Raw genomic sequence first — 57,671 nt, forward strand, 5'->3', positions numbered from 1 at the left:
ACCAGAGGTGGCAAAAGAGCCAGCGAAGCCTGTTGAAGAGAAAAAGACAGAGCCAGCAGCTGCAAAAGCATCTGAAACACCTGTCAAGGAAGAACCTGCGGCGGCAGAAACTGCCGAGGGAGAATCTGCTGATGGTGAAGTCATCAAGACAGAATACAAAAAATTAGGTGGCCTTAAGGTGACCGGGCAAAAAATCGATCTTTCGAAATTTGCCAAGCCTAAGAAGAAAGAGGATAATAAGCGCAAGCGCAAACGTATCACTAAACCAGGTGCCGCAGGCGGTACTAAAGGTGGATCACGTCGTGGAGCTCCAGGGGCAGGGCGTAAAAATATTGTCAAGGCAGAGCCTACTGAAGAAGAAATCCAAAAGCAGGTTAGAGAGACTCTTGAAAAGCTTCAAGGGAAATCTTCTAAATCTAAAGCAGCCAGATACCGTAGAGATAAACGTGATACCCACCGTGAGAAAGTGGAAGCTCAAGAACAAGAGCAAGCGGAAGACAAAAAAATCCAGGTTACTGAGTTTGTAACAGTAAGCGACTTGTCTACCATGATGGACGTGCCAGTGAACCAGGTAATTGGTGCTTGTATGTCACTGGGTATGATGGTAACCATGAATCAACGATTGGATGCTGAAACGATGACTATCGTAGCAGAGGAATTCGGTTTTGAAATGGACTTTGTCAATGCAGATATTGAAGAAAGTATTGCGGAAGTTGAAGATACTGAAGAGCAATTAGTAACTCGCGCTCCTATCGTTACCGTAATGGGTCACGTAGATCACGGTAAAACATCACTTCTGGATTACATCCGTGAAGAGAATGTTATTGCTGGTGAGAGTGGTGGAATTACACAGCACATAGGTGCATACGGAGTAGAATTGAAAGGTGGGCAAAAAATCGCCTTCCTTGATACTCCTGGTCACGAGGCCTTTACCGCAATGCGTGCACGTGGTGCGCAGGTAACTGACCTTGCTATTATTGTAATTGCTGCAGATGATGATGTGATGCCGCAAACTAAAGAGGCAATTAGTCACGCGCAAGCAGCGGGTGTCCCTATTGTTTTTGCAATTAATAAGGTAGACCGCGATGCGGCAAACCCAGAAAAGATTAAAGAATCCTTAGCTAACATGAATTTGTTAGTAGAAGATTGGGGTGGTAAAATCCAATCCCATGATATCTCGGCCAAAACTGGACTGGGGGTTGCAGAACTTCTTGAGAAGGTATTGTTAGAGGCAGAATTATTGGATCTTAAAGCAAACCCGGACAAACAGGCTACAGGTACTGTTGTAGAGGCATTCCTTGATAAAGGTCGTGGATATGTATCTACTATATTAGTACAAGCTGGAACCTTGAAAGTGGGTGATTATGTACTAGCTGGACGTACGCATGGTAAGGTAAAAGCGATGCAAGATGAACGTGGGCACGATGTGCAAGCAGCTGGTCCATCTACACCTGTATCCATACTAGGTCTAGATGGTGCGCCACAAGCAGGTGACAAATTCCATGTGTTTGAGGACGAAAGAGAAGCGAAGTCCATTGCTTCTAGAAGAACTCAATTACAACGTGAGCAATCTGTAAGAACTCAGAAAACTCTTTCTCTTGATGAGATTGGAAGACGTATTGCACTTGGTGACTTTAAAGAACTGAACTTGATCCTTAAAGGTGATGTGGATGGTTCTGTGGAGGCATTAACAGATTCCTTCCAGAAATTATCTACTGAGGAAATTCAAGTAAATATTATACACAAGGCAGTTGGTGCGATCACAGAAAGTGATGTGCTATTGGCAAGTGCTTCTGATGCGATCATTATCGGATTTAATGTACGTCCACAAGGAAATGCAAGATCTGTAGCTGAACAGGAAGAGGTAGATATCAGAATGTACTCAATCATCTATGACGCGATCAATGATCTTAAAGATGCCATGGAGGGAATGCTTTCTCCAGAGCTTAAAGAAGAGATTACAGGATCTGCTGAAGTTAGAGCAACATTTAAAATCTCTAAAGTCGGTACCATCGCAGGTTGTATGGTTCAAGATGGTAAAATCTACCGCAATAGCGGCGTGAGATTGATACGTGATGGTGTAGTAGTTTACACGGGTGAACTGTCTACATTGAAACGATTCAAAGACGATGTTAAGGAGGTAGCTAAAGGTTACGAGTGTGGTATACAAATCAAGAACTACAACGACTTACAAGAAGGCGATGTAATTGAGAGTTTCCGTGAGGTAGAGGTAAGAAAGAAGCTTAAGTAAAACAAAGCTCGTTATAAATTAAAAAGCCGTTCCAAATCATTGGAACGGCTTTTTTATGAACTGATATCTGGTAGAAGCTCTTTTACTTACGCTCTGATATTTCTCTCTAGAGTTGTCTAGTGCTTTCTAAGGTTTCAAAACCTTAGCGTTAGGAAACGAGCGTTGGATCGTCAATAGCGCACGGTCGGCTTCTAGACGACTGCGGTATTTTCCTATCCATACCTTGTGATTGGGAGCATCATACATCAATTCAGATTTCCAACTTAATCCAAGTGCATCATATCTAGATTGAACGCTAGAGGCTTCTTGATTGCTGCCTTGAAAAATATGAATGGTGAACCTATCGTTGAACTCCCCTTTTTTATCCATGTCTAATTTGGTGGTCACCAGTCGTTCAAGAACCGCTTCATTAACCTTAGAGGTGCTCTGTGCAAAACCTATTTGGGACGTAAGAACCACACTACCAATAAGTAAGATGGATTTAATCGTTTTTGTAATCATAGCAACGTTTTTGGTGAGTTCGCTTTCGCGAAAGCGAACATCTATTTAGAACCTTTATAAATTAATTTCTTCATTATCTCCTCCCAAAATTAAACCATTTATGACCTATTTTTGCAAGGCATTAAGGATACGGTAGACTACTGTAAATATTGTGCCAAAGTTATCGTAATAATTATTAAACGAGATGACAAAAAAGAATTTACATCTTTCATCATTACAGCTGTTTCTAGCTTCCTTATTCTTGGTTTTTTCCATGATGAGCGCATCTGCTCAAGAGGATTTGACTACGTCAGACGGTGAGCCTGCTGTGCCTGTTGAAGCTACTACAGACGCTGGAACCGTTGGAAATGCGACTCAAGGTGAGGCGTTATTTAAAGCAAACTGTGCTGCATGTCACAAGTTGTACAAACGTGCTACAGGACCTGCGCTATTTCAAGTATCGCAACGTCATGACCGCGAGTGGTTGTACGAGTGGATCAAGAACTCTGCTGCCTTAATTGCTAGTGGGGATCCAGAAGCTGTTGCCATCTACAATGAGTACAACCAGTCTAACATGAATGCGTTCCCTCAGTTATCCAACAGCGATATTGACGATATTCTTGCTTATACAGATACGGAGCCGCCGGTTCCTACCGCTGCAGTAGCTGGAGTTGATGAAGTTGCAGGTGGTGGTGCTAGCAGTGAAACTACTAACAATATAGTATTAGGTGTTTTAGCCCTCGTGCTAATTATCCTAATCGTGGTATTGTTTGCAGTAAACGCTACTCTTAAAAGATTTGCTGCTGCTAATGGTATTCAAACAGAGTTTGAAGAAGATAAGCCTGCAAGAACTCCTATCTGGAAAGCCTTTGTTCAAAATCAATTCTTAATTTTAGTTACAGCGATTTTCTTGCTGCTGGCAAGTGCTTATTTTGTGTATGGTGCTTTTATGAGTGTAGGTGTTGACCAAGGCTATGCGCCAGTGCAACCTATTCACTATTCGCACAGGATTCACGCGGGTGTAAGTCAGATTGAGTGTAAATACTGTCACTCGAGTGCTAGAGAGTCTAAGCATTCTGGTATCCCATCCTTAAACGTTTGTATGAACTGTCACAAGTCTATTGCAGAGGTTTCTGATGATACGTATGCTGAGGGAATGGAAGAATACGGTGTTGATTACAATAAGGAGATTCAAAAATTATACGCTGCCACAGGATGGAGTGAAGCAGAGCAAGCTTATACAGGTGAGGAAGAGCCAGTAAGATGGGTTCGTATTCACAACTTGCCAGACCTTGCTTACTTTAATCACGCGCAACACGTAACTGCAGGTAATATTGATTGTCAAACCTGTCACGGGCCGGTTGAAGAAATGGAAATTATGTACCAATATTCTCCATTAACTATGGGATGGTGTATTAACTGTCACCGCGAAACAAATGTTGATTTGGATAACGGTTACTACGAAGAGATCCATAAAGAATTGTCTGAGAAAAGAGGTGGTCGTCAATTGACGATTGCAGACTTAGGAGGACTTGAATGTGGTAAGTGCCACTATTAAAACAATAGCTTTAGAAATTTATGGCTACTACTAAAAAATACTGGAAAAGCAGCGCTCAACTTGATGAGAGCAATGAGATGGTAAAATCTCTTGAGCAAAACGAGTTCGCTACCGCTATTCCAACCGAAGAGTTTTTAGGAAACGATAAAGCGATGGAGGCTTCTAGCACCACGCGTCGTGACTTCCTTAAATACGTAGGGTTCAGTACTGCAGCAGCATCTCTTGCGGCTTGTGAAGGGCCTGTAATTAATTCTGTTCCTTATGTGAACCAGCCAGAGCGCTTGATTCCAGGAATGGCAAATTACTATGCGACTACCATTGCAAATGGATATGATTTTGCAAGCGTGGTTGTGAAAACTCGTGAGGGGAGACCTATCAAGATTGAAGGCAATAGAGATATCAATGCTCGCGGTAATGCAAATGCTCGTGTTCATGCATCCGTTCTAGGGTTGTATGATAACAATCGTTTAAAGACTCCTTTAGTTAAAGGTAAAGAAGCAACTTGGTCGCAGTTAGATGAAGAGGTTCGTCAGCAATTGAATGCAAATGCTGGAAAGCAAATCGTTTTCTTAACCCAAACTTTTGCAAGTCCTTCTGTTACAAAATTGATGGAAGAATTCAAAGCAGCCTATCCTAATGTACGCCAAGTAGTCTACGATACGGTAGGTGAAGACGCAGCATTGGATGCTTTTGAAGCAAAATACTTTCAGCGCGGTCTTGCAGACTATGACTTTAAAGATGCGGAATGCATCGTGGGTGTAGGAGCAGACTTTGTGGGTGATTGGCAAGGTGGTAATTTTGATACCAACTACGCACAATCTAGAGTTCCTAAGAATGGGAAGATGTCTCATCACGTTCAGTTTGAGTCTAACATGACTCTTTCTGGTGCTAATGCAGATAGACGTTACCCAGTAACTCCAACGGAACAAAAACAAATTATAGCAGCTCTTTACAGTAAGGTAGTTGGCGGTTCTGCCAACAGTAATCTTTCTGATAAAGTGGCTAAAGCTGTGGAAGAAGCAGCACAATCTTTACGCCGTGCTGGTAGTAAAGCTGTCGTTCTTTGTGGTATTCCTGATCAAGGAGCGCAACAATTGACGTTAGAAATCAACGAGAGACTCGGTAGTACGATTATCGATACAGCCGCGCCTATTTTGACCCGTCAAGGTAGCCGTGCAGCAGTGAATCAACTGGTGAAAGACATGGAAAGCGGTGCCGTGGGTGCTGTGTTTGTTGCAGGTGTTGATCCGGTTTACAGTTATGATGAAAGTGACGCTTTCGCGAAAGCGTGGAAGAATGTACCTCTTAAGGTATCTTTTGCATCTCGTTTAGATGCTACAGCAGCACAGTCTGACTATGTAGCCACTACACCTCACTACCTAGAATCATGGGGGGATGTAGAAATGAAGAAAGGAACAGTTTCCTTAATGCAGCCTACCATCCAGCCGTTATTCGACACGCGCCAGATGCAAGACTCTTTATTGAAGTGGTCTGGTAGCGATGTGTCTTATAAGGATTATTTAAAGAACAGTTCTACGGCCAACGGTTCCAGCTGGAATCAATCGCTACAGGATGGTTTCTATACCGCAACAGCATCTGAGACTTTGGGTGGTGATGTGGAAACACCAACCGTAAATAACGCAAGTGCATTACGGGACTTGTCTGCAGCTACAAAAACAGGTGATTTTGAGTTGGTGTTGTATACTAAGACAGCTCTAGGAGATGGTTCACAAGCGAACAACCCATGGTTGCAGGAGCTTCCTGATCCTATCACAAGAACTACTTGGGATAATTACATGACAATCTCGCAAAAGGATGCAGAGCGTCTAGGGATTGAAAACTATAACGTAGCAAATGGTGCTTTAGACGGTACCTATGCTATTGTTAAAATGGACGGTGTGGAACGTAAAATTCCAGCATTGATCCAGCCAGGTCAAGCAGAAGGTACCGTTGGTATCGCTTTGGGTTACGGTCGTACGGCTGGAATCCAAGAGGAGATGCAAACAGGTGTGAATGCATTCCCGTTCTTTAAGAATGGAGTATCTATTCAATCTGTGGGTGTTGTATCTGGTGGTGGTATTCACGAGTTTGCTTGTACACAATTGCAAAATACCATGATGGGTCGCGATATCATTCGTGAAACAGACATGGCAACTTATTTAACAGGAAATAAGGATTACTTCAATCCTATGCCTGAGGTTTCTTTGAATCACATTGAAACCCCAGTAACTTCTCCAGATGTAGATCTTTGGGAAAGTTTTGATAGGTCTGTAGGACACCATTTCAACATGTCGATTGACTTGAACGCTTGTACAGGTTGTGGTGCATGTGTTGTTGCTTGTCATGCAGAAAATAATGTGCCTGTAGTTGGAAAAACTGAGGTAAGAAGATCAAGAGATATGCACTGGTTGCGTATCGATAGATACTACTCTTCTACCGATAGTTTTGAGGATGATGAGGCTAAGAAAGATGGTTTCTCTGGATTGTTTGGAGAAAATGGATCTCTTGGAGGTTTCGGAGAGTTGGAAATCCCAGCTGATGAGCCACAGGTTGCTTTCCAGCCATTGATGTGTCAGCACTGTAACCACGCTCCATGTGAGACGGTTTGTCCAGTCGCAGCATCTTCACACGGTCGTCAAGGTCAAAACCACATGATTTACAACCGTTGTGTAGGTACCAGATATTGTGCGAACAACTGTCCATATAAAGTTCGTCGATTCAACTGGTTCTTGTACAATGGAAATGATGAGTTTGATTACCATATGAATAATGATCTAGGTCGCATGGTTATCAATCCAGATGTTACCGTACGTTCTAGAGGTGTGATGGAGAAATGTTCTATGTGTATTCAAATGACACAGATGACCATTCTTGAAGCCAAAAAAGACGGTCGCATGATTGAAGATGGAGAATTTGCTACGGCTTGTTCTAATGCTTGTTACAATGGTGCCATTACTTTTGGAGATATCAATGATAAAGATTCAGAGATCTACAAAGTGAAGCAACAAGATCGTATGTATCACTTATTAGAAGAAGTTGGAACAGAGCCTAACGTGATGTATCAGGTTAAGGTAAGAAACTATAATAACTAAGAAACTAATCAACGCATTATGGCTCATTACGAAGCGTCCATAAGAAAACCACTAGTTACCGGCGACAAAACGTATGCTGATGTTACTAGAGATATTGCTTTTCCTGTAGAAGGACCGGCAAATAAGCAGTGGTGGCTGGTATTCACCATTGCTCTTATCGCTTTTCTTTATGGAATAGGATGTATTACTTACACGATCTCTACAGGAATCGGTGTTTGGGGATTGAACAAGACCATTGGATGGGCTTGGGATATTACCAACTTTGTATGGTGGGTAGGAATTGGTCACGCAGGAACTTTGATTTCTGCCGTACTCTTGCTCTTCCGTCAAAAATGGAGAATGGCGATCAACAGGTCTGCAGAAGCAATGACTATTTTCTCTGTAATCCAGGCAGGTTTATTCCCTATCATTCACATGGGTCGACCATGGTTGGCTTACTGGGTATTACCTATTCCTAACCAGTTTGGTTCTTTATGGGTGAACTTTAACTCACCACTTCTTTGGGATGTATTTGCGATTTCTACCTATTTGTCGGTTTCTTTAGTATTCTGGTGGACAGGATTGCTTCCTGACTTTGCTATGATTCGCGATAGAGCGATTACTCCTTTTAATAAAAAGATTTACGGTATCCTTTCCTTTGGATGGTCTGGTAGAGCTAAAGACTGGCAGCGTTTTGAAGAGGTTTCATTGGTTCTGGCAGGACTTGCAACACCATTGGTACTTTCGGTACACACGATTGTATCCTTTGACTTTGCTACCTCGGTAATTCCAGGATGGCACACCACGATTTTCCCTCCATACTTCGTTGCAGGAGCGGTATTCTCAGGTTTTGCGATGGTAAACACGCTTTTGATCGTGATGAGGAAAGTGTGTCACTTAGAAGACTACATCACTATTCAGCACATTGAATTGATGAACCTTGTAATTATGATTACTGGTTCCATTGTAGGTGTGGCTTATATCACAGAGCTATTTATGGCTTGGTATTCCGGAGTGGAGTACGAGCAATATGCTTTCTTGAATAGGGCTACAGGACCATACGCTTGGGCTTACTGGGCGATGATGACCTGTAATGTGTTCTCACCGCAGTTCATGTGGTTCAAGAAATTACGTACCAGTATCATGTTCTCTTTTGCCATCTCTATTGTAGTAAACATTGGAATGTGGTTTGAACGATTTGTAATTATTGTGACTTCGTTGCACCGTGATTACGTTCCTTCCTCATGGACAATGTTCTCACCTACCTTTGTAGATATAGGTATATTCATAGGTACTATAGGATTCTTCTTTGTATTGTTTTTGTTGTATTCCAGAACGTTCCCGGTAATCGCACAAGCAGAGGTGAAGTCCATCTTGAAGTCTAGTGGTAACAAGTACAAGGAAATGAGAGAAAATAAAACGACGTCTAACCCAAATGCTGCTTCCGGTGACCCGATAGCACATCCAAGCGAGTAAATAACATGGCGACACATAAAATACATGCTCTTTACAATGATGATGATGTTTTACTGCGTGCAGTAAAACAAGTCAGAGAGCAACATTTCCATATTGAAGATATTTTCTGTCCTTTCCCAGTTCACGGACTTGAAAAGGCGATGGGTCTAGCAGATACCCGATTAGCTATCAACGCGTTTCTTTATGGAATCGTGGGTCTAGCCGTAGGAACTGCCATGATGAATTACATCATGATTGAGGATTGGCCACAAAATATAGGTGGAAAGCCTAGTTTTTCTTATTTGGAAAATATGCCTGCATTCGTGCCTATCATGTTTGAGTTAACAGTATTCTTTGCCGCGCACTTGATGGTAATCACATTTTACTTGCGCAGTAGATTATGGCCATTTAAGAAAGCAGAAAACCCAGATGTAAGAACCACAGACGATCATTTCTTGATGGAAGTAGATGCTCATGGAGAAGACATTGACTCGATCACAAAATTTTTATACGATACAGGAGCCGTTGAGCTTGTATTAATCGACAAAGAAGATCATTGATGAATACGTATTTAAAATCAGTACTATGGGCACTTGCTGTCCTACTTACAGTTTCTTGCCAGAGTGGTGGTGAGAAGGAAGTAGGCGCAAAATCCAATCGCAGTGTGCAATACTTTCCTAACATGTATGAAGATGTAGGTTACAGCACTTATTCTGAAGGCGATGTGTTTACGAACAACATGGAAGCACAAAAGCCAGTTGATGGAACCGTTTCTCGTGGGTGGTTGCCATATAACTATGAAGATGATAATGAAGGGTACGCTTCCGCGAAAGCGAACTTAACCAACCCAGTACCATTAACAGAAGATCATCTGGCTAACGGACAAGCATTATACGGAATTTATTGTGCTATCTGTCACGGAAATAAAGGAGATGGACAAGGTCACTTGGTGAAGACTGAAAAGATCCTAGGTGTTCCAAGTTATGACGCTAGAGAAATAACTCAAGGTTCAATTTATCACGTAATGTATTATGGTATTAATTCCATGGGATCCTATGCGTCACAGACAAGTACAGAGGAACGTTGGGAAATAGCACATTATGTAGATGCTTTGAGAGCTGACCTGATGGGTGTTGCTAGAAAGCCAGTAATGGATAAAACGGGTAGCGTAACAAACTCCCCTGTTACCGCTACTGACTCTACAGCTACAATGACGGAAGTTCCTGTGGAGGAAAACACCGCAACTGATGCTGGTAACTCAGTAGATCAGCAAGAAGTACAACAAATGAACGACGGTCAGTAACCGGATCAAGAAGATATTATATATGTATACTCTTACAACCAAATTGAAAGTTTTTGCAATCATCCTTATGATATTGGGAGGATTGTTAACAGCTGTAGGTTTCTTAACTGCACCGGCTAGCGAGGCTGAAGTGGAACAAATGCTTGCTGAGGAAGCAGAACATGGCGGTGGTCATGGAGAAGCTGCAGAACATGGTGAAACTATGGAGCATGGCGCGACAGGTACACACGATGCAGAGCCACATAAAGAAACTGGTTACATCACTGACAACAGCACAGAACACGCTGATGATGCCCACACGACCACACCTCACGAGGCTGAAGATCACGGTGGTTCTCATGCGGAGCATGTGTATCATCAATTAGTGAACAGACCTTGGTCAGCAATTTATGTTGCTTGTTTCTTCTTCTTCATGATAGGTCTTGGAACTCTAGCGTTTCTTGCTATTCAAAAAGTAGCACAAGCAGGTTGGTCTCCCGTGCTTTTTAGAGTAATGGAAGGAATCAGCAGTTACATACTACCGGGTGGTATCATTATGTTCATATTGTTATTGCTGTCTGGACTTGGTTTGAATCATATTTTCACTTGGATGGAACCTGGTATCGATGATCCTACAAGTGAAGCTTACGACCATATTGTTGCCGGAAAGACAGGATTTTTAAATGTGCCATTTTGGTTGATTCGCGCTGGTATATTCTTAGTGGGTTGGAATATTTACCGCTGGAACATTCGCAGATTCGGTTTGAATCAAGACGATAAACCAGAAGGTAACGTATGGTATAAAAAAGCCTTTAAGCATAGTGCCATGTTCTTAGTATTCTTTATTGTTACAGAATCTATCATGGCTTGGGACTGGATCTTAAGTTTTGACCCACACTGGTTCTCTACACTTTTTGGATGGTATGTATTTGCCAGCATGATTGTGTCAGCAGTTACCACAATAGCGTTAGTAACGATTTTCTTGAAAGGAAAAGGATATCTAGAATTCGTGAACGATTCACACATTCATGATTTAGCTAAATTCATGTTTGGTTTCAGTATTTTCTGGACTTACTTATGGTTCTCCCAGTTCATGTTGATCTGGTACTCTAATATTCCTGAAGAGGTAACCTACTTCGTAACACGTATAGAGGACTATAACATTCTATTCTTTGGAATGGTGGCAATCAACTTCTTGTTCCCGTTATTAATTCTAATGAATTCCGACTTTAAACGAGTGAATTGGTTTGTAGTTACTGCTGGTATCTTTATCCTAATCGGGCATTACCTTGATATTTTTGTAATGATTATGCCAGGAACGGTAGGGGCATCTTGGTTCATAGGATTCCCTGAAATCGGCGCATTCTTATTCTTTGCAGGCTTATTTTTGTTGTATGTATTTCATAACATATCTAAGGCTCCATTGCTAGCTAAGGGTGACCCGTTCATAGGTGAGAGTAAACATTTCCATTATTAAAATTTCATAGAAAAAAACTGTAATGACAGCATTTCTAATCATATTAATTGCAGCACTTCTTGCCATCTCAATTTGGCAAATCTCAAAGATCTTTAAGCTGGGCAAAGCACCAGATCAGGATACTGAATTGAGTGAGGTAGCTAACGACAACGATAATAAACGTAACGGTCAGGGTATGTTGATCTTTGTGATCAGCATGTACATCATGATGATCGCATGTTTCGTAGGATACAGTGACTATTTTTTACCAGATGCAGGATCAGAGCATGGTGCAGAATACGACAACCTATTGCTTTTGACCACAGTAGTGATCATGGTAACTCAAGTATTTACTCAAGGATTGTTACACTGGTTCTCTTATAAGTACCACGGTAAGAAATCTCAGCGAGCTTTGTTTTATGCAGATAACGATCGCCTAGAGTTTATCTGGACGGCTATTCCAGTAGTGGTTCTTTCTGGATTGATTCTTTGGGGTCTATTTTCATGGAATGATATTATGGACGCTAATACGGATGATGATCCAATAATAGTAGAGGTATACGCTTATCAATTCGGTTGGAAGATTAGATATGGCGGAGAGGACCAAACACTGGGTGATGCTAATGTTAGGTTTATAGAAGGTGTCAATGAATTAGGTATTGACCCTACAGATGCAGATGGTGTTGATGATATTTTCACTAACGAGGCATTACACCTACCTGTAAATCGTCCTGTATTATTTAAGTTTAGAAGTCAGGATGTATTGCACTCTGCTTACATGCCCCACTTTAGAGCACAGATGAATGTAGTACCTGGAATGGTAACGCAATTTAAATTCACACCTACAGTGACTTCAGAGGAGTATAGATCTACTGAATTTATGACAGCAAAAGTTCGTAAGATTAATGAAATCCGACGACAAAAAAGCAAGGAACTAATGGCTGACGGTGATGTTCCATTGGACCCTTACGAATTTCAATATTACCTTTTGTGTAATAAGATTTGCGGAAAATCTCACTACAACATGCAGATTAACATAGTAGTGGAGACAGAAGAAGAATTTAATGAGTGGCTTGCTACTCAGAAGACATTTGAACAAAAATTAGCTAGCGCTGAAAATTAGTATTATGGGACAAGCTGTTGCAGTTGCACATGATGACCACGGCCATGACGATGGGCATCACCACCACAAAGAAACTTTTGTAACGAAATATATTTTCTCTCAAGACCATAAGATGATTGCTAAGCAATATCTTATTACTGGTCTTATTATGGGGGTTATCGGTATTGCAATGTCTCTATTAATGAGAATGCAAATCGCAAATCCTGAACAACCTAATGTGATTTTTGAAGCGCTTTTAGGAAAGTGGGCTCCAGGCGGTATCATGGATCCAGAAATTTACTTAGCACTAGTAACCATTCACGGTACCATTATGGTGTTTTTTGTACTTACTGCAGGTTTAAGTGGTACGTTCTCTAACTTCTTGATTCCTTTACAAATAGGTGCTCGAGATATGGCGTCAGGATTCTTGAATATGGTTTCTTATTGGTTGTTCTTTGTTTCCTCAGCGATCATGATAGGTTCCTTGTTCGTTGAACTAGGACCAGCATCTGCTGGTTGGACGATATATCCACCATTAAGTGCCCTGCCAGAAGCTATAGGTGGTTCTGCAATGGGTATGACCTTATGGTTGGTTTCAATGGCCATCTTTATTGCTTCTTCACTTTTAGGTTCTTTGAACTATGTAGTAACGGTAATCAATTTGCGTACGAAAGGAATGTCAATGACACGTCTGCCACTTACGATCTGGGCATTTTTTGTGACCGCTATTATCGGTATCGTTTCCTTTCCCGTTTTGTTTGCAGCAGCTTTGTTGTTAATCATGGACAGAAGTTTCGGTACATCTTTCTTCTTATCTGATATCTACATTAAAGGAGAGGTTCTGGCACATCAAGGTGGTTCCCCAGTTCTTTTTGAACACTTGTTTTGGTTCTTAGGTCACCCTGAGGTTTACATCGTACTATTACCAGCATTAGGTATCACGTCTGAGATTATTGCTACCAACTCCCGTAAACCGATTTTCGGTTACCGCGCGATGGTTGCATCTATTCTTGCGATTGCATTCCTTTCTACAATCGTTTGGGGTCACCACATGTTTATCTCTGGAATGAACCCATTCCTTGGATCTGTATTTACCTTCACAACCTTGTTGATTGCAATACCTTCAGGGGTAAAAGCATTTAACTATATCACCACCTTATGGAAAGGTAACCTCCAGATGAATCCAGCGATGCTGTTTTCTATCGGTTTGGTTTCTACCTTTATTACAGGTGGTTTAACTGGAATTATTTTAGGAGACAGTACGTTAGACATTAACGTACACGATACTTATTTTGTAGTAGCTCACTTCCACTTGGTAATGGGCATATCTGCTTTGTATGGTTTATTTGCAGGGGTATACCACTGGTTCCCTAAGATGTTCAACAAGATGATGGATAAAAACTTAGGTTATGTTCACTTCTGGTTAACTGCGATTGGAGCTTATGGAGTATTCTTCCCTATGCATTTTGTGGGTATGGCTGGTCTTCCTAGAAGATATTATACCAATACCAACTTCCCTTATTTTGATGATTTAGCAGATACGAATTCCTTAATTACTTATTTCGCGATATTCACTGCAATAGCGCAGCTGGTATTCGCTTATAATTTTGTAAAGAGTATTTTCTTCGGTAAGAAAGCACCGTTGAATCCTTGGAAATCCAATACATTGGAATGGACAACTGGAGACAAACACATCCACGGTAACTGGGCAGGAGCGATCCCTCATGTATACAGATGGCCTTATGATTACAGCAAACTGAATGAGGATGAAGAATATGTTATTGCTGGGCAGGACTATGTACCGCAGCACATACCGCTACAGCCTAAGGAAGAGGAGATGAATCACTAGGATGTAAATCACTGATATTAAAAAAGGTGGAGCTCATGCTCCACCTTTTTTATTTAAATTTTAGTCTCATTCCTCAGATTAACAGTTTGAGAGAACTCTAGCTAGGAATAGGAGAACTATTTTCCTTACTGCTAATTACGCTTCTCCACGGGCTGGATAGCCTTCCTTTTCTACAAAATCAATTGCTCCCAGAATATCATCTAGTGCAGGTCGTGCAAAGGGCATGGTTTGTACTGATGAGGCGTACAATGTTCCATCTTTCTTGATCAAAAACATTCCTGGTTCAGAGAATAAGTCTGGCTCCTTGTCGCTGATACCTTTAGATAAGTACAGTCCCCATTCTTTAGCCTGTTCTTTGCTCAATTCATAAGCAACTGGAATACTACTGATGTCCCATTCGTCTCCTGTTTTCTTAGCACGCTCTTCTGTGTCCATACTTATGGCTACCACATTTATCCCACGATCTACAAATTTCTGAAGCTTGTCTTTCAGTGATTCTAGTTGTTTTTTACAAACTGGGCAATGGTAACCACGGTAAAACAGGATCATGGTATATTTTTCTGGATCTTGCTTTGACATGTCCCATTTGGTTCCATTAATCAGGTCTAGTTCTAGATGTGGTACTTTTTCTTGTGGTTTCATATTTTTATTTTCAATATAAATTTCAGATCCTGCTTATTTATTAAATTGAAGCTAATTAGCACAACGTTGATGGTTGAGTTCGCTTTCGCGAAAGCGAATATCCTACATCATCCCTGCAACACATCGATCCAATTCTTCTATCGACTATCTTTGAATTATGAATGAAAACCTTGAGGCCACAGGCGAAAACTTTTCTAGTGAAGAACGCGATATAGAACGTGCCTTAAGGCCGCTGTCCTTTGATGATTTTGCTGGACAGGATCAAATCTTGGAAAACTTAAAAGTTTTTGTTCAAGCCTCTAATCAGCGTGGAGATGCTTTAGATCACGCGTTGTTTCATGGACCTCCCGGGTTAGGTAAAACCACATTAGCACACATACTTGCAGCAGAATTAGGCGTAGGGATCAAAGTGACTTCTGGACCCGTTTTAGACAAGCCAGGTGATCTGGCTGGTTTGTTGACTAACCTAGATGAGCGAGATGTCCTATTTATTGATGAGATCCACCGTTTGAGCCCAATCGTTGAAGAATACTTGTATTCGGCAATGGAGGATTACAAGATCGATATCATGATAGAGACCGGTCCTAACGCACGAACGGTTCAAATCAATCTGGCACCATTTACCTTGATAGGTGCCACCACCAGAAGCGGATTACTTACAGCACCGATGCGAGCGCGTTTCGGTATATCCTCTAGATTACAATATTATTCTACAGAACTTTTATCAACCATTGTGACGCGAAGTTCTGAAATACTTCAGGTTGAGATAAATGAAGACGCTGCCATCGAGATCGCAGGACGCAGCCGTGGAACTCCTCGTATTGCCAATGCTTTGTTGCGCCGGGTGCGTGATTTTGCCCAAATCAAAGGAACTGGAAATATTGATTTGAGTATTGCTCAATTTTCATTGAAAGCATTGAATGTAGACGCACATGGACTGGATGAGATGGATAATAAAATATTGACCACCATTATCGATAAGTTTAAAGGCGGCCCAGTGGGGATCACCACGCTCTCCACCGCTGTATCAGAAAGTGCCGAAACTATTGAAGAGGTCTACGAACCCTTCTTGATCCAGCAAGGGTTTATCATTCGCACGCCTAGAGGTCGTGAGGTTACTGAGCATGCATACAAGCATTTGGGGCGCACGCCTAATGCAAGGATGGGTGGGCTTTTCGACCAAAACCAGTAATGCGCACCATACACAAAGTTTCCGCTTTTAGATTCCTTTCCAGATCCCGACAGATCTATAAAGACCCATTGCCTTTTCACAGAGAGAATTTTCAACGCTATGGGAACACCTTTAAAATCAGTCCAAAGCCTGGCTTGATGATTCATTTTACCTGCGATACAGAACTTACCCAGCACATTTTGCAAAAGAATCAGCGCAACTTTCACAAGTCTAGTCTACAAACAGATGATCTAGGCAAGTACATAGGTCACGGACTATTGACTGCAAACGGCGAGGAGTGGCGCAATAATCGCAAACTGGTTCAACCTGCTTTCTACAAAAAGCAGTTGGCTACTCTGGTCGATTCCATGGAGCAGGTGATTCAAAAAGAATTGAGCCGTATTCAGCCAGTAGTGGTCACTGATATCCACGATATTTTTAGCGATCTAGCGTTTAAGGTTGTAGCCCGCAGCTTGTTTTATCTGGAAGATATGGACGAGCGTATCAACAGGCTTCAACACATTACAGAGCAAGCCCAAAAAATGTTGATCAAAGAGCTGCGCTTGCCTTTTTTACAATGGTATTACGACCGCCGCTGGCTTTCTGGCGATTCCAGTATCGCGTATCATTTGGAACTAATCGATGAGGCGCGAGCGATTTTGCAAGACATCATCGACCATCGTCGTGCGGATACAAAAGAGTACGGTGACCTTCTCGATATGTTGCTGCAATCTACTTATGAAGATGGGTCGCATATGAGCGATAGGCAATTGATTGATGAGATATTGGTGTTGTTCATTGCAGGACATGAAACCACAGCCAATGTGTTGACTTTTGCCGCCCAACTCTTAGCTCAACATCCCGACAAAGCCAAAGCAGTTCAACAAGAGATCGCAAACCTTTCCTCGCAAGATTTGATGGAACAGCTCAAGGAACTGGAGTATACTAAACAGGTGCTTGAAGAAACCATGAGACTATACCCGCCAGCCTACGTGACAGATCGTGTGGCGGTGGCAGAAGATTCTTGCGGCGATATAGAAATACCTAAAGGCAGTATCTGGTTGATCTCCTTCTTTGAAATGCACCGCCGCAAGGATTTGTGGGAGCGACCTGACGATTTCCTGCCAGAACGTTTTGAGCCAGAATTGCGCAAATCCTATACGGATCACTATTTTCCATTTGGCGCGGGACCTCGCATGTGTATTGGGAATAATTTTGCGATGTTTGAAATGGCGTTGGTACTCAAAAATATTCTTGCCAATTATGACATTCAACCTGTAGGTAATTCTATTGAGTACCATCCATTGATCACATTGCGACCTAAAAATGCACGGGTTATCTTCACCGCTAGAAAGTAGCAGTTTGTGGGTGAAAAGTTCGCTTTCGCGAAAGCGAACTCCTTCCAGTCACATCAATTTTATCAAGGACTGTGCGATCTTAAAAAGATAGGAAACCCTTTAATCGCTACCTTTGTTCTAGCCTAAAAAGCAATTTATGAGCAGCAAGCCTAGTAGAAGGAGAGAAGCACTGGTTTATCACGCAAAACCTACACCTGGAAAGATCAAGGTGGTACCTACCAAAAAATACAGCAGTCAGCGCGACTTGTCGCTTGCCTACAGTCCAGGAGTGGCTGAACCTTGTCTTGAAATCGTTAAGGACCCAGCGAATGTCTATAAATACACTACTAAAGGAAATCTAGTTGCGGTCATTAGTAATGGTACCGCAGTTTTAGGATTAGGAGACATCGGCCCATTAGCCAGCAAGCCTGTCATGGAAGGTAAAGGCCTTCTCTTCAAGATTTTTGCAGATCTAGATTGTTTTGATATCGAGGTGGACACTAAGAATATAGAAGAGTTCATTGCTACAGTAAAGAATATCGCTCCCACTTTTGGAGGTATCAATCTAGAGGACATTAAAGCTCCAGAAGCGTTTGAAATTGAAAGAAGACTTAAAGAGGAACTGGACATTCCCGTCATGCATGACGATCAGCATGGTACGGCTATTATTTCTAGTGCAGCATTACTTAATGCGCTGGAACTGGCAGGTAAAAAAATCCAAGATGTGCAAATCGTAATTTCTGGGGCTGGTAGCGCTGCGATTTCTTGTACGTCCCTTTATGTGAAGTTAGGAGCGCGCAAGGAAAATATCATGATGTTTGATATTGATGGCTTGATTACTAAAAACAGAACGGATCTGGGTGAGATGCAAATGCAATTTGCTACAGATAAAGAGCCTATGTCACTAGCGCAAGCCATGGTTGGGTCTGATGTGTTCCTTGGGTTATCTGCTGGTAATATTGTAAGCCAGGAAATGGTGCAAAGCATGAATGCAGATCCTATCGTTTTTGCAATGGCCAATCCAACGCCAGAGATTGATTATGATCTTGCGATGGCAGCACGAGAGGATATTATTATGGCGACCGGTCGTAGCGACCACCCTAATCAGGTGAATAATGTGCTGGGCTTTCCGTTCATCTTTAGAGGGGCGATGGACGTACGTGCGACCATGATTAATGAAGAAATGAAACTGGCAGCAACGCATGCTATCGCTAACCTTGCCAAGGAACCGGTTCCAGAGCAAGTGAATATTGCATACGGAGAATTGAGGCTCAACTTCGGGAGGGATTATATTATTCCAAAGCCATTTGACCCACGATTGATCGCTACAATTCCGCCTGCTGTAGCGAGAGCAGCAATGGAGTCAGGAGTAGCGCAAGAACCTATTACGGATTGGGATAAATATGAAGAGCAGTTATTGAGCCGTATGGGCTCTGACAATAAGCTAGTCCGTTTGCTACTCAATCGTGCACGTATCAACCCTAAACGCATCGTTTTTGCTGAGGCAGATAACATTGACGTCTTAAAAGCGGCACAAATTGTCTTGGAAGAAGGAATCGGAACTCCGATCCTGCTAGGAAGAAAGGATGTGATTGAAGAAATGAAAAAAGAGCTGGAATTTGATGAGCCTTGCTTGATCATTGACCCTAAAACAGACGAGGAGTCTGCAAGACGAGATCGTTATGCCCACGAATTCTGGAAACTACGCCAGCGTAAAGGTGTTACAGAGTTTGACGCAGGAAAAACATTACGTCAGCGCAACTACTTTGCAGCGATGATGGTAAAAGTAGGAGATGCAGATGCACTGATTACAGGTGTGGCACAATCCTACCCGCGATCCGTTCGTCCTATGATGGAAATTATTGGGATGGCGCCAGGGGTAGAGAAAATTGCAACCACTAACTTAATGATCACAGATCGCGGACCACTATTCATTTCTGACACATCGATTAATATCAATCCAGACTCTTTAGCACTTGCCAAAATTGCTCAGATGACCGGTAAAACTGCAACCATGTTTGGTGTAGAGCCAGTGATAGCCATGATTTCTTATGCTAACTTTGGTTCTAGCAAGCATCCTCACGCAACTAAAGTGACTGATGCGGTAAAGTACTTGCATCAATATTACCCAAGCATTATAGTAGATGGAGAAATTCAAACCGACTTTGCGCTAAATGCAGAAATGCTTCAGCAAAAATTTCCATTCTCTAAGCTGGCGGGTAAAAAAGTCAATACACTAATCTTTCCTAATCTGGAAAGTAGCAATTCTACTTACAAATTACTGAAAGAATTACGTGGTATCGATTCTATTGGACCTATCATGATGGGAATGCAAAAGCCTTGTCACATACTCCAGCTAGGAGCTAGTGTGGACGAGATCGTTAACATGGCGGCAGTAGCTGTTATCGATGCCCAACAAAAAGAGAAAAAAGCTGCGCAACAGTCTCAAGCGAGCGTAAAGGCAGACTAATTAGAGTCTTAATTAAATAGCAAGGATGACGTCTATTAGTGGCGGCATCCTTGTTTTTATTTTGTTACATTTGGTCGATTGCAAATATCCTGTTAAATGATTGCTCAACTGCAAGGCCAGCTGGTCGAGAAGAATCTTACTGATGTCGTTATAGATTGCGCTGGTGTAGGCTATTTTGTAGAGATCTCTCTACATACCTATTCCCTTATACCGGACGGTGAACATATCAAATTATATACTTACTTACTAGTACGCGAGGATGCCCAGCGTCTTTTCGGTTTTGCTGAAAAAAGTGAGCGTGAGGTTTTTAAACTTTTGTTGACGGTTTCTGGTATAGGCGCTAATACCGCAAGAACCATGCTTTCCAGTCTAGATCCTTCCCAGATTGCACAAGCCATTGCAAATGGCGACGTGCGCACGATCCAGAGCGTAAAAGGAATTGGCGCTAAAACAGCCCAGCGCGTCATTCTAGATTTGAGAGATAAAATTTTGCAGGTTCTAGAAGATCCACAAATTTCAGTGCTGCCAAGCAATAGAGGCAGAGATGAGGCGTTATCTGCTTTGGAAACCTTAGGGTACGTACGTAAACAGGCTCAGAAAGTGGTTGATAAAATCCTTTCAGACCAGCCAGATGCGACTACAGAACAACTCATTAAGCAAGCACTTAAACAACTATAGGATTTGAGGCAAGATTATATCAATCTGATACGCAAGTATTTATATGTCGTAATGTGTTTAGTTGTTTTCGCTTTCGCGAAAGCGCAAGTACCATCCACCACACCGCAAGATTCAACTGAAACTGGATTTAAAGTAGGTAAACTCACCTTACCCGACCCGCCCAGCATTACCACACTTTACTTATACGATCCAGATTTAGATCGGTATATTTTTTCTAGCCGCTTTGCCCAGTACCGCATTCAATACCCATTTACCTTAACTCGAGAAGAGTATCAGCAAATGGTGATTAAAGAGCAAATACGTTCCTATTTTCAAGAAAAATCTGCCACACTAGCCGGTAAGACGGAAGCTGATAAAGAAAAGCAGAAAAATTTGCTTCCTAATTTCTATGTAGATTCTGATTTGTTTAATAGCATTTTTGGCGGGAGTGAGATTTCTATCATTCCTCAAGGAAACGTGGCGATTGATTTAGGACTTCTGTATAATAAAACAGATAACCCTAGTTTTTCCCCTAGGAACCGGCAGAACCTCACCTTTGATTTTAATCAGCGCATCAACCTGAGTTTGACGGGTACGGTAGGTACTCGACTGAATGTGAATGCGAACTATGATACGGAAGGCTCTTTTGACTTTCAGAATCAAATCAAACTGGACTATACACCTACGGAAGATGATATTTTACAAAGTATTGAAGTAGGTAACGTGAGCATGCCGCTCAACTCGCAGTTGATACGAGGAGCGCAAAGCCTTTTTGGGGTAAAGACGGAATTACAGTTTGGTAAAACCAGAATTACAAGTGTTTTCTCAGAGCAGCAATCAGAATCTAGGACCGTTCAGGCGGCTGGTGGTGCGACCATCAATGACTTCGATTTTTTCTCTTTAGATTATGATGAGAATAGGCACTTCTTTTTAGCCCATTATTTTAGAGATAACTATGATAAGACATTAGCTAACTATCCATTTCTCAATACTAATATTCAGATCACGAGAGCTGAGGTATGGATCACCAACCGAGGAAATCGAACACAAGATGTAAGAAACCTAGTAGCTATTCAAGATATAGGAGAATCAGATCCTTCTAATATAGGTCTAGATCAGGTTCCACCTGGATTTTTGAATGCGGCACCGGGTAGCTTTCCTAGCAATCGAAATAATGATTTTAACCCAGTAGCCATCAGCAATGGTGGTGAAACGATATTGAATCGACAGATACGTGACGTAGCTACGGTGGAACAAGGCTTTGGAAGTGCCCAAGTGAATGAGGGGTTTGACTATGTAGTGTTAGAAAATGCACGTCAATTAAATCCTAGTGAGTACAAATTAAACCCGCAATTGGGTTATATCTCTTTAAACCAACGTTTGAACAATGATGAAGTAGTCGCGGTAGCGTTTCAATATACAGTAGGCGGTCAGGTTTTTCAAGTAGGTGAGTTTGCAAATGATGGAGTTACAGCCACTGAGGTGAATCAAAACCAAGGCGCGACCCAGCAGGTGGTGACAAACCAGAATTTAGTGGTGAAATTATTGAAGAGTAATTTGACTAATGTTTCAGAACCTATCTGGGACTTGATGATGAAGAACATCTATAATCTGGGCGGTAGTCGTTTGTCTGCCGAAGATTTTAAACTGAACATCTTTTATCAATACCCACCAGAGCTCAATTATCTCACGGCTGCTCCTGGAACATTAGCTAATCCCGCTGTACCATTACCAGACGATGTCGATCAAACTACCTTACTTAGAGTTTTTAACCTTGACAACTTAAACCAGCAACTAGACCCGCAACCATCAGGCGACGGTTTCTTCGACTTTGTTCCAGAAATCACTATTGAACCAGAAACAGGCAGAATCATTTTCACCACAGTAGAGCCCTTTGGAGAACATTTGTTTGATGAATTGGACAACACTCCTGTAGGCGGAACAGAAAACTACAACGATCCTACTACATATAATGCAAATCAAGCTCAGTACGTTTATAGAGAAATGTATCGCACTACCAAGGCACAAGCTTTACAGAATACCGAAAAGAATAAATATTTAATTAGAGGAGAATACAAATCAAGCGGTCAACAAGGTATACCCATTGGTGGCTTCAATGTACCACGCGGTTCCGTTACGGTAAATGCTGGAGGAAGAACATTGCAGGAGGGTATTGATTATACAGTAGATTATGCCCGTGGTGTCGTGATCATATTAGATCAGGCTTTGTTAAATTCTAACGTTCCAATCCAAGTTTCTACTGAAAACAACTCGACTTTCAATCAGCAAACCAAACGATTTACGGGAATCAATGTAGAACATCAATTCAGTGAAGATTTAATAATAGGCGGTACGTTCCTAAACTTGAAAGAACGCCCCATTACTCAGAAGTCCACTTATGGAACAGAGCCTATAAACAACACCATAATAGGCGCTAACTTTTTGTACAATACAGAGCTTCCATTCCTTACCAGACTGGCTAACCGCCTTCCCAATATTGATACAGATGTAATGTCGAATCTTTCCCTACGAGGTGAGGCAGCTTACTTATTTCCAGGATCGCCTGATAGTGATAATTTCAACGGGCAAGCAGCTGCATATGTCGATGATTTTGAAGGGTCCCAGACGTCTATTGATATCTTGTCTCCACTCAGCTGGAATCTGGCAAGTACTCCTGTGGCATTTGAAGGAGCAGGAAGTCCTAATAACCCATTAGCATACAATTATAGCCGTGGGAGATTGGCCTGGTACACCATTGACCCCATATTTTATGGAAACCAACGTCCCACAGGAATCAGCGATGCTGATGTTTCCGACTATCGTACACGTCGCGTTTTTATCGATGAAATTTTTCCTCAAGTCGATATTCAGCAAGGTTTAACTCAGGTTATTAATACACTAGACTTATCCTTTTACCCAGATGAACGAGGTTCTTATAATTACAACCCGGCAGCTGCTGGAACTAATTTATTGCCTAATCCACAAAATAGCTGGGGTGGAATAACCAGAACCTTTTTGAGTACAGATTTTGAACAAACTAATGTAGAGTACGTTCAATTTTGGGTAATGGACCCATTCTTATACGATCCAGCAAATGATGGGGGTACGATTTCTTTGAACTTAGGAAGCATCTCTGAAGATATTTTAAAGGACAATCGCAAGCAGTATGAGAATGGACTGCCGGAGGATGGCGGCACAGATCTTACAGTTCCCACAGCTTTTGGAAAAGTACCTTTGAATCAATCGCTGATCTATGCGTTTGATACTGAAGGTCAAGAGCGCATCAATCAGGATATAGGTCTGGATGGTTATAGCGATGCTGAGGAAGTTCGTGACTTTCCGCAATTCGGCCCAGAGGATCCAGCAGCAGATAATTATGAATATTACCTCGCTGCCACAGGAGATGTGTTGGAAAGATACAAGCGCTATAACAATACAGAGGGAAACTCACCTACCCAAGTCACTCAAACCAATCGCGGTTCTACTACGTTACCAGATGTGGAAGACATCAACAGGGACAATACCATGAATACGATCGATAGCTATTTTGAATATGATATCGATGTCTATCCTGGAATGGATGTAGATAACAATCCATACATCAATGACTCAAGGTTAGTGAACACGACCTTGCCTAATGGTTCAACCATTGAAACTCGCTGGGTACAATTCCGTGTACCATTGAATGACCCAACTCGGGAGGCGATTGGTGGAATCAATGATTTCAGGGCTATACGATTCATGAGAATGTATTTGTCAGATTTTGAGGTGGATACGTTTTTGCGTTTTGGTGCTATGGATTTGGTACGAGGCGATTACCGTCGTTTCACGGCATCGCTAGATCCTAATGATCCTAATGTAGACGACGATGCTACGACTTTTGAAGTACAAGCGGTGAATATTGAAACTAATGATGCTCGTACTCCCATACCGTACCGTTTACCTCCTGGAGTAATAAGAGAAGAGCTACGCACTCAAAATCAAAACATACGTCAAAACGAGCAATCTCTTTCCTTGCGAGTAGAAGATCTAGAAGCATTTGATAGAAGAGCGGTATTTAAAAATATTCGTATTGATATGCGTCAATATGAAAACTTGCAAATGTTTGTGCATGCAGAGTCTCTGGTAAACGATACTCCATTAAATGATGGAGAATTGGAAGCCTTTATTCGTATAGGTGTTGATTTTACAAACAATTATTATGAAGTAAGAATACCACTTACCACAACTCCATTTGGAACCACCATACCATCAGAAATTTGGCCAGCGGCAAATGAGTTTGATATCGACCTTTCCTTGTTACAAGAAATCAAGTCAAGGGTGTTGAGTGATCCAACTCTCATAAATAGTGAAGTTAATTTCTTCAATCAAGCAGATTTAGAACCTGATTCTGCAGGAGAGCCTAACCAGCAGATTTATGGAATTAAAGGGAATCCAAATTTTGGCGACGTTAGAGCAATAATGCTAGGAGTTCGCAATAGCGGGAAATCAACAATTGGTGGCGAAGTTTGGTTCAATGAGTTGCGACTTTCAGGGCTTAAAAATCAAGGAGGCTATGCGGCCGTCATGAATCTTGACGCAAACGTGGCTGACTTTGCTACGATCAGCGCTAATGGTAGAAGAAGCACGGTAGGTTTTGGAGCAATAGAGCAAGGACCTAATGAGCGCAGCCGTGAAGACGTCACACAATACGATGTAACCACAAGTATAGGAGTGGGTCAGCTATTCCCTAAGAAATGGGGGTTAAATATTCCTTTTTCGTATAGAATTGAAGAGGAAACAGTAACACCACAATTTGATCCACAATTTGAGGATATTGAGTTAGATACCCGACTTGCAAATGCAACTAGCGATGAAGAGCGCGATGCCATACAGGAACAGTCAGAAGATTATACTAGACGTCAAAGTATCAACTTAATTGGAGTAGGGAAGGATCGTACAGGCGATAGTAAACCCATGCCCTACGATATCGAAAACTTTATTTTTTCAGGATCGTACAATCAAACAGACCAGCGCAATTTTGAGATTGAGCAATTTAAAAATCAAGCGGTGAATGTAAATGCAACTTACAATTATGCATTTCCAGAATTTAAAGTAGAGCCCTTTAAAGAGGCGGACACTACCCTTGCGGGAGATTATTTGAAGTTTATTCGAGACATCAATTTTAACCTGTTGCCTAATAATTTTACAGCTAGCGGGTCTATAGTTAGACAATTCAATAAGCAAACTTTCCGTGATTTACAGTTGGACACTAATCCTGTAGATTTAGATGGTGACGGGATTCCTGACGCCCAAAACATTGCCATTGCACCGCTTACAAATCGCAACTTTACTTTAGGGAATAGATACGCTATTACATGGGACTTGACCCAGTCGCTCAATTTGAACATTTCTGCAAACAACGACCGGATTGTACGCAGTTACATAGATAATGAGACGAACACTATTGATGAGAATTATACGCTCTGGAGCAATTTCTTGGATGAAGGAATTCCAGATTCCCATACACAACAGTTTAAAGCGACTTATCAAGTACCCTTCAGTAAGCTGCCTTTTCTCGCTTTCGCGAAAGCGACATATACCTACACCGCAGACTTTAATTGGCAACGTAATTCCCAGCAATTCCAGCAATTAGAAGGAATTCCGAATTTAGGAAACAGTGTGCAAAACGCCAACACGCATCGTATTAATGGGAATTTAGATCTAGACAAGTTGTACAAATACGTAGGTTTAGAAAAGAAAAAATTTGGAGCTGCAGCACGCAAGGATGCCCAGCAAAGATCAAGAAGTACTTCTAGAAGTAGACTTCCTAGAGCAAATCAAGAAAGCGGCAATCTTGCTGAGGTAGAAAAGAAAGAGGACATCAATATTCCTAAAGAAAATTTTGCCAATAAGACATACAACACTGTAGTCGGAGTTTTAACATCAATAAAGCGGGCCACAATCAATTACGAGGAAAATAATGGGACATATCTTCCTGGATATACCCCTAGCGTTGGGTTTATAGGAACATTTAGACCTACAACAGCTTTTACATTTGGTAGTCAGGCAGAGGTTCGTGATTTTGCAGCCCGACAAGGTTGGTTGACATTGTACCAAGATTTTAACGAACAATACTTTGAAACTGAACGTAAGGAACTTTCCGTGAATTTCAATGTGGATCTACTTCCTGACCTTAAGATTGATATCATTACTAATAGAGAATATCAAGAAACCTTTACTGAAAACTATAGAATAAATCCAGATGATTTGTCTTACCAGTCACTGACTCCGCAGACTTTTGGAAACTTCAGTATTTCAACGATCATGATAGGGACAGCTTTTAATCCAAGTTCCATCGATAATTCTCAGGTGTTCAATAATTTTAGAACGTATCGTCTGGATGTAGCAAATCGACTGGCTCGTGACTTCTATGGAGGTAATAATTTCTCCAGGGACGAGAACGGCTACCCTAATGGATTCAGTCGTAACAGTCAAACAGTATTACTTCCCGCCTTTTTGGCCGCCTATGAAGGTCGCAATCCAGACGACCAGCGCAAGAGTGCCTTCAAAGATATTCCACTTCCTAACTGGGATGTGAAGTATACAGGTTTGATGAAATTAAAATGGTTCCAGAAGCGATTCAAACGATTCTCTTTACAGCATGGCTATCGATCTGCCTACACTATTAATAGGTTCCAAACTAATTTAGACTTTGTAGATGGAAATGGTGGATTGAGTTACGAGCAACAAAATAGACAGGCCTTGAATCAAAACGGTGACTTTAAACCTCAAGACTTATTCTTTAATATCTATTTAGAAGAACGATTTACACCATTAATTAAAGTGGATTTTGAAATGAAAAACTCGCTATCCATTTCAGCAGAGTTGAAGAAAGATCGTGCTGTATCGTTGAGTTTTGACAATAATCTATTAGCTGAAATTAGCGGTAATGAATTGGTATTAGGAGTAGGATACAGAATTAAAGATGTACCATTCCGTACTAACTTTAGTGGGCGCAGCCAGGTAATAAAGAGCGATTTGAACTTGAGACTTGATGGGTCAGTGAGAGATAATGTGACAATTATTCGATATCTAGATCTAGAAAATAGTCAGGCTACGGCTGGACAAACGATTTATGGTGCAAAGTTCACGGCAGAGTATGCGTTGAGTAGAGCATTCCAAGCCCTGTTTTACTACGATCATTCGTTCTCTAAATTTGCCATTTCTACCGCGTTCCCACAAACGACGATTCGCAGTGGAGTTACATTAAGATATACCTTTGGTAATTAATGTCGCAAGGCTTAACAAATCCATCGTTATTTTCTAAATTTACCAGCTTTTAAAACACACTATGAATATTCCTGCAGAATTAAAATATACTAAGGATCACGAATGGATCAAAATTGAAGGTGATACCGCCACAGTAGGTATTACTGACTTTGCTCAAGGCGAGTTGGGTGATATCGTTTATGTTGAGGTAGAAACGGTGGACGAAACATTAGATCAAGAAGAAGTTTTTGGAACCGTGGAAGCTGTAAAAACAGTTTCTGACTTGTTTTTACCATTGGCAGGTGAAATCATCGAGTTCAATGAAAAGCTGGAGGACGAACCAGAATTGGTGAATTCAGACCCTTATGGTGATGGCTGGATGATCAAGATCAAATTCAGTGACGCCTCTCAAATAGATGGTTTGTTATCAGCAGATGCTTATAAGGATTTGGTAGCTTAAATGCAAAAACTGCTCTATTGGTTAGCTCCTTTCTATACGCTATTAGTAGCGTATGGATCTCTAGCTGATAGTCCTCCTTTGCCCAACATTCAGCTTACTAATATTGATAAAGTATACCATGCGTTAGGGTATATGGTAATGTTTTTCCTTTGGTATTTATTTTTTTATCACCGGTTTTTAGAAAAGCAAACCCATTTTGAATACTCACTGCGTACCATACTTTCCAGTTGGTCCTCAACAATAGCTATCGCTGCAGCCTTCTTTTCATTGATTATAGGTGGGTTGATCGAATTAGGGCAAGGCTATTTTTCAGAGTACCGCAGTATGGATGTTTATGATATGATGGCGAATACGGTTGGCATTATAATTGCAGCATTATTGGTATATTCGGCATCTAATTTATTTTACAGGAGTTAATGAAATTTATCTTTCATTTGATCTAGTATTTATATATTTTTAGCCTTTAAAGAAATCCTATTATGGAAGTAAAAAAATCAGAGAACGCAGATTTACGTAAGAACATTACGATCTACGCCCTAATGGGCCTAGCGTTTATGTTGTTGCTGTCTTGGCAAGGTTTGGAGTACGAATCTAAAGAGGTAGAAACACAAGAAGTGTATGAAGAAGTAGTCTTAGCTCCTATTGAGGAAGATATTCCAATTACTCAAATGTTGAACACACCACCGCCACCACCACCACCGCCACCAGCACCAGAGGTGATCAAAGTTGTTGAAGATGAAGTAGAGATTGAAGAGGTAATTATTCAAGATACTGAAACTGATGAGCAGGAAGAGATCGTAGAGGTAGAAGCAGTAAGTGAAGAGGTAGGTGTAGTTGAAACTATTGCAGATGTACCTTTTGCGATTATTGAGAATGTGCCGATTTACCCAGGATGTGAAGGAGAGAACAACAATGCAGACCGTAAAAAGTGTATGCAAGAAAAGATCACCAGATTCGTTAACAAAAATTTCAACACGGGTCTTGCTAACGAGATAGGTCTTACAGGTAAGCAAACTATCAGTGTTCAGTTTAAAATTGATAAATCTGGAAATATAACAGGAATTCAATCTAGAGCTAAGGATCCTAAATTACAGGCAGAGGCTGCTCGAGTAATAAATAAGCTTCCTAAAATGACTCCAGGTAAGCAACGTGGTAAGCCAGTAGGTGTAATCTATGGACTGCCTATTATCTTTGAAGTACAAGATTAAATTTAAGTTATTAGTGTATCTAAACCGCTCCATAATAATGGAGCGGTTTTTTTATGGTATGTTTCTTGAGAATGGTTTTACATAACATAAAACCATTCATTATGAGAAATCTCAACTTCAAAAGCGGTGCTGCAACATCCGCTAGAGACATGAGAGCCGATAAGAAATCGGTCAATGTCAAGGTCAACCCTTTTATTAATTTCCTTTTAGGAATCATCGCTGCTTTATTAGTAGCCTTCGTGATTATTGAGTTGCAAACTCCAATAACAGAAAGTACCTATACCGCAACATTTAAGGAGTCCATGGCTATGGAAGTCAATATGGATCGATTTACTATCGAAAAACCACAACCTCAAAAACTAGTTGCTAAGCCAAAGACAAAAGCACCCACAGCACCCGTAAAAAAGGTGGATATGAACAAAGCTCCGGTAATTCTTGATAATCAGGAACCAGACCCAGTAGATACTGAACCCGCTACCTCAATAGATCAACCGGTAACCAGCGATCCTGCGGCAAGCGCACCTGAAAAGCCATCCGCGCCAGCCCAGCCAGTAAATTACAATTTACTTGCGGTATCTGAGGTTCCTTTGTTTCCTGGTTGTAGTGAGAGCCTTGATAAAGACGAGCGTATTTCATGTCTCAATGAGAAAATGGCTCGATACGTACAACGTAAATTTGATACAGCTTTAGCAAATGAAGTTCAAGGAAAAGATTTAGTCACTATTACTGTGGTCTTTACTATTGGAACTGATGGTAGTCCTAAGGATATACAAGTAAGAGCTCCCAATGCTGCATTGGAAAAAGAAGCTCGTAGACTCATCTCTGGTCTTCCTAAAATGAAACCAGGGAAGTATAATGGAGCAGCAGTAAATACTACCTATGCATTGCCTATACGTTTTAGGATTCAGTAATTGCAACACACTTTATAAAATGCCCATGACAATGTCATGGGCATTTTTGCGTTCCACCTTCTAAATCAAGTATATTTAGCCCAGATTACCCAACATCTATGAGATTGAAGTTCCTCGCCATGATGGCGCTATTCAGTAGTTTACTCAGTGCTGCCCAGACTGATGTAGAACAATACCCCCAATTCCCTGCTTGTGCTGGAGCTAACGATGCCGTATTGAGATCTTGTTTCTATGATCAACTTTATGCAGAGTTGTATCAGGCCTATCAACAGCCTAAAAGTATGGAAACCAGTACTCAAGCGACACTAAGATTTGAGGTAAATAAAGAAGGTCAATTTATACCCGTTTTAGTAGATGCTCGAACTACAGATATTAAAACCGCTTTAAATACAGCGCTGGATCAATTGCCTGTAATTGAACCAGCTACCTATTATGGTTCCCCCACGTTCATGCAATTTATTGTGAGCTTTCAGGTACCTATGGTGGAAGGTGGTTCATTCATGCAACTGGCTGAAAGCGAAGAGATAACTTCTAATTCAACATCAAATAATGAAATAGAGCTCGCTTTCGCGAAAGCGAACGACGATTACAGCACTATTGCATCACAGGATTACAACAGTCAAGAGTTGAGGTCGAACGCCATCATTCCATTCTCTTACCAGAGATACCACCGTTATGAAGCAGCCATGAATAGAGTAGGAAGCAATGCGCACACTGCAGTAAAGCCTTATACTTTTGATTATGTGGGAGAATATTTTGATCTAGAAAAAGAGCGCTCCAACTTATTGAAGGATGCGAGTAGTTGGTTTGGGCGCAAGTTGTGGAACGAACACTTTTTTGAAGTCGCAGGTAAGGATTATTGGTTTGTGATTGATCCAGGCGTTGACCTGCAGTTGGGAAAAGATACTGGCGAGAACGTGAATACGTTTAATAATACGCGACTGGTTGCGGTTAATGGAGGTATAGGTAAGCAATTGACCTTTGGCGCTACCATTCAAGAATCTCAAGGAAGGTTCGCGGAATACTTCAACCGAGAAATAACCCAGCGAGCTCCAGATGGAGGCAATCCAGGAGTCGTCCCTGGACGTGGTATTGCAGAGGATGGAGGTGAGAATATTTATGATTATCCAGTAGCCACAGGTTATATCAATTACAAGCCCAGTAAATACTTCAATTTACAACTAGGGCATGGACAACATTTTATAGGTGATGGGTACCGGTCGCTTGTATTGAGTGACAATTCCCAGCCGTTTCCTTATGTAAAGGTGAACGCAAAATTTTGGAAGCTAGATTATACAGTACTTTATACGTCACTTAGAGATGTAAGATCTGAGGTTACTGCAGATGACTCCTTCCGTACTAAATATATGGCGCATCATTATTTAAGCTGGAACGCAACAAAACGTTTGAGTCTTGGTTTTTTCGAGAGCGTTTTGTGGCAAGATGACAACGGCCGTGGGTTTGATTTCAATTATTTAAACCCAGTGATTTTTTACCAGACGATAGAGTTAGAGACAGGTTCTCGCGGCGGGAATGCTCTTTTAGGAATTACCGCTAAGTATAAAATGCGTGATAATGTAACGGCCTATGGACAATTGGTATTAGACGAATTCTCAAGTAGTTCAGTAATTAGTGGAGATGGGAGTTATCAGAATAAAAGCGCCTACCAATTAGGGGTAAAGTATCAAAATGCCTTAGGAGTACCTAACCTAATGCTACAAGCAGAATACAATAGAGTCCGGCCATATACTTACAGCCATAACACAGTGGTGTTGAATTATGGAAATACCAATCAAGCACTGGCGCATCCTTGGGGAGCGAGTTTTTATGAAGCCATTTTAATCGCGAGATACACTAAAGACCGTTGGTATGGAATCGCTAAAGGTATCACAGGCAAGCGAGGTTTTGACATCCTTACCAATGGAGATACTGCCTATTATGGAGGGAATATTTATAGAACAGAGGACAACCGCATAGCAGATAATGGTAATACCATAGCTCAAGGGAATACCGCACCGTTCTTTTATGGGGAATTAGAAGCGGGTTATCTGATCAACCCAGCCAGTAATTTAAAAATCTACGGACAATTCATTTACAGGAATATTTCTCCTGAGTTTGATAATGCCGTGGTTCAAGAGGCAACTACCACCTGGTTTAATTTTGGAATACGGACAGATCTCATGAATTGGGGATTTGATAGATAGGGTACCTCTAGTTTTAAGACGAGCTTATCAGATCAATCTTAGGTATTGATTTAATTTTAAAGCTCAATAAATTTCAAAATGATAGGATATTATATCATCGCAGGACTGATTTTTTTAATCAGTGCTTTTGTGAGCAACAGGCTCAAATCAAAATTTAAAAAGTATTCTCAGGTCCATCTCAAAAATGGGTTGACCGGCGCACAAATTGCAGAAAAGATGCTCAGTGATCACGGCATTCACGACGTCAAAATAATTTCAGTGCAGGGTCAGTTGACAGATCATTACAATCCAGCCAATAAAACAGTGAATCTAAGCGATCCAGTCTATTCTATGCGCAATGCGGCGGCTGCTGCCGTCGCAGCCCATGAGGTAGGGCATGCAGTACAACATGCCACTGCTTACTCTTGGTTAAGTATGCGCTCAAACTTAGTACCTCTAGTAAGCATCGCTTCAAAATACTCACAATGGGTACTGATAGGTGGACTTGCGCTGGCGGCCAGTACTGCTTTTGGGAACTACATTCTACTCTTAGGAATCATTATGTATGGTATGGGAACTTTATTTGCATTTATTACATTGCCCGTAGAGTATGATGCCAGTAATCGAGCGCTTGCCTGGTTAGAAAAAGAGCAAATGCTAACTCCTGAAGAACATGCAGGAGCTGAAGACTCTTTAAAATGGGCTGCCAGAACCTATTTAGTTGCCGCAATAGGCTCCTTAGCGACCTTACTGTATTTCCTTTCCATCTTTTTAAGAAGACGCTAGCGGTGCAGCGCGTTGTAGCCTAGATATTTTGTTTCGCTTTCGCGAAAGCGAATACCATAAGTCTCCAGCTCTTCTAGAATAGGTTGGTATACTTCCTTCATAATAGGAATTTGTACCCCATAGGTTTTTATTTCCCCATTTAGAATGCGCAGTGCAGCCATTCCTACTGGCAACCCTACGGTTTTGGCCATTGCGGTTTGCTTGTCACCGTCGCCTAGACAGACCATGGTGCTGTCTATTTGTTTTTTCTCTCCGTTGACATCGTACCCAAATTTATGGTACATCACTATCATGTCCTTTTCACCAGGCTCTAAAGTCCATTTATCTTCGAGAATCTTTTGAAGTGCCTGTGCTGGAGTAGCATTTTTAATCCCGATCTTTTTCTCATCGTTAAATAAATCCAGTTCCAGAAGTTTGTTCCACATGATGTCATCTTGATCAATTCTTAACTCCAGACGCATTTTCAGCTCTACACTATCCGTAGGCGAGTAGGGAAGAAAGCTATTAACAAACTCTCTATAACTCATGTGTTCAGAATCGTCCATCTGGTAGGTGTCATCTGTCATTCCCAGTTGGACAAACATATTCCAGGCTTTACTAAAGCCTACCCTTCGCATCGTACCACGATATAGTGTCAGGACATTTTCTAGACCATAAACTTCCATGTATTTGAGGCTGTCTCTATTTGCCAGCGCTTCAAACCTGCCATACCCTTCCACATCTAAAAATTCTGTCCTACGGAACAAACGGTGATAAGGGATGTATTTAAATTTTCCTTCTTGTATAAACTTTGCTGCACCACCTTGGCCGGCGGTCACCACATTTCTAGGATTCCATGTAAATTTATAATTCCATAAGTTGTCATCATTTTCAGGAGCTACAAGCCCACCAGTAAAGGATTCAAAAAGAATGACTTTACCACCGTCCTCCCTTATACGGTCAATGATTTGCATGGCGCTCATGTGATCCACTCCTGGATCCACGCCTATCTCGTTCATAAAAACAAGTTGCTTTTCTTTTACCTGGGTATCTAGCTCTTGCATCTCAGGACTTACATAACTTGCGGTCACTAGGTTTTTTCCTAAAGAAACACAGTCTCTAGCAACTTCAATATGAAATCTTGCGGGCAACATTGAAATTACGATATCCGCTTTTTTAAGTTGCTCCACTCTATCCGCTTTATTAAAGACATCTAAAGTAATCGCCTTTGCGTTAGGACGTCCATCACAAAGCCTCAATGCTGGAGCGATTTCTTTGTCGGCAATGGTAAGTTGTAATTTCTCTTCTTCTGATTTGTTTAGAAGGTAGTCTACTAATACTCCTGTAGATTTCCCAGCACCTATAATCAGTATGTGTCGCATGTGTGTCGTAATTTTAGTCCAAGGTAAAATTCTCTGAAAGATAAATAGGTGATATGGAAAAGAAGTTATTAATGACTGGCAGTATACTAATGTTGATTGCTGTGATTCTAGGTGCCATGGCGGCACATACATTAGAAAATTATCTCAATATCGATCAAATGAACAGTTTTCAAACTGGGGTTCGATATCAAATATATCATGCATTGGTAATGCTTATTATTTCTCAAGTCAATTTGCTTTCATCTCATTCAAAAAAAGTGCTTTGGATTCTTTTTCTTGCTGGGACAATTCTTTTTTCTTTTAGCATTTATTTGTTATCTACTACAGCAATAACGAGTTTAGATTTCCGTTTTTTAGGTCCAATTACTCCTATTGGCGGGCTGTTGCTTATTTCTGGATGGATATACGGCATTATCAAAATATCCTTATTTAAAGGCTAGAATAATTGGTAAACAGCGTATAACATGTATATTTTTGCAGGACAACTTGAATTACAACAAAATTATGAGTTCAAAAGCTTTAAAAGCGCAATCGATTTCGTTAGATCAATACGGAATCAAAAATTCAAAAATCAATTACCAATTATCTCCTGAGAGTTTACAGGATTTGACGGTCAGCTCCTTCGGAGGAAAAGAAACCGCAAATGGTACTCTCGCAGTTCATACTGGAGAGTTTACAGGTAGATCTCCACTCGATCGATTCATCGTCAAAGATTCGATTACTGAGAATGAAGTATGGTGGGGAAACATCAACATTCCCTTCAACAAAAAGGATTTTGATAATTTGTTAGTACGAGTTACAGAATACCTAGACGGTAAAGAGTTATTTGTACGGGATGCTTATGCTTGTGCGCATAAAGATTATCGCTTAAATTTAAGAGTGATCAACGAGTACCCATGGTCGAACATGTTTGCTTACAATATGTTTTTACGACCGTCAGAGGAGGAGTTACAATCTTTTGATCCAGAATGGACTATTATCAATGCTCCAGGATTCATGGCAGATCCTAAAATAGATCGCACGAGACAACACAATTTTGCCATTCTTAACTTCACGGATAAGATCGCTTTGATAGGTGGAACTGGTTATACAGGTGAGATAAAGAAAGGGATTTTTAGTGCCTTGAATTTTATCTTACCGGTGGATAAGAACACACTACCTATGCACTGCAGCGCAAACGTGGGTAAAGATGGAAATACAGCTATCTTTTTTGGTTTGAGTGGTACCGGTAAAACAACCCTTTCTACAGATCCCGAGAGAGAATTGATAGGTGACGACGAGCACGGCTGGACAGCAAATGATGAGATCTTCAATTTTGAAGGCGGTTGTTATGCAAAAGTGATCAACTTAAGTGAAGAACAAGAGCCTGAAATATTTAATGCCATCAAGCCTGGTGCCATACTAGAAAATGTAGTCTTAAAGGAAGATAAGACCGTTGACTTTGAAGATATCAGTATTACTCAGAATACAAGAGTAAGTTATCCTATTTATCATATCGATAATATCAAGGAGCCATCAATCGGAAAGAACCCTAAAAATATTTTCTTTCTTACCGCAGACGCCTTCGGTGTGTTGCCTCCTATTTCTAAATTAACACCAGGACAAGCCGCGTATCACTTTATCAGCGGATATACAGCCAAAGTCGCAGGTACAGAGGCTGGTGTAACTGAGCCGGTTCCTAGTTTTTCCGCTTGTTTTGGAGCACCATTTATGCCATTGCACCCAGTGAAGTATGCAGAGATGTTAAGCCAAAAAATGCGAGATGCTGGAGTGACTGTTTGGTTAGTCAATACTGGATGGACCGGCGGGCCTTATGGCGTTGGAAAGCGCATGCCATTGAAGCATACTAGAGCGATGATTGCTGCTGCATTGGATGGTTCATTAGAGGCTGCTAATAAAGATAATTTTCATGTGCACTCCATGTTTGGTGTGCAACAGCCGCGTACTTGTCCTAATGTGCCGACTGAGGTATTGAGTCCACGTAAATCTTGGAATAACGACAAGGGATATTACGAGACGGCTAATAAATTGACCACATTCTTCCGGGAGAACTTCAAGAAGTATGAAGGTCAAGCAACACCAGAAATTTTGGCTGGTGGCCCGTTGAAATAAGACTATTTATTTTAAATGAAGAACGTCCCGAATAATTCGGGACGTTTTTGTTTATAGAGAAGTTCGCTTTCGCGAAAGCGAACTAATTTTACTCTCCTAAGGACTTAATGTAGTTTTCAATTGCCATGGTCATCGATGGAGACTCAGGCGTGGGCGCTTGTATGTCAATTCTCAATCCCATTTCTTTTGCGGTTTGACTGGTGGTATTACCGTAAACTGCAATTCTGGTTTCGTTTTGAACAAAGTCCGGGAAATTTTGAAATAGGGATTCAATCCCACTAGGACTAAAGAACACAAGCACATCGTATTTCACGTCAGCTAGGTCAGATAAGTCACTGATCACTGTCCTGAAGAAAGTGGCAATTTTCCATTTGATACCTAGACTGTCCAGCTCCTCAGGAACTAGATCTTTCAATTTATCTGTACTAGGTAATAAGAAGCTCTCGTTCTTATGCTTTTTGATAAGCGGTATCAGCTCAGGAAAAGTTCTTTTCCCTACATATATTTTACGTTTTCTGTAAACCACATATTTTTGCAGGTAGTAGGCTACCGCTTCGCTTTGGCAAAAATATTTTAGCGTATCTGGGATTTTGAATCGCATCTCCTCTGCAACTCTAAAAAAGTGGTCTACACTATTACGACTGGTCAGGATGATGGCAGTGTACTTTGTTAAATCTACTTTCTGCTCGCGCACTTCTTTAGCAGGTACACCTTCCACATGAATAAAGGAGCGGAAATCTATCTTTACCTTTGTCCGATCTACCAGACTTTGGTAAGGTGAATTTTCCATTTTAGGTTCAGGTTGGGAAACTAAAATCGTTTTCACTTTCATACAGTAGTTTTCTTTGTGGTGTAAGGCCTCACACGATAAAATACTTATACAAAAGCAAATAAGGTGCGATTTCCAGCGTGCAAAGATATAAAATAAAATAGAATAGTGAGACTCCTAACGACTTTCGATGGCTGTAAATCAGGATTAAATGATATAGAAAAAACAAACCGAGGGTAGCGATGCAGATACCATAGATAATATCGTGTTTATTCGGAATAACATAGAAGATAATCGCGTTTACCACTAAAAATGTAATGCTAAATGCAGCACGGTATAAATTACGGTGGTGATCTATGGTTAAAATAATCGGATCAAAATCACCAATGGTCGCAACCAGCTTTGATAAATAATGCCGGAAAAGCAAAAATGCCGCTATTGTGGTCAGTAGGAGTAAAAAATCTGTGAATCCGGCTTCAGTGCTGCCAGTTATCATATATAACTTGAAAGCCATAAGAGAAATCCCTATGGTGTAAAGAATAATTCCTGTTTGTTGCAGCAAATAGTAATTGTCGATCCGGTCGTCCCTAGTTATTTTGATAAACCTTGTGCTGGAATAGACGCTCAGAAACTCTGTAAAGGAGACACTAGAGAGTTGTCGGACCACAGCAAGGGCAAGCAAACTAGAAAACAGAATGATACTGATCCAGTCCCAAGATTCCGCAATGCGATTGATAGCTTCCATGGCGTGGTAAAAATAAGCGGATTTAACGAACCCTTGAGAGCTCAGACCATTAATTCCTTATTTTTGTGGGCTGCATGGATAACACATTAGTCATTATTCCTACCTATAAGGAAAGCGAGAATATCACGTTGATGATAGATACTGTGCTGGGCGATTACCCAGACATTCATTTGTTAGTTGTGGATGACAATTCGCCGGATGGAACAGGTAATCAAGTGACTGAGAAGATGCAGGAGTATCCTGAGCGATTGTTTTTAGAAACACGCCTCAAAAAGCAAGGCCTGGGAACAGCGTACATCCATGGATTCAAATGGGCGCTTAAAAAGCAGTATGAGTACGTTTTTGAAATGGATGCTGATTTTTCACATAATCCTAAGGATATTCAACTTTTGTATGAGGCCTGCAGCCTCCATGGTGCAGATCTTGCTATAGGCAGTCGCTATGTGCGTGGTGTGAATGTCGTGAACTGGCCTATGTCTAGGGTATTGTTGTCCTACGTGGCTTCAAAATATGTGAGATTGATCACAAGGATGGATATCCACGATACCACCGCAGGTTTTAAATGTTATAGGGTATCGCTTTTGCGAAAGCTGGATCTGGACAAAATTAAGTTTGTAGGTTATGCGTTCCAGATAGAAATGAAGTTTAAAGCCTACTTATTGAAGGCCAAAATAATTGAAGTGCCTGTCATCTTTACTGATAGGTCTAGAGGACAGTCTAAAATGAGTAGCGGTATTATAAATGAAGCCGTTACTGGAATATTGAGTATGAAATTGAAGAGCCTGTTCGGCAGGTTGGAGCTATGAGAAAAACATTAATTAAAAATGCCCGTATTGTCACTGATATGAAAGTCACTAATGGTGATATTTATATAGAAGGCGATACCATAATAGAAGTTGCTGACAGCATAAGTGCTAAAAGCGGCGACACCACCATCATTGATGCAGAAGGGAAGTATGTTCTTCCAGGAGTGATTGATGATCAGGTTCACTTTAGAGAACCAGGATTAACTCATAAAGGCGACATCGCGTCAGAAAGTGCGGCGGCAGTTGCCGGTGGAATTACCTCATTCATGGAGATGCCGAATACTTCACCACAAACAACGACGATAGAAGAGTGGGAAAATAAAATGGCGATTGCGGCAAAAGACAGTCATGCCAACTATGCTTTTATGTTCGGTGGGACTAATGATAATCTAGAGGAGGTTTTAAAAGTTGATACTTCTAGAGTGCCAGCCTTAAAGTTGTTTTTAGGTTCGTCGACTGGAAATATGCTTGTAGATGATAAGGAAGTGCTCAAAAATATTTTTTCAAATGTCAAAATGCGCATTGCCTTGCATTGTGAAGATGAGGATACGATTAAAACTAATTTGCAGAAAGCTATTGAGAAATACGGTGATGACATTCCCTTTGATCAGCATCCCGTAATTCGTAATGTAGACGCATGTTATAAAAGCAGCTCTAGCGCGATTGAGCTGGCTAAAAAAACTGGCGCTCGTATTCATGTGTTTCACTTATCTACCGGAAAAGAAACCGCATTATTCGACAAGAAAACGGCGTTGAAAGACAAGCAAATTACATCAGAAGTTTGCATCCATCACCTGTGGTTTACTGATGAAGATTATGCTAAAAAAGGATCTCATATCAAATGGAATCCAGCAGTCAAATCAGCTGAGGATAAGGAGCAGTTGTGGAAAGCGCTATTAGATGATAGAATTGATGTGATCGCTACAGACCATGCCCCACATACAATTGAGGAGAAAAGTAATTCATACCTCAGTGCTCCTAGTGGTGGGCCATTAGTGCAACATGCACTTACAGCAATGTTGCAATTTGTGCATCAAGAACGCATCACTATAGAAAAAGTAGTGCAAAAAATGTGTCACAACCCAGCCATTCTTTTTGATATACCAGATAGAGGCTTTATCAAGAAAGGGTACAAGGCAGACCTAGTAATTGTGGATACAAACAATCCATGGACCGTTCAAAAATCAAATATTTTGGCCAAGTGTGGTTGGTCTCCTTTTGAAGGTGTAACCTTTAAAAGTCGCATAACGCATACCTTAGTCAATGGACATCTTGCTTACCGCAATTTTCAGGTCAACGATAAAAAGGCAGCGCAAGCATTAAGCTTTCAACGATGAGATTTTTAATATATCTAATAGCCTTAGTGCTTGTAGTATCCTGTTCAGACGTGAAATATTTAGATCGTCCAGAAGACTTTTATGGGGACGATAAAATGGCAGATATATTGACAGATCTCTATTTGATGGAAGCAGCGATGACTACAGATCGAGGAATGTTTACAGATCTTAAAGTGCTGCCTAATGAATACATCTATAAAAAGTACGATACAGACAGCCTGACTTTTAAAGAAAACCTGTTTTACTACTCAGATAACGTGGAGGATTATCAGGTTTTGATGGAAAAGGTAAAAGAAAAAATGAATGTGATAAAGGATAGCATTACCGTTCGTGAACAAAGAGACCTCAAGAAAAAAGAAGAGATGTATAGGTCTGAATCTGAGCCCTTGCGGGATCCTGATGATCTACCTGAAAACTAATTTCTTGATTGTAAATAATGATTGGCTACACGTTGTATTGTAACGTCTAGAGTTTGAAAACTGTAGTTTAGGCGATCAACCACTTTAGTGTTATTGTAATTTGTAGTTGAGGTATAGCTTGAAACCTGAGCCCTGCTCAAACCTTCAATTATTCCTAAAGCCGCAGGTATTTTAGTGAATACATAAACGATATACAACATCCATTTTTTCAATAAAATCCTTGGTGGTTTCTTGTGTAGTGCGTTTGCAACTGCACTAAGTACCGATTTGAACTTCCTATTTTCACTTACAAGAATAAAACGCTCATTGTATGACTCAGATTTCATGAGTTTTTCCATGATTTTCACCACATCCCTAACATCTACAAAACCCGAAGAGCCATTTGTATAAAATGGTTGCCGTTGATAGGTTTTTTCTATAAGTTGACCACTTCCCTCGCTATAATCTCCCTCACCTATAATAACTCCAGGATTCACTATTACCACAGGCAAGCCTTCTTGCGAGGCGCGCCACACTTCCATTTCACCAGCATATTTTGAGATGCCATAGTCGGTATTCAAAGCGTCTGGATTAAAAAAATCCTCTTCAGTGACGGCATTATCTCCTATAGGATTCCCCAAAGCGGCGATACTACTGATATAACAAAATTTTTGAATTTTGAGAGCGATGCAAATATCGATCAAGTGTTGTGTGCCCAGCACGTTCACTCTTGTCATTTCCTCAAAGGATAGACCGCCTAATGCTGCAGCACAATGATAAACGTGTGTCACGCCTTCCATAGCTAGTTCGAGACTTGGAACGTCTAAAATATCTGCTTGAATCCAATTGATCTCATCGACTAGTTCAGCGTCACCTTTACGGTAGGAATCAAAAATGACTCTAGTTTTATTAATTGAATCTTCTGTCCTGTAAATAGCATTGATGGGTGTTTCGCTTTCGCGAAAGCGATATAACAAATGGCCGCCTACCAGACCAGTTCCTCCTGTGACTAGAATCATGAGGGCAAAAATACACAATAGCCGCCGTTGTGCGTCCGCAAGTTGGGTAAAGCCCATATATTTGCAGGCTTTAAACCTAGATTATGTCCTACGATTTTGTCAAAGAACTGCAATGGCGCGGAATGATTCACGATATCATGCCCGATACAGAAGAATTACTGAACTCTGAAACGGTAAGTGGTTATATAGGTTTTGACCCAACGGCTGACTCACTGCATATAGGCAGTATGGTACAGATTATTCTATTGATGCACTTGCAGCGCGCTGGTCACCGACCTATTGCTTTGATAGGTGGTGCCACTGGAATGATAGGTGACCCCTCAGGCAAGAGTGCGGAGCGTAACTTGTTGACCCAAGAAATTCTGGATAAAAATATTGCTGGAGTAAAATCTGTCATTTCAAGATTTATTGATTTTGAAGGTGGTGCTGAAGAAACTCGGGCGCAGCTGGTCAATAATTACGACTGGATGAAAGATTTCAGTTTGATTGACTTTGCTCGCGACATCGGTAAGCATATCACTGTCAATTACATGATGGCAAAGGATTCTGTGAAAAAGAGAGTTTCTGGTGAAGGCGACGGGATGAGCTTTACTGAGTTTACTTACCAGTTGTTTCAAGGTTACGACTTTCTTCACTTGTACGAGAATATGAATTGCAAACTCCAGATAGGTGGATCAGATCAATGGGGAAATATTACCACGGGAACAGAGTTAGTACGCCGTAAAGCTGGCGGCAAGGCTTATGCTATCACTACTCCATTAGTAACTAAGGCAGATGGGACTAAATTTGGTAAAACAGAATCAGGAAACATTTGGCTGGATGCTGATAAGACCAGCGTCTACAAATTCTATCAGTTCTGGATCACTGCAACAGATGAAGACGCCATCAGCTGGATCAAAATTTTCACCTTTCTAGATGAACAAACCTGTAAGGACTTGATTGAAGAGCACGCTAAAGATCCTGGGTACAGAGTGCTACAAAAACGACTTGCCGAAGAAGTAACTGTTATGGTTCATGGTCAGGAGGCTTATGAAACAGCGGTAGAAGCGAGTAAGATATTGTTCAGCAAGAAAGTTTCTATGGAGCAATGGAATCGATTTGATACAGAAACCTTGCTAGAGATATTTGAAGGAGTTCCGCAGACTACCATTTCTAAATCAGATCTTGAAAAAGGTATTGAAATCGTCCCTTTCTTGACAGATGTTACAGACTTTCTACCTTCTAATAGTGAAGCGAGAAGAGCGTTAAAAGAGAACAGTCTTGCGATCAACAAGGAAAAGTTTGAAGATGATAAAGTAGTAGGCGTGGAAGACGTTATTGCTGGTAGTTTGATCCTATTGCAACGTGGGAAGAAGAATTACTTCTTGGTTCTGGTAAATTAAACGTATGAAAAAAGGACACAAAATAATGGCGAGGCTTCTGGTCATTACTGCTAGTATTGTAGGCGGTATATTCTTTGTCCAGCAATTAAACCGTGTAGGTAGCTGGCAGTTTTTTGCAGCGCTTAGCGGATTCCTCATTTTTATCGGATTCGCCGTTTTGGTATTTCGCCGTACAAGGTAATTGTTTTCGCTTTCGCGAAAGCGAAATAAATCAACCTACCGCCAGCAAATTACAGCCTCTGATATCTGAATGATCAAAACGACCTAGTACCTCAAAAGTGCCATCTGCATAAGTCTTACATAAATCCTGAGTCGCGATAAAAGAACAGGACTCTAGGTTCGCTAAATCAATCACATTTAACCCGCCAGTTTTGCCATGCGCGATCCTGCTCAAGGGATCGTTGGTGTCCCTGGTGCTTACTTGCATCCATGCAGGTGGCTGGAAACGAATCCCATCAGGCGCATAAGCTTGCGACAATAGTTCAGTCATGCCGTATTCACTGTGTGTTTCCGCTTTCGTATTACGACTACGCTCAATATAAACTCCTTCGCCGCCTTGCGGATTGAAAGCGGATTTTAGAATTTGATGCAGCTCCGGCTTGATCATCTCTTTACGCATTCCCTTCATGCCGCCGGTTTCAATAATGATTGTGTTATTAAGTTCCATTGGGAATTTTTCTGCCAGCTGCAGCAGGGCAAAAGTCACTCCTATTAAAATCACCTTGCGATTAGAATCCTGAAGGGATTTTAAAATTTGCGCCAGATCGTCTAGATTGTTGAGGTAGAATCCGCTTTGTGCATCACCAGATTTTTTGATCCATCGGTCGACCATATACACTAGTGATGAGCCCGTACGTTCTAAATAATGTGGCAAGAGAGCAAGGATGGTGTAATCCTCATGGTTTCCATAAAACTGCTTGAAACTGTGATCTAGACTTTGATTATAAATTTCTAAATCTCCTACTAGATGCTGGGAAGTTTGTATTCCCGTGGTACCGCTACTGGTAAAAGTAATCGCCGGATCTTTTTGAATATCAGTGGTTACTTGATGCGTTTTAAAAAAAGAAATAGGAAGAAACGGAATCTCGCTCACATGTGCTGCTTTAGGCTTCCCTAATAGCTGGCAATATTTCCTATAGACTTGATTGCGCTCAAATTGATACGTGTAGACCTCCAGAGCCAATTCGTTAAACTGGCGATCACTTTTAATATCAAAAACTGGAAATTTCACTAAAATCTTTTCGAACAAAAGTAAACAAAAAGCGCCGCAGGTTTCCCTGCGGCGCTCTTATAATCCTTGTTCTTGTAGTTTACTTCACTACTAACTTTCTAGTTTGAGAAGCATCTCCTTGAGAAATCTTTACGATGTACAATCCAGTAGTTAAACTATCGATGTTGATAGTGTTAGTTACTGATTTTTGTGTGATTACTCGTTGACCTAAAGTAGAGAATACTTCTACATCAAATTCAGCACCATTGGAAGAGTTGATGTTCAACTTGCTATTAGTTGCTGGGTTCGGGAAAAGGGTAAATTCCACTTTGTTCAAACTTGTAATGGAAAGCGTCAAAGCACCTATGTCATTTGCATCTCTAGGAGAAATTGCATAAGGCTCTGGTCTACTGTTATTTTGTACCACAACACCAGTTAAAACTCCTGACTCAGTAGGAACTACTTCACCGATGTAATCTTTACCAAAAAAGGAACGATGTGTAAATAATTCAACTCCATTGTCGATAGCGAGGTCTGCTCCATTTTCAAATACGATCGTTCCATCTGCATTGGTAAAGGATACCATGCTAACTGATACTAATTCAGACTCATAATCTTCAGGATTCAGTGCAAGTGCGTTAAGAGATACGCTTTGTGGAGTAACTGTGTTACCGCTAGACGTTGGTGCGCCTGGGTCTTCCGTTGGATTCAATTGTAATAAGCCGTTGAACTCAGTTAAAGACCCTGTAATTCCACTTACTCTGTCACCTCTGGTAAGTGCCGTTGTAATAACACCAGCGTTATCATCTATCAAGATAGCTCCAGTTGCATCTTCAATCCATTTTTGATTTCTGAATGATTCTGTGTGAGTAACTGTTACTTCACCAGTGATCGTAAATACCGTGGTGCTGGGCAGTGTAATAGCTCTTAACTCAGCTATGTTAGCTACTGTGTTTTGAGCAGCAACTTCAAAATTAATCGTTTGAATAACCTCTGGAGTTAACTTAGCTCCTGCCGGGTCTACAAGTTGAATGTCTAATGCATGGCTTCCCGCCGCTACATTGCTGAAGGAAATGTCGTTAGTATCAAATTTGTCTGTAAATGCTTCTGAATCCAAACGATATTGTACATAACCATCATCAGTTCCTGTATTTCCAACGCTAAAATTATTTACAGTAAAAGAAGCTGTAAAATCTCCTGAAGCTAACACCTCATTATTATTAGGGCTGGTAATCGTCAAGCTAGGAGCAGGCTGACCTTCAAAAACGGTTACATCATCAAAGAAAAACTCTTCACCACCTGCATTTACACTTCCACCTACTCTTATCTGAAGAGTACTGGTACCGGTAAGTCCTGATACGGTAATGATTTCTGCACCGCTAGAAGTGTCCCAATCATTGCCGCCTTTTTCTCCAATAATAGTAGCGGTAGCACTTCCTAAGCCGTTCCAGTCTTGAACAAGAATGTAACTTCCACCATCGATTGAATAGTAAACATTGAACAAGTCCCCAGTTTCAAAGCCACCAGCATTGTTGCTTGCAGCTACTGAAAAACTAAAGGCTCCATTAGCAACTGAAATGTCAATTGCTTCAGACTGCCAGATGACTTCTCCATCCGTGTCTCTGAATGAAAATAAGCCTCCTACTGTTTTAGCCCAGTCAGAATTAGCTGTAAGCTCTCCCGCACTCGCGTCTATCGTCCAGTCAACACCAGCTGGATAATCTCCAATATTAACTAGTGTGCCACCTGTAGAACCTTCGATACCAGTTCCATCTGCAGGTGTGCTAAAATCTTCAATGTACGCTACCTGAGCGTTCATGTTTGTCAATGCAATAAGCGTAAAAATAAATAGAGTGTAAATTTGTTTCATGTGAGTTAGTTTTACACAAATATATGGGATTCAGGTAGCTCCGTTTCGTTTGAGAATTTGATTTAATGTTTAGATAACCTTAAAAAGGTGGTCGTCGGTATAGGTTGCAGTATGTCGATGGTTTGTTTCGCTTTCGCGAAAGCGAACTTCTACTTTGAAATAATCACTGGCTTATAAGGCCGTTGTGAGGTGACTATATCGAATTAACCTTTTGCTAAACTTGTAATACCCCAAAGTATCTCATTATTTAGGTACATTAGCAATTCATTTGCACCCCATGAAAGAGTCAAAAGCTAAAATTCTACTCGTTGACGATGAGCCCGATATTCTTGAAATCGTAAGCTACAACCTGAAAAACGAAGGCTACCAAGTGTACACTGCAGAAAACGGTGAGGAAGCTGTTAAAAAAGCAAAGAAGAAAAAGCCTGATCTTGTGATTCTTGATGTCATGATGCCCGTGATGGATGGCATTGAGGCCTGTGAGAAAATGCGCAAGATGCCAGAGCTGGATAAAACCATCATCACTTTCTTGACGGCTCGTAGCGAAGATTACTCCATGATTGCTGGTTTTGATGCTGGTGCTGACGATTATATTACTAAACCTATCAAGCCACGTGTGCTCGTTTCTAAAGTGAAATCTCTACTGCGTCGCAATGCTGCTGAGAAAGAAGGTGAGGATAACACTAAGAAACTGGGTGATTTGATTATTGATCGGGATCAATATAAGATCTTCTTCAAAAAGAAAGAAATCGTCCTTCCTCGCAAGGAGTTTGAATTGTTGTCATTGTTAACCACACAGCCTGGAAAAGTGTATACTCGAGAAGAAATTCTCGACGTGGTATGGGGCAATGAGGTTATTGTTGGTGGTCGTACTATCGATGTTCACATTAGAAAATTACGGGAAAAGCTGGGCGACAAGCGATTTAAAACAGTAAAAGGTGTAGGTTACAAATATGTCCAATCAAAATAGCAACACACGCCGCAGTTATAGATTTGCATTAAGATCCTCTGTTTTTATAACACTTATTCTAGGTGGATTTTTAGTGCTGTTAATTGTTCTAGGAGCGCAGATCGCATGGTGGCATTTTTTTGCTTTTATTTCTTCTGTTTTTCTGGTCTGCTTCTTTGTTATCCAGTATCGGGTTCAAAAGTTTATTTACAGACGTATTAAAAAGATTTATGAAGACGTTAGTTTGCTTGAGTCTACAGACTTTGCAGATCGTGAAATAGCCACTGACATGCGAACTTTGACCAAGCAAGTCGAACAATTTGCTCGCAACAAGAAAATTGAGATTGAAACCCTGAAAGTACGCGAAGCGTATAGAAAGGAATTTTTAGGAAATATTTCTCACGAACTCAAAACACCACTATTTACTGTTCAAGGTTATATAGATACCTTGATAGAAGGAGCTCATAAGGATAAATCTATACGCAAGAAGTATTTGAATCGAGCCCAGAAAGGAGTAGAGCGATTGACTTATATAGTCAATGACATGGACATGATCACTAAGCTTGAAATAGGTGATATGAACCTAGAAAAAACCGAGTTTGATATCGTAGAGCTTATTCGTCAGGTATACGATCAGTTTGAGATGAAAGCTGCTAAAAAGAGCATTTCACTTGTTTTTGACATGGTCTATACCGCACCTATCATGGTTTTTGCAGACCAAGAACGCATACAGCAAGTGGTAGCTAATTTACTGGTCAATTCCATTAAGTATGGCAAAAAAAATGGAACTACAGAGGTAGCCATTGAAGACCTGATCAATAATAAGGTGATTCTAAGAGTAACCGACAATGGTGAGGGAATCGACAAACTTCATATCCCTAGACTTTTTGAACGCTTTTTTAGAGTGGATCGTACCGGCTCTCGTAAGGAAGGTGGTTCTGGACTAGGTCTGGCCATTGTTAAGCACATCGTAGAGGCACATAACGAGCGTATCTATGTAGATAGTGAGTTAGGAATAGGATCAGAATTCTCATTCACATTAGAGAAAGCATCACCAATCAAAGCCTTTAAGCCTAAACCTTCTTCCTCAAGCACTCCTAGTCCAGAATAATTTTCTAATTGATCTAGCATTTCAATCTGAAAATCTTCTTGAGTTGCAAACGGTGCCATACCTTGTTTTTCCAAATGACTTGCCAGATACTCCTGTTCAAATTGACCTGGAGTTGGAATGAAAAAGGCTTTTTTCCTCAATTTACATAAGTCCATAATACTGGTATAGCCACTGCGGCATAAAACCATTTGAGACCTTTCCATCGCTTTTTGTAAACCGTCAGTTGAAAGATAATTATGATAGGTTAGTTTGCCTTTTTTACTGACTGTCTGCAGGGGTTCAACTATTCCTGCAACAAATAAAACACTGCCATTGAATTTTTTAAGTTGCTCTAGAAGTATGTTTTCTAATATGCCACGTTGAGGCTCTGGTCCAGAAAGAATGACCAGCAAGTCATACTTGTATTGCAAAGGTTGTTTGTACTCAAACCTACTAATAGGACCCAAATACACCTTCTCAATAGCGGAATCATTGTTATAGGATAACTTACCCGTCAAATTAGGATAACTAGCATGATCTGGTATCCAGCAGGCTTTAAACTTTCTTATATAATGCAAGTGTAACTGCGTGCTCAACCAGGTGGTGCCTCCTGAAAGTACCTGCAGTTGATGAGACATGATTACACACGGGACGGTCCTTGAATACAGTCCCAGCCGGTTGTCACTGATGACGCCATGCAAATCATATTCATGGATCAAATGGGGTAGAAGTCGATGTTCAGCACGAATGGCATTCCATATTTTAGGAGAATCCTTGAGTAGTTTCAGCTTTAAATGCTCTCCTTTCTCAGCATATTCAACATCATAAGCGGGCAATTCAACAGCAGGAAGCTCTGGAAATTCTTTTTTTAAAAGTTCTAAAGCCGGGCCATCGCTAGCAATGATAGGCTGATCACCGTTTTCTAAAAGCGCTTTGATCAAGGGAATGCAGCGAGTCGCATGACCTAGTCCCCAATTCAATGGTGCAACCAAAATGTTTTTAGATATTTGCATGCGATAAAGATACGGTGCCGCTGTAGGAGCAAGAACACTAGTAGATTATGTAACCTTTAAATAATTGTTTTGGGAAGTAAAAATAAAATGAAGCGTTTTAGAGAGAATGAAACATTCCCAAACGTAGTCCAGCCAACCCGTGAGGAGATGGTAGATGGTTTTGAATGGAAAGGTAAATGGGCTGAGTTTTTTAAAAATGACCATCCCATCACTCTAGAATTAGGTTGTGGGAAAGGGGAGTATACCGTGGATTTAGCACGTAAGCATCCAGACCGCAACTTTATAGGCATTGATATTAAGGGGTCTCGATTTTGGAGAGGTGCAAAAACAGCCATCGAAGAAGGTTTGCAAAATGTGGCCTTTCTTAGAACTCAAATTGAGTTGGTGGATTACGCTTTCGCGAAAGCGGAAATATCAGAAATTTGGATCACCTTCCCAGATCCGCAAATCAAGTATAAGCGTACGAAACACCGCATGACCAACCCTGAATTCTTAGATCGATATCGCACTATCTTAAAACCAGATGGCATCATACACCTCAAAACAGATTCTGAATACATGCACGGTTATACACTGGGCTTATTACAAGGCCTGGGAGAGGAGGTGCTATACGCCCACCATAATATATATACGAACACAGAAGCTCCAGAGGAAGTGGTAGGGACACAAACTTTCTATGAAAAACAGTATCTTGAGCTAGGAAAGCCTATAACCTATATGAAGTTTAAGTTGCGTAGATGATCAGTTTTTTACACTTTTTATTTGGGCTTGCCATCGGGTTTGTAGGTGTTATACCTCCTGGGTTGCTGAATCTGACAGCCGCCAAAGTAAGTGTGAAGCAAGGGCGCCGTGCGGCGATCATCTTTGCGGCAGGAGCCTCATTAGTGGTTATTGTTCAGGTATATATAGGCGTATTTTTTTCGGAACTGTTAAGCCAAAGTCCAGAGGTTTTGACCATGCTGGAACGATTTGCCATCATCATCTTTTTTGGTCTTTCCATTTTCTTTTTGATACGGGCTCGACTGGACAGCAAGCCACAACTAAAACCTTTGCATAAAGCGGATTATAAACTATTCGGGCAAGGAATAATTTTGTCTGCACTTAATGTGTTCCCTATTCCATTTTATATAGGATTTAGTTCTTTTTTAGCCAGTCGGAATGCCTTTGAGTTTGAATTTCCAATGGCTCATTTCTTCATTTTAGGAGCTACTCTTGGTACTTTTTTAATGTTGTGCGCTTATATCAAATATGTCAAACGCTTTGGGTTTGATAGTACCACTTTTGCACGCAAGGTGAATTATTTGCTCGCTTTTATGACCATGGCTATTGCTGTGTTTACGCTTATTAGAATTTACTGATGGCAAACTCAGATTTTTTTGAAAGAGTGTATGAGGTAGTGCGTCAAGTTCCAGTAGGCAAGGTGACTAGCTATGGAGCAATAGCTAAATATCTAGGTACGCCGCGCAGCAGTAGAGCCGTAGGTTATGCCATGAATGCAGCACATGCTCATCTGGACGTTCCAGCACAACGAGTGGTCAACCGCAATGGATTGTTAACAGGGAAACACCATTTTCCAGGAACACACCTAATGCAGCAACTGCTAGAGAGTGAGGGTTTAATTATTCAAAAAGATCAAGTCCAAAACTTTGATGCTGTTTTTTGGGATCCGATGCTGGAACTAAGTTTAGACCAATAAAAAACCGCGGCATTGCCGTGGTTTTACTTTTAACCATTTCTCAGGTTCTAGCTTTCCAGCCTCATGATCGCTTTAGTATTCACAAATTCTTTCATTCCAAACCCACCATGTTCTCTACCAAATCCTGATCGTTTTACACCACCAAATGGCATATTAGGTTGCGCTAACCCAAACGAATTGATAAACACCATCCCAGTATCAAAATGTTTACTGGCCATTTCAAACGCTTTATCTTCATCTTTAGTAAATATTCCACCTCCTAAACCGAAGCGGCTATCGTTTGCAATTCGCATAGCATCTTCTGCGTCTTTAGCTTTAATTAAAGCTGCCACAGGTCCAAATAGCTCATCATCATAAGTGGGCTGACCTGGATTCACATTTTCGATTACGGTTGAAGGATAATAATATCCTTTGCCTTCTGGCATTTCACCACCGCATAATATAGTAGCACCGTTAGCCACACTTTCTAATACTTGATTGTGTAGTTCTTCTCTCAAATCTTTTCTTGCCATAGGTCCTATATCTACGTTATCGCCAGTTGGATCACCATGTTTAATAGCTTTCATCGCTTTGACAAAACCATCCTTGAATTCATCGTAAACTGCCTCTACAACAATAAACCTCTTAGCTGCAATACAAGTTTCTCCATTGTTGTAAATTCTTCCTTTTACACAAGCTTCAATTGCTACCTCCATATCTGCGTCCTCTAAAACGATGTATGCATCATTGGAACCTAGCTCTAAAACAGTCTTCTTAAGCTGCTTACCTGCTTTAGCTCCTATAATTTCTCCAGCTACCGGGCTTCCAGTTAAGGTAACACCACGTACTAAATCATTTTCAATTACTTTATCAGACTGATCATGATTGATTATTAGTGTGGTAAATAAGTGTTTAGGTAAGCCTGCTTCTTCAAAAATCTCTTTAATTTTTTCTCCACAGCCTGTTACGGATTCGGCATGTTTTAGCAACACTCCATTACCGGCTATTAGATTAACTATTGCATAACGGATTACTTGGTATGCTGGATAGTTCCAAGGTTGGATTCCATAAATAACACCAATTGGTGAGTACGTAATTAAACCGCGTCCACCATTAGATAATTCACGTACTTCATCAGCTAATTCTTTCGGAGCGATATCAGCAGTGTGATCACATATACCAGCACACAAATCTACCTCTGAATAACTTTGAGAAAGTAATTTCCCCATCTCTGCAGTCATGAGTTGAGATAATTCCTCTTTATTCTTTTTAAGACTCTCGCCTATTGCTTTTATTACTTTGCCACGTTCTTCAACAGTCTTGGTTTTCCATTTTAAAAATGCATTGTGGCAATTCTGTACAGCGCTGGTCAATTCATGATCCGTCATATGAGGATAAAAATCCAATTTCTCTTCAGTTGCTGGGTTGATGGTAGTTATTCCTTTATCGCTCATAATATTTTTTCTTTTCAAGTTAAATAATTGCTGGTTTACAATGGCTGTCTTTATGTTATGCTTAATACACAATTGTAAAAAGCTTAGTAAATCACTGGTCTACTAACTCACAAACGCACTGTAACCTGTAATGGCACGACCTACAATCAAAGTATTAATTTCTTTAGTTCCCTCATAACTGTAAATGGCCTCAGCATCTGCTACAAATCTGGCGACGTTGTGTTCTAGTAGAATTCCATTACCGCCCATGACCTCACGTGCTCTAGAAACGATGTCTCTAGTACGCATAGAACAGATCACTTTAGCCAGCGACGCGTGTTCGTCTTTTAAGATCCCTTGATCTTGCATCTCACTCAATCTAAAACACAAGGTTTGAATACTGGTCAAATTAGAAATCATTTCAACTAAATGATTTTGAACCAACTGGAAACTGGCAATAGGTCGACCGAATTGCTCTCGTTTCTTAGTGTACTTCAAGGCATTTTCATAAGCACCTCTAGCACAACCCACGGCCTGCCATGCGACACCTGCACGGGTCATACGCAATACCTTGGCGGTATCTTTAAAGCTATTGGCCTCTTGCAAGCGGTCGCTTTCTGGAACCGCACAGTTTGTTAAGGTAATAATGGCATTTTGAACAATACGCAAAGCCATTTTATCCTGCATCTTTTCCGCATGAAATCCAGGATTTTCTTTTCTTACTAGGAACCCTTTAACTTGATTACTGTCTTCATCGCGTGCCCAGATGATGGTTACATCTGCAAACGTGGCATTTCCAATCCATTTTTTCTGCCCATTTAAAACCCAATAATCACCATCCTTACGACAAGTTGTTTCCATCCCACCTGCAATACCGCTTCCCACTTCAGGCTCTGTAAGACCGAAGGCTCCGATTTTTTCCATTCGAGCCATTTGAGGTAGCCATTCCTTTTTTTGCTCCTCACTACCACACAAATAAATAGAACCCATGGCGAGGCCACTATGAACGCCAAAAAACGTAGATATACTTACATCCACTCTAGCTATTTCTTCAGCAATAATTCCTTCAGTGACAAAGTCCATCCCTGGACAGCCATAACCTTGATAGGCGACTCCCGCGATATTGAGTTTTGCAAATTTTGGGATGAGATCGTGTGGGAACTCTGCCCGATTCCAATAATCATTGGCTATAGGCTGCACTTCATCCTCCATAAAGTTGCGCACTTTCATTTGTACTTCCCGTTGTTTTTCAGTCAAATTGAGACTCAAATTGTAGAAATCACCATCGATAGGTGGTAGTTTGTGCTGTCCTTTTTTCTTTTTGGTGGAAAGCATTTTCATCAATCCTGCCAGCTGGCGATCGTCCAGATTGCCTACGGTATCCATTACTTTGGAAAGGTCCACCTTAGCATTGAGTGCTGCGAGTTTTTCTAGATCGATATTCCTCATCAAGTTGAGGGTTCCTTTAATTTTTGAAAATAATGACATGTGTAGTTGTTTATGTGTTAAGGTAAAATTCAAGGCGCCGCTATGGTGTTAATGAAAGCGTAATATTAATTAGCCAGTCTTCTATGATCTCAAAAACTGATTATTGGCATGATATTGGAATAATTTCGCTTTCGCGAAAGCGAACTAATTTCAAGCATCCGTGAGAACGGAAAAGAAAGCAGTTAAACTGCTATTAAACTAGGTTTACGTTAGTTATCAAACCTATATTTTTGATTTATGAATAGACTTTTACTAAGCATGGTTATCATTTTAGGATGCATATCGCAACAATCTGTTGCTCAAGAATTCACTAACGATCGTATCGCGGCAATGATTAAAGAATACCGCAGCCTAGATCGTGGTCCCTATAAAAGAATTGAATGGTTTTGTGCTGATGGTACGACTAGAGGTTCTAAAGATCCTTGTCCAGATGCCATAGGTGGTGGGATTCAGCATGCCAGTTACAAGACTGAAATCGAACAATTAGCTAGGAAAGAACACATTTATTTCAGTGAGATTCTCGCTGCGGCAGATTTATGGGAGTTCTGGGATGGAGAAAATAATCATTCTAGAGTAAAGCAATATCAGCTCAACAATTTCTTGGTGTCTGCTGACAACGGTTGGATTTTAGAAAAGGCAAGATTCTATCGTGGTTCTAAGCAGGTGGAAGATGAAGAGGAGTGGGGACGTAAGTTCTATTACACGGTTTTAGGAGATAACGATTTAATTGATAGAGACTTTTTCTTGTTGCGGGAAAGCTTGCGTGATTTACCACATGATGGAGATACTAACCTTGCACAAGAGGTGAGAAGCCTAAGCAAAACATTAGCTGAAAAGCACCCTAAGTTCATGGACTTGCGCATCAAAATACACGGAAATCCAGAATCTAAAGATATCACCGCTACTCAAGAATGGATCAAGGAAAACAACAGTGACTTGACTTTCAAACAAAGAGAAGAGTTTGAAAAATTAGTCGATGTGATGCAGGAGTTTTATGAGCCAGTAGCTGTTAGTAGTTTAGATAAAATGGTGGCTGATTGGGACAAAGATTCTTATATCAGAAAACAAGCAGAATTATTCTCCAAAACCTACACTAACGATACAGATCCGTCCATATTAATCCCAGCAGCGGCAAACTTGATGTGCGACATACGCACTAATATTAAAGACGACAAGCGAGGTACCCGACGAACTTCTGCCATGGAACTGAGTTTGAGATTGGAAGAATTGATATTTCAAACTACTCCAAAGTGGGAACCTAATACGCTGCAAGAACACCTTGATAAAGTATATGCGTTGAGTGAGGCATTAGCTTCTGGTGGCTATGTGGAGCAATGGGAATGGGACGCGGTCGAATCTAGACTGTTTACTGCTGAGGGGGAAACCATTAAAGCCCACGAACTATTAGATTTTATAGCTGCCGCACGCAGCCAGGTAGAATGGGGTACCGGAATGGTAAATGCTATTTATGGCGATGATGTAGAACGTTATATGGAGTTTGAGCCCTTAGCCTATGGGTTTCTTGACGATCGTATCCGCAGTTCATTGTTATTACCTTTAGGTGATGCGATAGGAGAACTTGGTGGTCTAGTCTCCAGACAAATAGGGTTGACAAGTCAAGTGGAAAGTGTCAATAATCCATCCACCATCCGTGGATTGAATGCGGGTTATGCTAAAGGAAAACTTGTGGTAGTAGAAGGGAATGCAGAGGGTATGACGGTAGATCCTAATAAAATCTACGTGTTCGATAGACCACCTAGCGACTTAAAACCAGTGGCAGGCATTGCAACGGTATCTGAAGGTAATTTGGTTTCTCACGTGCAATTGCTAGCAAGAAACCTAGGGATTCCTAATGCTGCTATATCCACTGATAATTTATCGGACTTGAAAGTGTTTCATGGAAAAGAAATTTTCTATGCTGTAAGCGGTAAAGGTACTGTGGTGATCAAGTCAGTAGATGAAATGTCTCAAGCTGAAAAGAATTTATTCTCTTCTAATAGAAAAGAGAAAAAAACCATTCGCATTCCAGAAGGTAAATTGAAATTGGACGGCACTATGCCGATAAATATGGCCAACGTATCAAGTGCTGATAGTGGAATTTTGAGTGGTCCAAAGGCAGCAAACTTGGGTCAATTAAAACAACTGTTTCCTGAGCATGTGGTAAATGGTATCGTGGTACCATTTGGCGTATTTAAAGACCACATGAATCAAAAGATGCCTAGCAAGGATCAATCGTATTGGCAATACTTGACTGAGATTTTTAATACTGCTGATCGCATGCGTAAGAACAAACTGGAGGAATCTGAAGTGATTAAATATCAGCTTGCAGAATTTTCTAAGCTCAGAGCAGAAATTAATAAAATGCCAATGAAGCCAGCATTTTTAGGACAATTGGAAAGTGACTTCAAAACTGTACTCAATGGAAAAATAGGAACGGTGCCTGTCTTTTTACGTAGTGATACGAACATGGAAGATCTAGAAGAGTTTACAGGTGCGGGACTTAATTTGACTGTTTTTAATGCAGTAGAAAGAGATAAAATCATACAAGGCATTAGAGATGTATGGGCATCCCCATACACTGAACGTAGTTTTAAATGGAGACAAGCCTACCTAGAAAACCCAGAGAATGTATACCCATCCATATTAATCATACCTACGGTAGATGTGGATTACAGTGGGGTCTTGATTACAAAAGATTTCATTAATAATAACGATGATAAAATTACTGTCGCTATGAGTCGCGGTGGTGGTGGTGCTGTAGATGGACAAGCTGCCGAAACTTATCTGGTAGACAAAAATGGAAAAGGAGAACTGATTTCACCCGCAAGAGAAAATAAAATGCGTCAACTTCCAGCTACAGGAGGATCTGTAATGAAACAAGTGGACTTCAACACGAGTATTTTAACTCCGCAAAATCTCAAAACCATTAAAGAATTTGCAGAGGAAGCTCATAAGACCATGCCAGGGTCGAAGAATGGAAGTTATAAAGGAGCTTGGGACATTGAGCTAGGTTTCAAGGATGGAAAGTTATACCTATTCCAAATACGTCCTTTTGTAGAAAATGATCAGGCAAAAAATTCAGAATACCTCGCTACTATTGATAGCGATGTTAATTTGAATACGGAATTATATCTAAATAAAAATATCAAAAATTGAAAAAGCAACACTATATCGCATTGACAGTTTGTGCAGCCATAATTACCATGGCTCTATATCCTATCGATGGATTTGAAAGAACAGGAATTAAAAGATTAAAACGTCTAGAAAAAACGCTAGATAGTACCATCACAGAATATTATCTCAAACCAGGCTCCTTCAAAAAAACAGATGAAATAAACTTATGGCTCTGTGAAGATACGGTCGCTGTAGATTCCATCATGAAGGTGGATGAGGAATTTCAGGACAGAATGACAAGATTGTTCCCAAGACGTAAT

The 57,671-nt window shown here is 40.8% G+C and carries 45 protein-coding genes (2 of these 45 only partly in view); 34 read left to right on the forward strand and 11 right to left on the reverse strand.

Translation table 11 applies throughout. The features are described 5' to 3' along the window. Positions 1-2,251, forward strand: the 3' portion of a protein-coding gene (infB, locus tag NMS_RS05375) for a translation initiation factor IF-2 (protein ID WP_041495782.1). 581 nt of this gene lie to the left of the window's left edge; the window shows 2,251 of its 2,832 coding nt (coding positions 582-2,832); the start codon falls outside the window, past its left edge; its stop codon occupies positions 2,249-2,251. 126 nt (positions 2,252-2,377) lie between these two features. On the opposite strand, the gene NMS_RS05380 is transcribed toward infB, so the two are convergent. Continuing rightward, a complete protein-coding gene (locus NMS_RS05380) occupies positions 2,378-2,752 on the reverse strand; it encodes a hypothetical protein (RefSeq protein ID WP_070097867.1) in 375 nt (124 codons plus the stop codon). A 184-nt stretch (positions 2,753-2,936) separates the two neighbouring features. Here NMS_RS05380 and NMS_RS05385 point away from each other — a divergent pair, with 184 nt between their 5' ends. The 8 genes from NMS_RS05385 to NMS_RS05420 are packed head-to-tail and all read left to right on the forward strand — an operon-like array spanning position 2,937 to position 14,504. Beyond that, positions 2,937-4,289, forward strand: a complete 1,353-nt coding sequence (locus NMS_RS05385; RefSeq protein WP_041495783.1) for a c-type cytochrome — start codon at positions 2,937-2,939, stop codon at positions 4,287-4,289. 20 nt (positions 4,290-4,309) lie between these two features. Further along, complete coding sequence (locus tag NMS_RS05390) at positions 4,310-7,381, forward strand: TAT-variant-translocated molybdopterin oxidoreductase (protein ID WP_041495784.1); 3,072 nt, start codon at positions 4,310-4,312, stop codon at positions 7,379-7,381. Positions 7,382-7,399: 18 nt separating this feature from the next. Next, entirely contained in the window at positions 7,400-8,836 is a 1,437-nt protein-coding gene (gene nrfD / locus NMS_RS05395) for an NrfD/PsrC family molybdoenzyme membrane anchor subunit (protein WP_041495785.1), read from the forward strand. Between the two features lie 5 nt (positions 8,837-8,841). Continuing rightward, positions 8,842-9,375 carry a DUF3341 domain-containing protein gene (locus NMS_RS05400; protein WP_041495786.1) on the forward strand — a complete coding sequence of 178 codons (534 nt, stop codon included), beginning with the start codon at positions 8,842-8,844 and terminating at the stop codon, positions 9,373-9,375. Continuing rightward, complete coding sequence (locus NMS_RS05405) at positions 9,375-10,118, forward strand: c-type cytochrome (RefSeq protein WP_041495788.1); 744 nt, start codon at positions 9,375-9,377, stop codon at positions 10,116-10,118. Before NMS_RS05400 ends, NMS_RS05405 begins: the two co-directional genes overlap by 1 nt. Positions 10,119-10,140: 22 nt before the next feature. Then, entirely contained in the window at positions 10,141-11,574 is a 1,434-nt protein-coding gene (locus tag NMS_RS05410; protein ID WP_041495789.1) for a quinol:cytochrome C oxidoreductase, read from the forward strand. Between the two features lie 22 nt (positions 11,575-11,596). After that, positions 11,597-12,676 carry a cytochrome c oxidase subunit II gene (locus tag NMS_RS05415; protein WP_041495790.1) on the forward strand — a complete coding sequence of 360 codons (1,080 nt, stop codon included), beginning with the start codon at positions 11,597-11,599 and terminating at the stop codon, positions 12,674-12,676. A gap of 4 nt (positions 12,677-12,680) precedes the next feature. Beyond that, positions 12,681-14,504 carry a cytochrome c oxidase subunit I gene (locus NMS_RS05420; protein WP_041495791.1) on the forward strand — a complete coding sequence of 608 codons (1,824 nt, stop codon included), beginning with the start codon at positions 12,681-12,683 and terminating at the stop codon, positions 14,502-14,504. Between the two features lie 135 nt (positions 14,505-14,639). On the opposite strand, the gene NMS_RS05425 is transcribed toward NMS_RS05420, so the two are convergent. Continuing rightward, the gene (locus NMS_RS05425) at positions 14,640-15,146 is read right to left on the reverse strand and encodes a peroxiredoxin-like family protein (protein WP_041495793.1); all 507 of its coding nucleotides are present in this window, start codon (positions 15,144-15,146) and stop codon (positions 14,640-14,642) included. Between the two features lie 157 nt (positions 15,147-15,303). Between NMS_RS05425 and ruvB the strand changes: the two genes are divergently transcribed. The 11 genes from ruvB (at position 15,304) to NMS_RS05480 (ending at position 33,580) form a co-directional block, all read left to right on the forward strand. After that, the gene (gene ruvB / locus NMS_RS05430) at positions 15,304-16,338 is read left to right on the forward strand and encodes a Holliday junction branch migration DNA helicase RuvB (protein WP_041495794.1); all 1,035 of its coding nucleotides are present in this window, start codon (positions 15,304-15,306) and stop codon (positions 16,336-16,338) included. Next, the gene (locus NMS_RS05435; protein WP_041495795.1) at positions 16,338-17,675 is read left to right on the forward strand and encodes a cytochrome P450; all 1,338 of its coding nucleotides are present in this window, start codon (positions 16,338-16,340) and stop codon (positions 17,673-17,675) included. Before ruvB ends, NMS_RS05435 begins: the two co-directional genes overlap by 1 nt. Before the next feature lie 136 nt (positions 17,676-17,811). Beyond that, complete coding sequence (locus tag NMS_RS05440) at positions 17,812-20,124, forward strand: NADP-dependent malic enzyme (RefSeq protein ID WP_041495796.1); 2,313 nt, start codon at positions 17,812-17,814, stop codon at positions 20,122-20,124. Between the two features lie 96 nt (positions 20,125-20,220). Then, positions 20,221-20,802, forward strand: a complete 582-nt coding sequence (gene ruvA / locus NMS_RS05445; protein WP_041495798.1) for a Holliday junction branch migration protein RuvA — start codon at positions 20,221-20,223, stop codon at positions 20,800-20,802. Between the two features lie 51 nt (positions 20,803-20,853). Beyond that, positions 20,854-28,053 carry a T9SS outer membrane translocon Sov/SprA gene (gene sov, locus NMS_RS05450; protein ID WP_052476746.1) on the forward strand — a complete coding sequence of 2,400 codons (7,200 nt, stop codon included), beginning with the start codon at positions 20,854-20,856 and terminating at the stop codon, positions 28,051-28,053. A 61-nt stretch (positions 28,054-28,114) separates the two neighbouring features. Next, entirely contained in the window at positions 28,115-28,492 is a 378-nt protein-coding gene (gcvH, locus tag NMS_RS05455; RefSeq protein WP_041495799.1) for a glycine cleavage system protein GcvH, read from the forward strand. Then, positions 28,493-28,909: a VanZ family protein gene (locus NMS_RS05460; RefSeq protein ID WP_041495800.1), complete on the forward strand. Its 417-nt coding sequence runs from the start codon at positions 28,493-28,495 to the stop codon at positions 28,907-28,909. It abuts the gene before it with no gap. A 62-nt stretch (positions 28,910-28,971) separates the two neighbouring features. Beyond that, positions 28,972-29,700 carry an energy transducer TonB gene (locus NMS_RS05465; RefSeq protein ID WP_041495802.1) on the forward strand — a complete coding sequence of 243 codons (729 nt, stop codon included), beginning with the start codon at positions 28,972-28,974 and terminating at the stop codon, positions 29,698-29,700. A 101-nt stretch (positions 29,701-29,801) separates the two neighbouring features. After that, entirely contained in the window at positions 29,802-30,611 is an 810-nt protein-coding gene (locus NMS_RS13425; protein WP_052476747.1) for an energy transducer TonB, read from the forward strand. Positions 30,612-30,709: 98 nt separating this feature from the next. Then, entirely contained in the window at positions 30,710-32,815 is a 2,106-nt protein-coding gene (locus NMS_RS05475; protein ID WP_052476749.1) for a hypothetical protein, read from the forward strand. Between the two features lie 78 nt (positions 32,816-32,893). Further along, the gene (locus NMS_RS05480; protein ID WP_041495803.1) at positions 32,894-33,580 is read left to right on the forward strand and encodes a zinc metallopeptidase; all 687 of its coding nucleotides are present in this window, start codon (positions 32,894-32,896) and stop codon (positions 33,578-33,580) included. Here NMS_RS05480 and NMS_RS05485 read toward each other — a convergent pair. Continuing rightward, positions 33,577-34,941, reverse strand: coding sequence for a saccharopine dehydrogenase family protein (locus NMS_RS05485; RefSeq protein ID WP_041495804.1), 1,365 nt, complete (start codon positions 34,939-34,941; stop codon positions 33,577-33,579). The two genes, NMS_RS05480 and NMS_RS05485, sit on opposite strands and share 4 nt — an antisense overlap. Before the next feature lie 53 nt (positions 34,942-34,994). On the opposite strand from NMS_RS05485, the gene NMS_RS05490 reads away from it, so the two are divergent. Both NMS_RS05490 and pckA read left to right on the forward strand, forming a co-directional pair. After that, entirely contained in the window at positions 34,995-35,381 is a 387-nt protein-coding gene (locus tag NMS_RS05490; protein ID WP_041495805.1) for a DUF423 domain-containing protein, read from the forward strand. 64 nt (positions 35,382-35,445) lie between these two features. Beyond that, entirely contained in the window at positions 35,446-37,053 is a 1,608-nt protein-coding gene (gene pckA, locus NMS_RS05495) for a phosphoenolpyruvate carboxykinase (ATP) (protein WP_041495806.1), read from the forward strand. 88 nt (positions 37,054-37,141) lie between these two features. Here the strand turns inward: pckA and NMS_RS05500 are convergent, their stop codons facing one another. Beyond that, the gene (locus NMS_RS05500; RefSeq protein WP_041495808.1) at positions 37,142-37,885 is read right to left on the reverse strand and encodes a uroporphyrinogen-III synthase; all 744 of its coding nucleotides are present in this window, start codon (positions 37,883-37,885) and stop codon (positions 37,142-37,144) included. A 28-nt stretch (positions 37,886-37,913) separates the two neighbouring features. Next, positions 37,914-38,567, reverse strand: coding sequence for a DUF4271 domain-containing protein (locus NMS_RS05505; RefSeq protein ID WP_041495809.1), 654 nt, complete (start codon positions 38,565-38,567; stop codon positions 37,914-37,916). A 74-nt stretch (positions 38,568-38,641) separates the two neighbouring features. Between NMS_RS05505 and NMS_RS05510 the strand changes: the two genes are divergently transcribed. Genes NMS_RS05510 through NMS_RS05520 form a run of 3 tightly spaced genes read left to right on the forward strand, consistent with a single transcriptional unit; the run spans position 38,642 to position 41,129 of the window. Continuing rightward, entirely contained in the window at positions 38,642-39,373 is a 732-nt protein-coding gene (locus tag NMS_RS05510; protein WP_041495810.1) for a polyprenol monophosphomannose synthase, read from the forward strand. Beyond that, positions 39,370-40,710 carry a dihydroorotase gene (locus tag NMS_RS05515; protein WP_041495811.1) on the forward strand — a complete coding sequence of 447 codons (1,341 nt, stop codon included), beginning with the start codon at positions 39,370-39,372 and terminating at the stop codon, positions 40,708-40,710. Before NMS_RS05510 ends, NMS_RS05515 begins: the two co-directional genes overlap by 4 nt. Continuing rightward, positions 40,707-41,129, forward strand: coding sequence for a DUF4296 domain-containing protein (locus NMS_RS05520; protein WP_041495812.1), 423 nt, complete (start codon positions 40,707-40,709; stop codon positions 41,127-41,129). The genes NMS_RS05515 and NMS_RS05520 overlap by 4 nt, the downstream gene beginning before the upstream one ends. On the opposite strand, the gene NMS_RS05525 is transcribed toward NMS_RS05520, so the two are convergent. Continuing rightward, the gene (locus NMS_RS05525; RefSeq protein WP_041495813.1) at positions 41,126-42,127 is read right to left on the reverse strand and encodes an NAD-dependent epimerase/dehydratase family protein; all 1,002 of its coding nucleotides are present in this window, start codon (positions 42,125-42,127) and stop codon (positions 41,126-41,128) included. The two genes, NMS_RS05520 and NMS_RS05525, sit on opposite strands and share 4 nt — an antisense overlap. A gap of 83 nt (positions 42,128-42,210) precedes the next feature. Between NMS_RS05525 and tyrS the strand changes: the two genes are divergently transcribed. Then, positions 42,211-43,509 carry a tyrosine--tRNA ligase gene (tyrS, locus tag NMS_RS05530; RefSeq protein ID WP_041495814.1) on the forward strand — a complete coding sequence of 433 codons (1,299 nt, stop codon included), beginning with the start codon at positions 42,211-42,213 and terminating at the stop codon, positions 43,507-43,509. Between the two features lie 4 nt (positions 43,510-43,513). Then, positions 43,514-43,690 (forward strand): hypothetical protein, encoded by a 177-nt coding sequence (locus tag NMS_RS13885; RefSeq protein ID WP_158448963.1) that lies wholly within the window; start codon positions 43,514-43,516, stop codon positions 43,688-43,690. A gap of 30 nt (positions 43,691-43,720) precedes the next feature. On the opposite strand, the gene NMS_RS05535 is transcribed toward NMS_RS13885, so the two are convergent. Together NMS_RS05535 and NMS_RS13430 are read right to left on the reverse strand one after the other, a co-directional pair. Continuing rightward, the gene (locus NMS_RS05535; RefSeq protein ID WP_041497502.1) at positions 43,721-44,740 is read right to left on the reverse strand and encodes a LuxE/PaaK family acyltransferase; all 1,020 of its coding nucleotides are present in this window, start codon (positions 44,738-44,740) and stop codon (positions 43,721-43,723) included. 79 nt (positions 44,741-44,819) lie between these two features. Further along, on the reverse strand, positions 44,820-46,589 hold the full coding sequence (locus NMS_RS13430; protein ID WP_052476751.1) for a T9SS type A sorting domain-containing protein: 1,770 nt from the start codon (positions 46,587-46,589) through the stop codon (positions 44,820-44,822). 277 nt (positions 46,590-46,866) lie between these two features. On the opposite strand from NMS_RS13430, the gene NMS_RS05545 reads away from it, so the two are divergent. Both NMS_RS05545 and NMS_RS05550 read left to right on the forward strand, forming a co-directional pair. After that, positions 46,867-47,559, forward strand: a complete 693-nt coding sequence (locus NMS_RS05545; RefSeq protein ID WP_041495815.1) for a response regulator transcription factor — start codon at positions 46,867-46,869, stop codon at positions 47,557-47,559. Further along, complete coding sequence (locus tag NMS_RS05550) at positions 47,543-48,649, forward strand: sensor histidine kinase (RefSeq protein WP_041495816.1); 1,107 nt, start codon at positions 47,543-47,545, stop codon at positions 48,647-48,649. Before NMS_RS05545 ends, NMS_RS05550 begins: the two co-directional genes overlap by 17 nt. On the opposite strand, the gene NMS_RS13685 is transcribed toward NMS_RS05550, so the two are convergent. Then, positions 48,532-49,641, reverse strand: coding sequence for a glycosyltransferase (locus tag NMS_RS13685; protein WP_084217618.1), 1,110 nt, complete (start codon positions 49,639-49,641; stop codon positions 48,532-48,534). The two genes, NMS_RS05550 and NMS_RS13685, sit on opposite strands and share 118 nt — an antisense overlap. Before the next feature lie 69 nt (positions 49,642-49,710). Here NMS_RS13685 and trmB point away from each other — a divergent pair, with 69 nt between their 5' ends. The 3 genes from trmB to NMS_RS05565 are packed head-to-tail and all read left to right on the forward strand — an operon-like array spanning position 49,711 to position 51,337. Next, complete coding sequence (trmB, locus tag NMS_RS05555; protein ID WP_041495817.1) at positions 49,711-50,382, forward strand: tRNA (guanosine(46)-N7)-methyltransferase TrmB; 672 nt, start codon at positions 49,711-49,713, stop codon at positions 50,380-50,382. Continuing rightward, on the forward strand, positions 50,379-50,999 hold the full coding sequence (locus tag NMS_RS05560; RefSeq protein ID WP_041495818.1) for a LysE family translocator: 621 nt from the start codon (positions 50,379-50,381) through the stop codon (positions 50,997-50,999). The genes trmB and NMS_RS05560 overlap by 4 nt, the downstream gene beginning before the upstream one ends. Then, positions 50,999-51,337 carry an MGMT family protein gene (locus NMS_RS05565; RefSeq protein ID WP_041495819.1) on the forward strand — a complete coding sequence of 113 codons (339 nt, stop codon included), beginning with the start codon at positions 50,999-51,001 and terminating at the stop codon, positions 51,335-51,337. Before NMS_RS05560 ends, NMS_RS05565 begins: the two co-directional genes overlap by 1 nt. Before the next feature lie 47 nt (positions 51,338-51,384). Here NMS_RS05565 and NMS_RS05570 read toward each other — a convergent pair whose 3' ends face one another. Both NMS_RS05570 and NMS_RS05575 read right to left on the reverse strand, forming a co-directional pair. Continuing rightward, a complete protein-coding gene (locus NMS_RS05570; RefSeq protein ID WP_041495820.1) occupies positions 51,385-52,770 on the reverse strand; it encodes an NAD-dependent succinate-semialdehyde dehydrogenase in 1,386 nt (461 codons plus the stop codon). Between the two features lie 102 nt (positions 52,771-52,872). Beyond that, entirely contained in the window at positions 52,873-54,237 is a 1,365-nt protein-coding gene (locus tag NMS_RS05575) for an acyl-CoA dehydrogenase family protein (protein ID WP_041495821.1), read from the reverse strand. 237 nt (positions 54,238-54,474) lie between these two features. Between NMS_RS05575 and NMS_RS05580 the strand changes: the two genes are divergently transcribed. Continuing rightward, positions 54,475-57,393, forward strand: a complete 2,919-nt coding sequence (locus NMS_RS05580; protein ID WP_041495822.1) for a PEP/pyruvate-binding domain-containing protein — start codon at positions 54,475-54,477, stop codon at positions 57,391-57,393. Beyond that, positions 57,390-57,671: the 5' end (the start) of a serine hydrolase gene (locus NMS_RS05585; protein ID WP_041495823.1), read on the forward strand. The gene runs 951 nt beyond the window's last position; 282 of the gene's 1,233 nt are visible here — the first part of the coding sequence; the start codon lies at positions 57,390-57,392; its stop codon lies beyond the right edge, outside the window. Before NMS_RS05580 ends, NMS_RS05585 begins: the two co-directional genes overlap by 4 nt.

The organism is Nonlabens marinus S1-08 (assembly GCF_000831385.1).
In the GTDB taxonomy this organism is placed as follows: domain Bacteria; phylum Bacteroidota; class Bacteroidia; order Flavobacteriales; family Flavobacteriaceae; genus Nonlabens; species Nonlabens marinus.

Coding starts and splice junctions, on each gene's coding strand:
- NMS_RS05380 (WP_070097867.1), bottom strand. CDS start 2,752: ATGATTACAAAAACGATTAAATCCATCTTACTTATTGGTAGTGTGGTT.
- NMS_RS05385 (WP_041495783.1), top strand. CDS start 2,937: ATGACAAAAAAGAATTTACATCTTTCATCATTACAGCTGTTTCTAGCT.
- NMS_RS05390 (WP_041495784.1), top strand. CDS start 4,310: ATGGCTACTACTAAAAAATACTGGAAAAGCAGCGCTCAACTTGATGAG.
- nrfD (WP_041495785.1), top strand. CDS start 7,400: ATGGCTCATTACGAAGCGTCCATAAGAAAACCACTAGTTACCGGCGAC.
- NMS_RS05400 (WP_041495786.1), top strand. CDS start 8,842: ATGGCGACACATAAAATACATGCTCTTTACAATGATGATGATGTTTTA.
- NMS_RS05405 (WP_041495788.1), top strand. CDS start 9,375: ATGAATACGTATTTAAAATCAGTACTATGGGCACTTGCTGTCCTACTT.
- NMS_RS05410 (WP_041495789.1), top strand. CDS start 10,141: ATGTATACTCTTACAACCAAATTGAAAGTTTTTGCAATCATCCTTATG.
- NMS_RS05415 (WP_041495790.1), top strand. CDS start 11,597: ATGACAGCATTTCTAATCATATTAATTGCAGCACTTCTTGCCATCTCA.
- NMS_RS05420 (WP_041495791.1), top strand. CDS start 12,681: ATGGGACAAGCTGTTGCAGTTGCACATGATGACCACGGCCATGACGAT.
- NMS_RS05425 (WP_041495793.1), bottom strand. CDS start 15,146: ATGAAACCACAAGAAAAAGTACCACATCTAGAACTAGACCTGATTAAT.
- ruvB (WP_041495794.1), top strand. CDS start 15,304: ATGAATGAAAACCTTGAGGCCACAGGCGAAAACTTTTCTAGTGAAGAA.
- NMS_RS05435 (WP_041495795.1), top strand. CDS start 16,338: ATGCGCACCATACACAAAGTTTCCGCTTTTAGATTCCTTTCCAGATCC.
- NMS_RS05440 (WP_041495796.1), top strand. CDS start 17,812: ATGAGCAGCAAGCCTAGTAGAAGGAGAGAAGCACTGGTTTATCACGCA.
- ruvA (WP_041495798.1), top strand. CDS start 20,221: ATGATTGCTCAACTGCAAGGCCAGCTGGTCGAGAAGAATCTTACTGAT.
- sov (WP_052476746.1), top strand. CDS start 20,854: ATGTGTTTAGTTGTTTTCGCTTTCGCGAAAGCGCAAGTACCATCCACC.
- gcvH (WP_041495799.1), top strand. CDS start 28,115: ATGAATATTCCTGCAGAATTAAAATATACTAAGGATCACGAATGGATC.
- NMS_RS05460 (WP_041495800.1), top strand. CDS start 28,493: ATGCAAAAACTGCTCTATTGGTTAGCTCCTTTCTATACGCTATTAGTA.
- NMS_RS05465 (WP_041495802.1), top strand. CDS start 28,972: ATGGAAGTAAAAAAATCAGAGAACGCAGATTTACGTAAGAACATTACG.
- NMS_RS13425 (WP_052476747.1), top strand. CDS start 29,802: ATGAGAAATCTCAACTTCAAAAGCGGTGCTGCAACATCCGCTAGAGAC.
- NMS_RS05475 (WP_052476749.1), top strand. CDS start 30,710: ATGAGATTGAAGTTCCTCGCCATGATGGCGCTATTCAGTAGTTTACTC.
- NMS_RS05480 (WP_041495803.1), top strand. CDS start 32,894: ATGATAGGATATTATATCATCGCAGGACTGATTTTTTTAATCAGTGCT.
- NMS_RS05485 (WP_041495804.1), bottom strand. CDS start 34,941: ATGCGACACATACTGATTATAGGTGCTGGGAAATCTACAGGAGTATTA.
- NMS_RS05490 (WP_041495805.1), top strand. CDS start 34,995: ATGGAAAAGAAGTTATTAATGACTGGCAGTATACTAATGTTGATTGCT.
- pckA (WP_041495806.1), top strand. CDS start 35,446: ATGAGTTCAAAAGCTTTAAAAGCGCAATCGATTTCGTTAGATCAATAC.
- NMS_RS05500 (WP_041495808.1), bottom strand. CDS start 37,885: ATGAAAGTGAAAACGATTTTAGTTTCCCAACCTGAACCTAAAATGGAA.
- NMS_RS05505 (WP_041495809.1), bottom strand. CDS start 38,567: ATGGAAGCTATCAATCGCATTGCGGAATCTTGGGACTGGATCAGTATC.
- NMS_RS05510 (WP_041495810.1), top strand. CDS start 38,642: ATGGATAACACATTAGTCATTATTCCTACCTATAAGGAAAGCGAGAAT.
- NMS_RS05515 (WP_041495811.1), top strand. CDS start 39,370: ATGAGAAAAACATTAATTAAAAATGCCCGTATTGTCACTGATATGAAA.
- NMS_RS05520 (WP_041495812.1), top strand. CDS start 40,707: ATGAGATTTTTAATATATCTAATAGCCTTAGTGCTTGTAGTATCCTGT.
- NMS_RS05525 (WP_041495813.1), bottom strand. CDS start 42,127: ATGATTCTAGTCACAGGAGGAACTGGTCTGGTAGGCGGCCATTTGTTA.
- tyrS (WP_041495814.1), top strand. CDS start 42,211: ATGTCCTACGATTTTGTCAAAGAACTGCAATGGCGCGGAATGATTCAC.
- NMS_RS13885 (WP_158448963.1), top strand. CDS start 43,514: ATGAAAAAAGGACACAAAATAATGGCGAGGCTTCTGGTCATTACTGCT.
- NMS_RS13430 (WP_052476751.1), bottom strand. CDS start 46,589: ATGAAACAAATTTACACTCTATTTATTTTTACGCTTATTGCATTGACA.
- NMS_RS05545 (WP_041495815.1), top strand. CDS start 46,867: ATGAAAGAGTCAAAAGCTAAAATTCTACTCGTTGACGATGAGCCCGAT.
- NMS_RS05550 (WP_041495816.1), top strand. CDS start 47,543: ATGTCCAATCAAAATAGCAACACACGCCGCAGTTATAGATTTGCATTA.
- NMS_RS13685 (WP_084217618.1), bottom strand. CDS start 49,641: ATGCAAATATCTAAAAACATTTTGGTTGCACCATTGAATTGGGGACTA.
- NMS_RS05560 (WP_041495818.1), top strand. CDS start 50,379: ATGATCAGTTTTTTACACTTTTTATTTGGGCTTGCCATCGGGTTTGTA.
- NMS_RS05565 (WP_041495819.1), top strand. CDS start 50,999: ATGGCAAACTCAGATTTTTTTGAAAGAGTGTATGAGGTAGTGCGTCAA.
- NMS_RS05570 (WP_041495820.1), bottom strand. CDS start 52,770: ATGAGCGATAAAGGAATAACTACCATCAACCCAGCAACTGAAGAGAAA.
- NMS_RS05575 (WP_041495821.1), bottom strand. CDS start 54,237: ATGTCATTATTTTCAAAAATTAAAGGAACCCTCAACTTGATGAGGAAT.
- NMS_RS05580 (WP_041495822.1), top strand. CDS start 54,475: ATGAATAGACTTTTACTAAGCATGGTTATCATTTTAGGATGCATATCG.